This window comes from Arthrobacter sp. TMS2-4 (assembly GCF_054511075.1).
In genome coordinates this window covers 569,141-625,400 of record NZ_JBTNDI010000001.1, presented here as the reverse complement: position 1 = coordinate 625,400, position 56,260 = coordinate 569,141, and the positions used below count along the sequence as shown (strand labels likewise).

The following is a 56,260-nucleotide window of genomic DNA, read 5'->3' as shown; positions in this document are numbered from 1 at the left end:
GCTGCCTGAGGCTGCCGCCTCGATGCCCCGCCTCCGGGCACAAGAAACCCCGGGGCGCAAGGAATCCCGTCCTCCGCGATCCACCGGGAGGACGGGATCGCATGCGCGCTCAGGTGGCAGAGGCCAGTGCGCGATCCTTGAGCCTGACGAACTCCGGCTCCGTGATGGTGCCGGCCTCGAGCAGCTCCTTCGCCTTCGCGATCTCGTCGGCCGACGTCGGTACGGTGGCCACGCTGCGGACGTAGTTGTCCATCGACTCCTGCGCTGCCTGCCGACTGGCCAGTTCACGATCGGCCATGCCACGTCCGCGCGCCAGCAGGTAGACCACTGCGGTGATCAACGGGATGAAAATCAGGCCCAGCGCCCACAGCACCTTCACCCAGCCCGAGAGCTCGCGATCGCGGAAGAGATCAATGATGATCTGAAACAACACGATCAAATAGGCGAAGAACACCATGATCGAGAAGGACACCCATATGATGTTCCAAATGTTCTCCCAGAATTCCATCTGTCCACTCCTGTCAAAATTCGAAAAGCGCCGCGAGAACAGACGGACCGGCGCGGCTTGGGTATTCCAAGTGTGGTGATCCGCCGCAGCAGGGCAAAGGGCCGAAGGTCCTGACGGCGCCGTCACCCGCGGGGGACGACGTCGGTTTCGAGGGGGCCGGGTACCATAAATGCATGGGTGCGAAAAGCATCAGGAAAAGCAGCCCAGCGTTCATCCGGGACCTCGACAAGCCGGACCGACGCCGCGCCGTCATGAATTCGATCATTAGGCTTATCGTTTTCTCCGCAATTCTCCTCGCCACGTATTTCCTCATTCCCGTCGAGGGGTTCAACGAGCAGAATCCGCTCGCCGCGTGGTTCCGGCTGGTCGCGGTGGTCCTCGTCTTCCTCGCCGCCATGGCCCTCCAGCTGCAGCTGATCATGGCGGCACGGGCCCCCCAGATCCGGGCGGGCGAGGCGGTCGTCGAACTGGTGCTGATCCTGCTGTGCCTGTTCGCGCTGCTCTACGTCTCCATGTCCGAGACCGATGCCGCGTCCTTCAGTGAACCGCTCACGCGGATCGATGCCCTGTACTTCACGACCTCCACCTTCGCCACCGTCGGCTTCGGGGACATCACGCCCCGGAGCGAACTGGCCCGGGGACTCCTGTCCGTCCAGATGCTGGCGAACCTCGGCGCCCTGCTCCTGATCGGCAAGGTCGCCTTTTTCGCGGCCTCGAAGCGATTGTCACGGTAGCCCGGGCGGGCCCGCGTCCACGTCAGCCGCGCTGCGACGCCGCCCGTACGGCCGCACTGAACGCGTTGCAGCGCTCCACCTCGTCCACGACGGGCTGCAGGACGACGTCGTCCGCCACGCGTGAGCAGGCGGCCAGCAGCCTCCGCCGCACCCTCGCCGCACGCCTCCCCGCACGCCATCGCGCCAGGAGCGCCGCGAGCGCCCCGAGCAGGACGCCAGGCGCCAGGCCGCCGAGGATCAGCAGGGTGGGCAGCGGGAAACCCTCCACCAGTGGCACCTCGAACGCGGGCAGTTGAAGGAACGCGAGAACCGCCAGGAGCCCGAGCCACGCGAGTCCCGAGACGAGGGCCGCGAAGGCGATCCATTGCAGGACACCGAAGATGCCCCACCACCTGCTCCGACCGGTCTCGAGGTCGGTGCCGGTGACGGCCGCATCGAGGGCATCCGTCAGGTCCGCGGAGGTATTCCGGGCCGCGTCCCGGACGGAGGTGCGCCACGGCTCGCGGAGATCGCCGGACGCAGCGTCCCCGAAGACGCGCAGGGCCTGACCCACCCGCGCCTGCTGCGCCGGGTCCCCGACGGGAAGCGAGGACCGGCGGAGCTCGGGAACGAGGTCCTGCTGCCGCAGATTCAGTCGGCGCAGCGGATCCGGACGGAGCCCTGCCAGCCAGCGGGTCACCGGCCAGCCCGTGGTCGCGTGCACATCCCGCCGATACGCGCTGCGGACAGCGTCCACCACCACGGGGACGCCCGCCGCCCTTCCGAGTTCGTTCGACAGGGCCTCGCGCGCAGCGGCGGACGGTGCCGCGGTGCGCTCCGCCGTGAACGGGAGCAGGTCACCGGCCGCCCGCTCGGCGTCGGCAGCGACCCTGCGCATCGCCGCGGCGCGACCTTCGGCGAGTTCCCTGATGGTTCCGGCGAGTCCGTCCACTCCCTCGCCCGTCCGCGCGGACACCGGGACGACGTCGACGCCCGGCAGCCCCTCGGCGGCAAGGATACCCGCGAGGGAGGACGTCACGGCCCGGAGGTCCTGCGGGTCCAGACGGTCGGCCTGGTTCAGTGCCACGAGGATCACCGCCTCGTGGGTCGCCAGCCCGCGCAGGAAGCCGTGGTGCAGCGCTGCGTCGGCGTACTTCTGGGGGTCGACCACCCAGAGCAGCACGTCGACCTGGCCTGCGAGCCGTTCGACGATCTCGCGGTGGGCCAGCGCGGTGGAATCGAAATCGGGGAGATCCAGGAGGATCAGTCCGGCGGTAGCGGGCACGGAGGTCGGCCCTGGCCCGGCGACCTGCCCCTCGGTGGACGGCGTCGAGGAACGTCGTCGCCTGCGGAAGAACCCGCGGCGGACCGTGCGGCCGCCGGAGTCCGGCACCGCCGCGGCGATGGTCCCGTCGCGGACGTCCTCGGCACCGGTATCGGCCTGCCGTTCAGCGCCGTGGTGCGGCGCCGATCCGCCCTGCCGTTCGGCGGCTGTGCTCCCTCCCCCGGGCGTCACGGCCTCGAGCACGAGCGGTCCCCGGACCGGGCCTCCACCGACGAGGGGGGCGCCCTCGGGCAGGGCGACGCGCTGCCGGACCTCCAGCCAGTCGAGCAGCTCGTCGCTTCCGGTGGTGCCCCAGACGAGGGCGAGCGGTTCCGACGTCGTGGGGCGCCGGACGGCGACCCGCGCTGCGCCGGTGCCACTCAGTGCGTTCACGAGCGAGGACTTACCGCTGCCGGTCGGCCCGAAGATACCCACCACCGTGTGGTCCGCCGAGAGGGACCGGCGTCGACCTGCACGGTCCAGGGTGCTGCGGAGCCGCTCGAGCTCGTCCTGCGGGAGCCGGTCCGTACCGAGCTCGTGGGCTTCCTGCAGGTACGCGAGGACCTCGGACAGCGGGGTGGCCGCGCCCGACTCCGCGTTGGCCTGATCGGGACGGCTCATGCCTCGTCCCCTGCGGGCTCGCTGGGCAGCGCGGTGCGGAGCCGGCTGGCGAGAACGGTGAGTGCCTCCGCGGAGGTCTGCGATGCCAGGGGGCGCAGGCACTGGCCGTAGGCGTCGCGTTCACGGCGGAACAGCGCATCGACGCGCTGGTACAGGTTCTTGCGGGCCGTGGCGGCCAGGCGGCGGACGGCATCATCGCCGAAGACCGCCTCCAGGAGTTTCTGGCCGGCGACCGCGGACGCCCCGGCGATGCCGATCTCGCCACCCGTGAGCCCGCCGGTCGATGCGAAGACCACTACCATCAGTGCCACCGCGATGCCGTTGACACCGAAGGAGAGCATGCGGGCCGTGAAGCGTTTGTCCGCCCCCTCGGCCTGGACGAGCAGCAGGATGTCCTGCTGCCACTCGCGGATCTCACGGGCGACCTCCGCCGACACGTCGGCGGCGTCCCACGCCGGGACGTCCTCGAGCAGCACGCGGCCGGCGGGGTCGGCGCGCCACCTGCGGCGCGTCGTCTCGTCCGCGCGGGCGGCCTGCTCGACGATCACCGTCTGCAGCCCGCTGCCGATCGCTTCGGCGACGGTCGCCGCGGGTGCCGGGCGTCCCGTGAAGAACGCGCTCACCCGGTCGCGGGCCCGTCCGATCCTCGTCTCGAGACCGCGCATGAACTCGCCGGTGCCGACGAAATCCTGCCACCGGGCGAGGACCTCACCGCGCAGCAGCTTGCCGTCCTCGGTGGCGGCGAGGACGTCGGCGAGGGCATCGGCGTAGGCACTCTCGACCGCTGCCCGCAGGGCGTCGGCGACGGACTGCTCCTGGTCGGCGGCGTCGGCGATGGTGTCGATGCGACCGGCGAGGGCGCGCATCGCGCCGCTGACCGTGCGGCGCGCGATGTCGCGCCGCCCGTCGGCGTCGGCCGCCAGTGCCTGCAGCCACCGCGTGATCGGCTCGACGGCGTCCGCCGGCAGCATGCGCGACGGCCCGAGCGTCATCTCCGGGACCACGAAGATGGGGGCGTGACCGAGGTTCTCGGCCGACAACAGCGTCAGGAGGTCGCTCCTGATCTCCTCCTCCACCCCGGCGGGAACGCGGTCGAGCACGACGGCGACGAGGACGTCCCGCCGGCCTGCCTCCGCCAGCAGCCGCCATGGCACGGCATCCGCGTAGCGGTTGGCCGTGGTCACGAAGATCCAGAGATCCGCGGCTGCGAGCAGCTGCCCGGCGAGCCTGCGGTTCTCGTCCGCGATGGAATCCACGTCAGGGGCATCGAGGAGCGCCAGGCCCGAGGGCAGGCTCGACGTCGGGCGGAGGAGGAGGGTGTCCGGTCCGGCGGCCTGGTGGAGTGCGGCGGGCACCCCTGCCACCGATGGACCGCCGGTTCTGGCGTCGGACCTGTCGTCGTCGGCCGCGAGGCGGACCCGGCTGAGCGTGGGCAGGACGCGCGCGTCGTCGAACCATGCGCCGTCGTCCGGGTGGTGGAGCAGGAGCGGTTGGCGCGTGGTGGGGCGCACGGCACCGGTGACGGAGACCGGACGGCCCACAAGGGCATTGACGAGGGTGGACTTCCCGGCGCCCGTGGAGCCGCCGACGACGGCGACGAGCGGGGCGTCGAGGCTGGCCAGCCGCGGAAGGATGTAGTCGTTGAGCTGCGCGCGGGCGGCCGCCGCGGAGTCCCGCGCATCGCCCGATCCGGGAAGCTCCAGCGGGAAGGCGAGGCTGTCCAGCGCCTCACGCACTTCGCGCAGCAGCGGGGAGAGCCCGCGGGCTTCGCCGGCCAAGGAAGGTGCACTCATGAAACCATCATGCCAGTCCCCCACCCCGGCGCCCGGAAGACCTCAGCCCCTTCCGAAAACAGAAAAATCCCGGACATCGTGATGATGTCCGGGACTTCTCGGTGTCCTTGCGGACGGTCGTGACCCCAGCGGGATTCGAACCCGCGTTACCGCCGTGAGAGGGCAGCGTACTAGGCCGCTATACGATGGGGCCAGTACTTTCCATCTTACTCTGTGATGCCGCGTGCTTTTGCCATCCGGCCCCGGAGGACCGAAGTGCGCTGGGGTACCAGGACTCGAACCTAGAATGTTGGTACCAGAAACCAGTGTGTTGCCAATTACACCATACCCCAATGGCGCTTTTCGAAGCCCTGATCGTGCCGGACCCCGGTCGCGTAACCGCTCCGCGCCGAGAAACAACTTTACCGGACGGAAGGCAGGAACTGCAAAACGGACCACAGGCTCCCGATGCGCGGCACCTCGGGGGACGGCCCGGCGTCGGCCGCCGGGCCGCCGTCGGCGCCTGCTCCCCCGCGTGTTCCCGCGCGGTCCAGCCACACGCCGGCGAGCCCCGCCGACCGCGCGCCGATGGCGTCGACCAGCCGGTTGTCACCCACGTAGAGCGTCCGCTCGGGCGCGGTCCCGAGCAGCCGGGCCCCCTCGTGATAGATCGCGGGTTCCGGTTTGGCGACACCGACGGTGTCGATGCCGACGAGCGTCGCCACACGCTGCAGGCCAGCGTGGTCCAGCTTCGCCCGCTGGTAGTCATGGACGTTGTTGCTGACGGCGCCGTACGGGATACCGCGTGCGTCCAGTTCGTCCAGGAGCGGTTCGACGTCGTCGTACGCCCGGAAGTGCAGGGGCAGTGTCCGCTCGTAAGCGCGCACCCAGGCCTCGGCCAGCTGCCCCACGAACGGCTCCGGGGTGAACGCGGCACGGGCGTGCCGGACCCGGTGCACCCGCTGCTCCTCGAACGTGACGTCCCCGGCCAGGAACCGGTCGTAGTGCCGCTGCGGGTCGCTGGTGTACAGCGCCTTGTACCGCGCCCAGTCGTCGTCGCTGAGGTGGTTGAGGGACGGGTCGGGGATGGCCCGCAGTGTGTGGCCCATGGCCCCTTCGAGGTCCACGAGGGTGTCGTCGATGTCGAACAGGACGCCGTCGATGACGTTGTCCGTCGCGTCTAGCGGACCCTGCGCGGCCGCTGCCGCCTGTGTTGTGCCCCGCCCCGTCACCATCACGCGGCTGTCGCGCGCAGTGCCCGGACACGGGCGAGCGACGAATCCCGCCCGAGGATCACCATGGACTCGAACAGCGGCGGGGAGATCCTGCGGCCGGAGATGGCCGTCCGCACCGGGCCGAAGGCGAGCCGCGGCTTGAGTCCCAGCGTGTCGACCAGCGCGGCACGCAGGGCGGCCTGCAGTGACTCCGCGTCCCACGTCGGGCAGTCCTCGAGGGCTGCCAGGGTCGCGTCGAGCACCTCTCCCAGATTCTCCGGCAGTCCCTTGCGGGCGTCGTCGGCGACGTCCACGGCGTCGTCGGCCTTGAACAGGAACCCCAGCATCTCCGGGGCCTCGCCGAGCAGCGTGATGCGCTCCTGGATGAGCGGAGCGGCCTCGGCGACGATGCGCAGGTCCTGCTCGGTGGGGTCGGCACCGATGAGGCCGGCCGCCGCGAGGTAGGGCAGGAGCCGTGACCGGAACTCGCCCTGATCCAGCAGCCGCACGTGGGTGCCGTTGATGGCCTCGGCCTTCTTGAGGTCGAACCGGGCCGGGTTGGCGAGTACGTCGCGCACGTCGAACTTCCGGACGAGCTCCTCCACCGAGAAGATGTCCTGGTCCGCCGACAGGCTCCAGCCCAGCAGGGACAGGTAGTTGAGGAGGCCCTCGCGGATGAAGCCTCGCTCGCGGTGCAGGAACAGGTTGGACTCCGGATCCCGCTTGGACAGCTTCTTGTTGCCCTGGCCCATGACGTAGGGCAGGTGGCCGAACAGCGGCATGTGCTGGGCCACCCCGATGTCGATCAGCGCCCGGTAGAGGGCCACCTGGCGGGGGGTCGAGGACAGCAGGTCCTCGCCGCGCAGCACGTGGGTGATGTTCATCAGGGCGTCGTCGACCGGGTTCACGAGTGTGTAGAGGGGCGCTCCGTTGGCCCGGACGACGGCGAAGTCGGGCACGCTGCCAGCGCGGAACGTGATTTCCCCGCGCACGAGGTCGGTGAACGTGATGTCCTCGTCGGGCATGCGCAGGCGCAGGACCGCGGGGCGTCCGGCCGAACGGAAGGCGTCCTTCTCCTCCTCGGTGAGGGTGCGGTCGTGGTTGTCGTAGCCGAGCTTCACGTCGCGACCGGCGGCGCGGTGGCGTCCCTCCACCTCCTCCGGCGTCGAGAAGGATTCGTAGAGGTGGCCCGCCGCAACGAGGCGGTCGATGACGTCCCGGTAGAGCTCGCCGCGCTGCGACTGGCGGTACGGGGCGTGCGGCCCGCCGACCTCGACGCCCTCGTCCCAGTCGATGCCCAGCCAGGTCATCGCCTCGAGGAGCTGCTGGTAACTCTCCTCGCTGTCACGGGCGGCATCGGTGTCCTCGATGCGGAAGATCAGCTTGCCGCCGGTGTGGCGCGCATACGCCCAGTTGAAGAGCGCGGTCCTGATCAGCCCGACGTGGGGTGTTCCCGTCGGCGACGGGCAGAATCGGACCCGGACGGGCGTGGCATCGGAGACGGTGGGGAATTCTGCGGCAGTAGTCATGATGGTCCCAGTCTAGGTGGGACCATCAGTGGCGGCCGAGCGCCGCCGGGCCCGGGTCACAGGGCCCGACGGCGGCCGGGCGTCAGCGGCGCGCCGGGTTGGACAGGCGCCCGATGCCCTCGATGTCGACGTCGTACCGCTGACCGTCGGTGATCATGCCGACGCCGGCGGGCGTGCCCGTGAGGATGATGTCCCCGGGCAGCAGGGTGAAGGCCTGCGAGACGTAGGCCACGAGGTCGCGCACGCCCCAGATCATGTCGCTCGTGGAACCGTCCTGGCGGAGATCACCGTCGAGGCTTCCCCTGACCGTGAGGTTCTCGGGGTCGAGGTCCGTCTCGATCCAGGGGCCGATGGGGCAGGAGGTGTCGAAGCCCTTGGCGCGCGCCCACTGGTCGTCGGTCTTCTGGACGTCGCGTGCCGTGAGGTCGTTCGCGCAGGTGTAGCCGAAGACGACGTCGTCGACGCGCTCGAGCGGGACGTCCTTGCAGATGCGGCCGATCACGACGGCGAGTTCCGCTTCGTAGGAGATCTGGTCCGAGAAGGACGGCAGCATGATCGGGTCGCCGGGACCGATCACGGACGTGTTGGGTTTGAGGAACATGAGCGGGGCGGCCGGCGTCTCGCTCCCCATTTCCTGGATGTGATCCGCGTAGTTCCGGCCGATGCCGACCACCTTGCTGCGGGGAATGACGGGCGCGAGGAGGCGGACGTCCTCGAGGGCGTGGCGCGCGCCGGTCAGCTGGATGCCGGCGTAGAAGGGGTCCCCCTGGATGACGGCGACTTCCTCGCTGCCCTCCGTCCCTTCCACGACGCCGAACATTGGGTCATCATTTACGACAAAGCGTGCAATTCGCATGCTGCCAAGCCTAGCGCGGGCCCTCGTCGCCGGCCGCCGGGGGCGGATGGCGCAGCATGAAGCCGATTAACGAAGTACCGCGGGCACTCCCTCCCCAGGGAGAGGGTGCCCGCGGTAGTCGCACCGCTGCTTATCCTGCTAGCGCTACGGCTCCTAACAACGCGTAAGGAGCCGGCCGATGTATTTCAGTAGGGCCAGCCGCTGATGCGGTCGGTCGAGGAGACGGGAGCCACCGCGCCGGTCTTTGCGGGTGCCGCGTTCGCGGCTGCCGCCCCGCCCGTAACGAGGAAGGTGGCGAGGAGGATGGCGGAAGTGATGCGCTTCATGGCGGATGTCCTTCAGATTGGAGTGACAGAGGTGGTGAGGGGCCGCTTCATACCACAAACGACTCTCCAATTATGGTAAGCCACTCCAGTCACTTCTGTAACACTTTTTGGAGATATTTTCTGGAATTTTTCCGCGGGATGGTTCCACGGGACTGGACCCCCAATAATGGGTTGAGCTAGTAGACCACCCAGAAAGCCGAAGGTACGTATGACTGACAGGCGAGCAGACGGCGAGCGCTTGCTGCTCGAATTGCGAGCGCGTGACGCTTGGAACCAGCGGGACTACGCCAGTGCTGAGAAGCTCGCGGGCGATTTGGCCACCGTTGCTCTTAAGGACGGAGATGACCTCGGCTGGTGGAACGCCACATTTCTGGTCGGGGAAAGCCTTCGCAAGCAGGGCTTGATGGACGAGTCGCGGAAGCTCGCGGATGAGCTGGGGTTGCACCCACTCACATCAGGCTCGAGGGCGTTGAGCGCCAAAGTTTTCACCATGCGAGCTTTCGCGCTGCAGGGAAGCGGAGATCTAACCACGGCCGTGCAAGCAGCGCGAGATGCAGTTCGGAATGCTGAAGCCTCGCCTCACGAGGCCGCGACATTGATCGAGGCGCAGAATGTCCTCATTGCTGCGCTCGCCGAGAGTGGGAAGCTTGAAGATGCGTGGGATGAATGCCTTGTTCTCGCGAAGTTGCTCGCAGCACAGGCCAACAACCAGACAAGCGGGCTCGGATACTGGGCGATTGGCAATGTCGCCTTCCTCCTAAAGCACATCAGCGAAGGGGTCTCCTACCATCAGCGCGCCGCGAAGACGCTCTCACCTACCAATGACCTCGATCTGTGGGCGCGGTTCAATCACGGGTCTGCACAATTTCGCTTGGCTGCCGGTGTCGCCGAGCCCGAAACCCTCGAGTGCATCGAGCGGGCTGAACTCGCGAGTTCGATCGTCGGTGGAACTGAGCGCGATCGCATCGAACTGAAACTGATTCGCGCTCAGTGGCTCGTCCTAACCAAGCAGTTCGACGCAGCCTCCCAGCATCTCGCCGATATTCTTCTTCACAAGCATGTGCTGGCACTGCACACCGCCGCACAGGCCCACCTCCTGATGGGCCAGGCACTCGCCGGCCGGGGCATGACCCCGGAAGCTGTTTCCAACTTCGAGACCAGCGAGGACCTCTTCCTCCAGTCGGGCGCCGAGGACCGGGCGTCCACCGCGCGGGCCCTCATCGAGTCGATCAGGGGCTGACCCGCCAGCAACTCTTCGGTCCGGCGTCAAGCGGAAATTTCGTCCTGATGCGTATGCATGCTTTTCCGCCACAGTCCCGTACTCTTATGAGCAGACCCCGACCGGGTTGGGCGTTTTCCCCCATTACTCCCACCCCGGTCGGGGTTCTTTCATGCCCGTGCAGTGATGCCGGCAGCGCACGTCCCGGATCTCGACCGGGACGAGCGACCGGGACGAGCGACCGGGACCAGCGACCGGGACCAGCGACCGGGACGAGCCTGCCCGAGAGCGCACAACGCGCCGGAAGAACGGTCACCTCACCGGCTCAGCCGCCCCGCGGAATGTACTCTGGGACCGATGAGCGCTGACCACAAGGACCCACGCCTCGCGATGCTCGTCGAGAGCATCGTCCGGCTGTCGCGCGGAGAACTGAGCAGCCGTATCGAGCCCTCGAGTGCCCGCGACGAGGTGGACGCCGTGATCACCGGTGTGAACCTGCTGGCCGAGGAACTCGAACAGGTCTACGAGCAGTTCGAGAAGCGCGTCGAGAGCCGCACGGCGATGCTGCGCCAGGCACACCTCGACATGATGAAGATGGCGATGTCGGACGCCCTGACCGGCCTCGCCAACCGTGTGGCCCTCATGGACGGCATCGAGGAGGCGCTCAGCCAGGCGGCCGTCAGCGACGCCGAGCCGCCCGCCCTCCTGCTCCTCGACCTCGACAGCTTCAAGAACGTCAACGACCGCTTCGGACACGACGCCGGCGACCGCGTCCTCCGGGAAGTCGCCACCCGCCTCCTCGGCGTGGTCCGCGAGAGCGACCTCGTGGCACGCCTGGGAGGGGACGAATTCGCCATCCTGCTCCCCGGCGCCACCATGGAGATCGCCATGCAGGTTGCCCGCCGCGCGCTCGACGCGCTCGGCGAGCAGATCCGCCTCGACTCCCTCTACGTGCACTCGCGTGCGAGCATCGGCGTGCGCCTGGGCGCCCCCGGCCAGACGGCGGACGATCTCCTCCTCGACGCCGACACCGCGATGTACGCGGCCAAGCGTGAGGGCCGCAGCATGATCAAGGTCTTCGAACCCGTGATGCTGTACTCGCGGCAACTCCGCAGCCAGATGGCCACCGAACTCCGGGACGCGATCAGCGCCGACCAGCTCGTACTGCACTACCAGCCCGTCGTCGAGCTCGCGACCAACCGGATCCTCGGGGTCGAGGTCCTGGTGCGGTGGCAGCATCCCCTCCGCGGGCTCATCCCACCGGACACGTTCATCCCGCTCGCCGAGGAGATCGGCGTCATCCACGACCTGGACCGCTGGGTGATGTCCGCGTCGCTGCGGCAGCTCGCGGCCTGGCGGAAGGAACTCCCGCTCGACGACGACTTCCAGCTGCGGGTGAACCTCTCCGCTGTGGAACTGAAGCAGCTCGACCTCGTCGACCACATCCGGGGACTGCTTCGCGAGCTGGACGTCCCGGCGCACAGCCTCGTCGTGGAGATCACGGAGACGGCCATCGTGACCCGCGGGGAGGTGGAGATGTACTCGCTGCTGAGCCTGCAGCAGCTCGGCGTCGGGATCGAGATCGACGACTTCGGGACGGGCTACTCCTCCATCAGCTATCTGCGGGAACTGCCGGTCAGCATGGTCAAGGTGGACCGCTCACTCCTCGTCGAGCTCAACACCAGGACCGGTCAGCTCGACTTCGTCGCGGCCATTCTTCAGCTCATCCGCGCCGCCGGCCTGGAAGCCGTGTTCGAAGGCATCGAGACCCGGGAGCAGGCCGAACAGCTGAGATCCATGGGCTGCGCCAGCGGGCAGGGCTACTACTTCAGCCGTCCGATGCCCGCGGACGAGGCGTCGACCCTCCTCGCCGCCACGCGGTACCTGCGGGTGGGCGAAGGCATCGACGATCCGGAGACGGCGCGCTCGTTCTGACTCCCCCGCTCCACGAGGACCGGCCCGGAACGACGACGGCGCCCGGCCTCGGCCCCCTGCGGGGCCGGACGGACGCCGTCGGACTCTCCCGAGGATCAGACCAGGCGCGTGAGCCAGCCGTGCGTGTCCTCGACGACGCCGGTCTGGATGCCGAGCAGCTCGCTGCGGATGGACATGGTCACCTCGCCGGCGGGGGCACCCTCGGCACCGATGAACTCGTCGCCGTCGCGCAGCCGTCCGATGGGCGTGATGACCGCGGCCGTGCCGCAGGCGAACACCTCGGTGATCTCGCCGCTCGCGACCCCGTCGCGCCATTCGTCCAGCGTGATCTTGCGCTCGGTCACGTCCAGTCCCCGGTCCCTGCCGAGCTGGATGATCGAGGACCGCGTGATGCCCTCGAGGATGGTCCCGGAGAGCGCCGGGGTGACGATGGACCCGTCGCGGAACACGAAGAACACGTTCATGCCGCCGAGCTCCTCGACGGCGTTGTCGTTGAACTGGTCGAGGAAGAGCACCTGCTTGCACCCGTGCGCTTCTGCCTCGATCTGGGCTGCGAGCGAGGAGGCATAGTTGCCGCCGGCCTTGGCCGCTCCCGTGCCACCCCGCCCTGCCCGCGCGTAGTTGCGGGACACCCAGATGTCCACGGGCTTCACCTCACCGCCGAAGTAGTTCCCGGCGGGCGACGCGATCACGCGGTAGGATACCTCACGGGCCGGCCGGACCCCGAGGAACGCCTCCGTGGCGATCATGAACGGCCGCAGGTAGAGGCTCTCGCCGTCACCGGAGGGGATCCACTCCTGGTCCACCGCCACGAGCCGGCGCAGGGACTCGAGGAACAGTTCCTCGGGCAGCTGGGGCAGCGCGAGGCGGATCGCGGAGCGGTTCAGGCGCGCCGCATTGGCGTCGGCGCGGAAGGTCCACACGGAGCCGTCGGCGTGGCGATAGGCCTTCATGCCCTCGAAGATCTCCTGACCGTAGTGCAGGACGGCGGCCGCGGGGTCCAGGGCGATCGGCCCGTAGGGCTCCACGCGTGCGTCGTGCCAGCCGCCGACGCCCGACTCGTCGACGCTGAAGTCGACGATCGCGGTGTGGTCGGTGAAGAAGTTGCCGAAGCCTGGGTTCGCCAGCACCGCCTCCCGCTCCTCGGCCGACGCCCGCTGCGTCGACAGGTGCTGGGCGAACTGGGTATCGGTGGCTGTCATGGTTCCTCCGCTGGAACGGACTGCACGCACGGCTCGGCCGCCGTCGTCCGTCGGTGGTCAGTGCTGCGGCACTGGGTTAATGATGTGTAACCACCTTAGGACACGGCCGCGGCAATAGCATCGCCCACCGCGGAGGTGCTCCGCGCTCCCGCCCTGCCGGCGATGTCCGCCTCGACGGCCCCCTGGATTTGGGTGGCGTGGTCGGCGAGGCCGAGGTGCTCCAGGAGCAGCGCTGCGGAGAGGATCGCGGCGGTCGGATCCGCCAGCTGCCGGCCCGCGATGTCCGGCGCCGAACCGTGCACGGGTTCGAACATGGACGGGGCGGTGCGGTCCATGTTGAGGTTCGCGGACGCCGCGAGGCCGATGCCCCCGGTCACGGCCGCCGCCAGGTCGGTCACGATGTCCCCGAAGAGGTTGTCGGTGACGATCACGTCGAAGCGCGACGGATCGGTCACGAGGAAGATCATCGCGGCGTCCACGTGCAGGTAGTCGTGGGTCACGTCCGGGAACTCCGTGGCGACGGCCTCCACGGTGCGCTTCCACAGATGACCGGCGTACACGAGGACGTTGTGCTTGTGGACGAGTGTCAGCTTCTTCCTGCGCGCGGCGGCACGCCGGAACGCGTCCCGCACCACCCGCTCCACGCCATGGGCGGTGTTGAGGGACACCTCGGTGGCCACCTCGTGCGGCGTGCCCCCGCGGAGCGTCCCGCCGTTGCCGGTGTAGGGACCCTCGGTTCCCTCACGGACGACGACGAAGTCGATCCCCCCGGGATCCGCGAGGGGGCCGGGCACGCCCGGGAACAGCCGTGATGGCCGCAGGTTCACGAAGTGGTCGAGGGAGAAACGGAGCTTCAGCAGGAGCTCGCGCTCGATCAGCCCTGATGGGATCCGCGTGTCTCCCGGAGCGGCACCCACCGCACCGAACAGGATGGCGTCGTGGCCGCGGAGTCGCTCGAGCGTCGCGTCCGGCAGCGTTTCCCCCGTGGCGAGCCAGTGCTCGGCGCCGAGCGGGTACTCGGTGAGGGCGAGCTCGACGGCGTCACCGAGCGCCGCGCGCAGCACCTTGACCGCCTCGGCAGTCACTTCGGGTCCGATTCCGTCTCCGGGGATGACGGCGAGGTCGATACTGCGGGGGGCATCAGTCATGAGCCCAGCCTAGGAAAGCGCATCGGGCGGCAACAATCCGTCCGCAGGGTGAGACGGCTCCACCCTGGGTCTGATGTGGGCCGCGGAGCACCCCGCCTAGAGTGGGACCTCATGGACATCCACCTGCGGCTCGCGCGCTGGGTCCGCACCCATCCGCGCACCATCGATGGCTGCCTGGTGCTGGCGATCCTCCTCCTGTTCGTCCTGCCCTTCGCCGCCGACGGCACCGAGGGGTACACGACCATCGTCGTCACGTCCTTCGCTCTGACGGTCCCGCTGATCTGGCGCCGCTCGCGTGTCGTCCTCTCGGCCGGGCTCGTCGCCGGCGTCTCCGTCCTCCAACTGGTCACCGGACTCGAACCGGTGCCGGCGCAGTTCCTGATCCTCATCACGCTGTACACCCTCGCCGCCCACGGTCCCCGCTGGGCCAGCCTCGGAGGGCTCGGACTCGCCGTCGTCGGCACGGCGGTCGGCCTGGTGCGCTACGCGTCCCTGATCGGGTTCGGGCCGGGCGGATCGATCCTCTCGATGGCGTCGTTGTTCCTGATCGTGCTGGTCCTCGTGGAGTCACTCGTGCTGCTGGCATGGACGCTGGGCGACCTGTCGCGTGCACGCCGTCTGACCTACCAGGCCCTCGAGGACAGGACACGACGGCTCGAGGTCGAGCGGCAGCAGGAAAGGGATCTGGCGGCAGCGGACGAACGCAGCCACATCGCGCGGGAGATGCACGACATCGTGGCCCATTCGCTGTCCGTGATCATCACGCAGGCCGACGGCGCCCGGTACGCGAGTGCGCAGGCCCCGGAGGTCGCTGTGCAGACCCTCGGGACCATCGCCGACACGGGGCGCGGCTCCCTCCGCGAGATGCGGCGGCTGCTCGGGGTGCTGCGCGGGGACGAGAGCGCGTCCACCCGCCCGCTGCCGACGCTCGACGACGTCGACTCCCTCATCCGGTCGGTGCGCCGGTCCGGGATCGGCGTCGCGTGCCGCCGCACGGGCACACCGCGCGGCGACCTCCCGCCCGGAGCGGAACTCACCGCCTACCGCGTGGTGCAGGAAGCGCTCACCAACGTGCTCCGCCATGCGGGGGCGGCGACCACTGCGGACGTGGTGCTCGACCACGGTCCCCGCGGGCTCAGGATCACGGTCGACGACGACGGCCGCGGCGCCGCGGCAGATCCCGCCACCGCGGGCGCGGGTCAGGGGATCCTGGGGATGACGGAGCGCGTGCGGCTCTACGACGGTTCCGTCGCCGCTGCTCCACGCCCCGGCGGCGGCTACCGGGTGGAAGCCTTCATCCCCTACACCCAGACCTGACGCGCACCGGAGACGGCGTCACCCCCGCACGGCAATCCAAGGAGAGACACGCAGCATGGACATCACCGAGACCCCGGCCCCGGCGGAGGGCCGATCCCCGGCAGGGACCGCCGCCGGCAACGCCGCCGCCCCGATCCGCGTCGCGATCGTGGACGACCAGCACCTCGTCCGCAGCGGCTTCGCCATGCTCATCAACTCCCAGCCCGACCTGCGGGTGGTGAGCGAGGCTGCGAACGGCGAAGCCGCGGTGAGGGCCCTGGCGAGCACGCGCGCCGACGTCGTGATGATGGACATCCGCATGCCGGGCATGGACGGCATCGAGGCCACCCGGCGGATCCTCGCGGACCGCACCCCACCGGCCGGTGGAAGCACCGCGGGCTCCGCGGCCGGCCCCCGCATCGTGGTGCTCACGACGTTCGACCTCGACGAGTACGCCCTGGCGGCGATCCACGCCGGGGCCAGCGGGTTCCTGCTCAAGGACGCACCGCCCGAGGAACTGCTCGAGGCGATCCGGACGGTGCACCGCGGAGACGCTGTCATCGCGCCCTCCACCACGCGCCGCCTGCTCGACCACGTGGCACCCCTCCTGCGGCAACCCACGCCCGAACAGCACGCCCACGCAGAGGCCGTCGCGCGGCTCACCGTCCGCGAGCGCGAGGTGTTCGGGCTCATCGCCGAGGGTCTCTCCAATCCGGAGATCGCCGCGAAGCTCTACCTGTCGGAGGCGACGGTGAAGACCCATGTAGGGCACATCCTCGCCAAGCTCCAGGCGCGGGACCGCGTGCAGGCCGTCGTCATGGCCTACGAGACGGGCATCGTCCGGCCGTGACCGGCACGTCCGCGCGTGGCGTCGGCGCGGCCGGGGACGCAGGGTGGAGACCGTGCCCATGCGGCTCATCCCACGGGTGGAGATTCCGCTCCCTCGATCCGGGACCTGGCACCGATCCGCCCGCCGGCGGTCGTCCCTAGCGTGGAGGCATGACCTTATCGACGAATCTCCCCGGGGCGATCCCGGGCTCCTCGACGGCGCCCTCCGGCGCCGTCGCCGCGCGTGCCGTGTCCAAGAGCTACGGCCGGGGCGAGACCGCCGTCCACGCCCTCCGCGACGTCACCCTCGACTTCGAACCGGAACGCTTCACCGCGATCATGGGGCCCTCCGGGTCGGGGAAGTCCACGCTGATGCACTGCCTGGCCGGCCTGGACACCATCGACACCGGTCGGCTCTGGATCGGGGGCACCGAGATCACCGGGCTCCCCGACGCCGCCCTGACACGCCTCCGGCGTGAGCGCGTCGGCTTCGTCTTCCAGGCGTTCAACCTCGTTCCGACCCTCACCGCCGAGCAGAACATCACGCTGCCCGTCGCGCTGGCCGGCGGCACGGTGGACACGGCGTGGCTGCAGCAGATCTCGTCGTCGCTGGGCCTCGGTGACCGCCTCTCCCACCGCCCGCACGAACTGTCCGGAGGCCAGCAGCAGCGGGTGGCCGTCGCCCGCGCCCTGCTGACCAGGCCCGACGTCATCTTCGGCGACGAGCCCACCGGGAACCTCGACTCGGCGACGGGCGCCGAGGTGCTGTCCCTGCTCCGGCGGAGTTGCACCGAGATGGGTCAGAGCATCATCATGGTCACCCACGACCCGGTCGCGGCGTCCTATGCCGACCGCGTGGTCCTCATGCGGGACGGTGCCCTGGTGGGCGAGCTCGGACAGTCCACGCCCGATGCCATCCTCGGCGCGCTCGCGGCATTGGGGGCCTGACATGCTGCAGGTGGCACTCGCCCAGGTCCGGGTCCATGCGCGCCGGTTCCTCGCCGTCGGCCTCGCCGTGATGCTCGGCGTCGCGTTCCTCTCCGCGACCCTCATGGTGGGCGCGACCACGAGGGCCAGCCTCCAGGAGAGCATCGGCGCCTCCTACGCGAACGCCGACCTCGTCGTGACCGCGGAGGACGGCGGCTCCGTCCCGACCGGTGTGGCAGCCGACCTCGCCGCCCTGCCCGGCGTGGACGCGGTCCACGGACTCGAACGCGCCTACGGTCAGCTCAGCACGGGCTCGCAGGAGTCTCTCGCCGTCCTGACCACGCCAGCCCCGTCCCGGCTCGGGACGGCGATCCTGACCGCGGGGTCCTACCCGTCGGACCCCGGCCAGGTGGCACTGGACGAGGAGTCCGCAGCCCGCCTCGACGTCGTTCCCGGCGACATCGTGGCACTCGACGCCGGCGGTCCCGCCACCTCACCGGTCAACGCACTGACCGTAACCGGCCTCATCGAACCGAGCACCGACCCCGCCCTTGCCGGCGCGGTGCAGGTCCTCGCCTCCCCCACCGTGGTGCGGGAACTGAACGACGGCGAGACCGTCTTCCGCAACGTGCAGCTCGCCCTGATGCCCGGAGCCGATCCCGCGGACGTACAGGTCGCCGTCTCCTCGGCCGTCGCCGCACCCGCGGACGGCCAGGTACCGCTGGTCGTCCGGACGGCGGCAGAGCAGACCGTCGCGGAGGTCGCCGAGTTCTCCGACGGCAGCGACGTGCTCACCGCGGTCCTGCTCGCCTTCGCCGCCGTAGCTGTCCTCGTCGCCGGGCTCGTCATCTCGAACACCTTCTCGGTCCTGGTGGCCCAGCGCACCCGCGAACTCGCCCTCCTGCGCTGCATCGGCGCCGAGCGGCGCCAGGTCCGCGTCGCGGTGCTCGTCGAGGCCGCGATCGTGGGCGCCGCGTCCTCGGTACTCGGCGTGCTGCTGGCCGCCGGTGTGATGGGCGTTCTCGTGGCCCTGGCCCGGCAGACCGAGTACGGGTCGTTCGCAGTCCTCGCCGTGCCGCCGACCGCCGTCGTCACCGGTATCACCGTGGGCATGCTGATGACCCTCCTGGCCGCGCTCGTCCCGGCGCGAGCGGCAACACGCGTGGCTCCCCTCGCCGCGCTCCGACCGGTGGAGCCCCCGGTCCTCGGGACCGGGAGCGGCCGCGTCCGGCTGGTCGCGGGTCTCGTGGCGGTCCTCTTGGGCGGGGGCCTGCTCCTGCTGGGCGCGGTGTCCGTCGCCCTCGTCCCGGCCGTCGCGGGCGGTGCCGCCTCCTTCCTCGGCGTTCTGCTCCTCGCCCCCTTCTTCGTGCCACGCAGTGTCGCCGCCGTCGGCAGGATCACCCGCCCGCTCGGCGTGCCGGGCGTCCTGGCGTCACTCAACGCCGTGCGCAACCCCGCCCGCACCACGGCATCCTCGGCGGCCCTGATGATCGGCGTCACCCTCGTGACCATGATGATGGCCGGCGCCCAGAGCTCCCGGACATCGCTGGAACGGGAGCTGGACGAGAACTACGCCGTCGACCTCGCGGTCTCGGTGCCCGGCACGGCAGCGGCAACCGGCGCACCAGGAGGAAAGCCACCCCGCGTCGACGGCCCGACGCTGCTCGAGGTGGACGGCGTTCAGACCGGCGTCGAGCTCACGCCGGTGATGCTCACGGACGCGCAGGACGGCGGGCAGGTGGTCTATGCGGCGGACCCCGAGGAGCTCGCCCGCGTCCTGCGCGCGGAGAGCGCCGAGCTCACCGACGGGATGGTCCTCGTGCCCCAGACGTGGACGCAGACCGCCGTGACGCTCGAGGGGGGTGACGGCCCCGCGACGCTCCCCGTCACGGCCACCGACGCCGTGTACTTCCAGCCGCTGATCACGACCGCTACGGCGGAACGCCTCGGCGGTACCCCGGACGGAGCGCTGTCCGCCTATCTGGACATGACCGGAGACCCGGCGGACCGGACGCCGGGGGCGACCCTCGAGGACTATCTGGGGACGACGTACTGGCTCAGGCTCGACGACGCCGCCGACGCGGCATCGGTGACGGACATCCAGTCGCGGATCGTCGCGGCCACGGGCGTGTCCGAATACGACGTGACGGGAGCGGCCCTGGAACGGGCGGCGTACAACCAGGTGATCGACGTCCTGCTCCTGATCGTGACGGCGCTGCTGGCCGTCGCCGTGCTCATTGCGCTCATCGGTGTCGCCAACACGCTCTCCCTGTCCGTGCTGGAACGACGCCGGGAGAACTCGCTGCTCCGCGCCCTCGGCCTGACCAGGGGTCAGCTGCGCGGGATGCTCGCCGTCGAGGCCGTACTCATGGCGGGCGTCGCCGCGCTGCTCGGCACGTGTCTGGGAATCCTCTACGGCTGGCTGGGCGCACAGTCCGCCCTCGGCGGGATTGCGCCCGTCAGCCCGGCGGTGCCGGTCGGGCAGATCGCGGCCGTCCTGGCGGTGGCGGTGGGAGCGGGCCTCCTGGCCTCCGTGCTCCCCGCGCGGCGCGCAGCCCGGCTCTCCCCGGTTGCCGGCCTCGCCGGCGAGTGAGTCCCGCCGCGGCGTCCTCACCGACCGCTCCTCCGCCCCTATATTGAGAGGATTGCAGTCGAGGTCGGAGAGGACGCCGTGGAGCGGGACGGAACAGCAGGGAGCGACGGCGGAGCGCACGCCGTCGTCGCCGTGTCCGCGGCGGACGGCGACGCGGCGTGCCGGGCGCTCACGGAGGGTGGATATCGGGCGAGCATCGTCCCGCCCGGGGCGTCGGTACTCGACGAGCTCCTCGAGACCGGGCCGGAGATCCTGCTCGTGGACCTGCCGACGGCCCTCGCCCACGCGGACGCGCTGCAGGACATCCTCACCCGGCACCCCGCACTCGCGACCCTGCCCGTGATCCTCCTCCTCCCCCAGGGCTGGAGCGGGCAGGTACCGGACGCCCTCGGCCGCTACGTCTCCGACGTGGTCTTCGCACCCGTACACCCCGCCGAACTGCTGCACCGCACGCGGGCCGTGATCGCACGACGCCTCCGGTACGGTGCACAGCGTGCGTCCGCCGCCCGCCTGCGGGAGGACATGCGGGCGATCTCCGCCCGCATCCGCGCCACGAACGACCCGGCTGTCATGGTCGATGCCTTCCTTCCCGGCGTCGGGCACGCCCTCGGCGCACACCACGTGGCACTGCAGGTCTTCGACGACGAGCGCGCAGCCGCCCTCGGCAGCAGCTGGTCCGACCCGGCAACGGGAAGCCGGACGCCCCTGCCGCCTCCCCGACGCGGGGACCAGGAGGACTCACTCCCCCGTGCGCTCGCCCTCTGGGAGAACTCCGCCACCGACACCTTCAGCGCCGGTCCCGGCCTGGTGTCCGACGCCGGCGGCGCGCCGGTCCCGGTGTGGCTGCGGGGGGCGGCTCGGGGCCGCACCATCCACGGCGTCGTGGCTGCGCTGGGTGAGGGCGACACCCCGTTCGGCCTCCTGTGGATCATGACCGAGGAGCAGCCCCTGGCCTGGTCCGGAGTGGAAGCCGCCCTGACCCAGCACGTCCTCGGGAACCTGGCCCACGGACTGATCCAGGCCCAGCTCATCTCACGCCAGCAGCAGGCCGTCCGGAAGCTGGAAGCGCTCAACCAGGCCCGGATCGACTTCGTCGGCACCGTGAACCACGAACTGCGCACCCCGCTCGCCTCGATCGCCGGGTACCTCGAGATGATCCTCGACGGCGCCGGCGGCGATCTGCCGCCGGCGGCGAGCACCATGCTGCAGGCCGTCGAGCGCAACACGGCCAAGCTGAGCGGACTCATCGAGGACATCTCCGCGCGCTCCTCCCGGGGATCGGACGCGCCCGGGCGCGGGCCGGAGGACCTGGTGCACCTCCTCAGTGATGTTCCTCTGGACGAACCGTGAAGAGGACCGTCCGGGTACGCCGCGGGAGTATCACGACCGAGTCCGTCATCGATGCCGGGAGGGCCGGCACCAGCACGCTTCCTCTGCCGGAACACGCTGCCGTAGGGTGAGGTGCTGACATCCGATGGAAGGAACACGCATGACGAGCGCCACGCACGGCGTCCCGGGGGCCCGGCTGGACCTCGAGACCCTCCTGCCCTACCTGGACCTCCACCTCGCCGGTGCGACGAACGGCGTCCGGCTGTTCAGCGCGGCGCGGGTCTCCTGGGCGGGCACTCCGCACGAGGCCGAGTTCACCCGGATGCGCAAGGAGATCGGTGAGGAGCGGACGTACCTCAAGAAGCTCATCAAGAGCCTGGGCCACCGTCCCAGCCGCATCAAGATGGGCTTCGCGCGGATCGCGTCCGTGGTCGCCGAGTTCGATCCCCTGAACCCCCTGCGCCGCAAGGCGACTACCGGGGCGCAACTGGAACTCGAAGCCCTCCAGGCCCTGCTCAAGGGCAAGGAGGCGCTCTGGTCCACGCTCCTCGCCCTGCCGCCGGGGACGACGGCAGGGCCCGGGCGTCCGGGCTTCGACCGCGACGCCCTCGAACGCCTCCTGGCCGCCTCCCGGGAACAGCAGGACTCCGTGGCCCGGGTCATGACCGAGACGGCCCGGGCCCGGTTCCTGGTCCACTAGGCCGTTCGGAGCTTCCGGGGGGTCGCCGGTCAGGCGGGAACGGGCTCCTCGTACTTGGGGAACACCGGCGTCGGCGCGGGCAGGGCCGTCCCCGGCTCGATCCGCTCGTCCAGCGCGCCGAAGAGGCGCCGGGCGTCGTCGCTCGTCTCCCCCTGGCCGAGGGCCGTGAGGATCCGCCCCGCGCTGGTGGGCATGACCGGCTGGGCGAGGATGGCAACCACGCGGAGCACCTCCAGCGTCACGTAGAGCACGGTGGCCATGCGCTCCGGATCGGTCTTCCGCAGGACCCACGGCTGCTGGTCCGCGAAGTACGCGTTCGTCTCGCCGAGGACGGTCCAGACGGCCTCGAGGGCGCGGGAGAACTCCTGTGTGCCGTAGGCGGCACGGCTGACCTCCAGCAGGGCGTGCGCCCGGTCGAGGATCTCCGTGTCGGCGGGGGTGAACACCCCCGGTCGCGGGACAGCGCCGCCGCAGTTCTTCGCGACCATCGACAGCGACCGCTGCGCGAGGTTCCCGAAGTTGTTGGCGAGGTCGGAGTTCATGCGTCCCACCACGGCCTCGTGGCTGTAGGAACCGTCCGCACCGAACGGCACCTCCCGGAGCAGGAAGAAGCGCACCTGGTCCAGTCCGTACTGCTCCACCCAGTCCGCCGGCGCGACGGTGTTGCCGAGCGACTTGGACATCTTGACGCCCTTGTTGTGCAGGAAGCCGTGGATCATGACGCGCTTCGGGACCTCGAGCCCGGCGGACAGGAGGAAGGCCGGCCAGTAGATGGCATGGAAGCGGGAGATGTCCTTGCCGATCACGTGGACGTCCGCGGGCCAGAACTTCCGGAAACGCTCCGACGCGGTGTCGGGGAAGCCCACGCCGGTCAGGTAGTTGGTGAGCGCATCGACCCAGACGTACATGACGTGGCGGGGATTGCCGGGCACGGGCACGCCCCAGTCGAAGGTGGTGCGGCTGATGGACAGGTCCTCGAGGCCGCGGCGCACGAAGGAGATGACCTCGTTGAAGCGGGACTGGGGTGCGCCGAACTCCGGCTGCGCCTCGTACAGGTCCAGCAGCTTCTGCTGGTAGGCCGAGAGCCGGAAGAAGTAGCTCTCCTCCTCGGTCCAGGTGACCTCGGTGTCCGTCTCCTTCGCGTATCGCACGCCGTCCTCGCGGACCTCCGTCTCGTCCTCGCCCCAGAACGCCTCGTCGCGGACCGAGTACCAGCCCGCGTACTTGTCGAGGTAGATGTCCCCGTTGGATTCCATCCGCTGCCAGATCGCGGCGGCAGCGGCGTAGTGGTCCTCGTCCGTGGTGCGGATGAAGCGGTCGTAGGAGGTGCCGACGACGTCGTTCATGTCCCGGAACGCCAGCGCGTTGCGCGTCGCGAGGTCGCGGACGGGGACGCCTTCCCTGTCCGCCGCCTGCTGCATCTTCAGGCCGTGCTCGTCGGTGCCCGTCAGGTACATGACGTCGTACCCGTCGAGCCGCTTGAAGCGTGCCATGGCGTCCACGGCGATCGTCTCGTAGGCGTGGCCGATGTGCGGTACGCCGTTCGGGTAGGAGATGGCCGTGGTGATGTAGAACGAGGGCTTCTCGTCGGGTGCGGGAGTCACCCTATGAAATTACCCCGCGCGGACCGCATTTGCCCAAGCGTGCAGCATGGCCGGGGGCCTCAGCCGGTACCGACGGCGTCGAGCCCGAGCACCGCGTGGACGCCCCACGTCCGGTTCGCGATCTGCGTGACCCGGAGGTCGACGACGGCGCTGGCGAGGGCCAGCGCTGCCTTCCGCTCCAGCCCGTGCAGCTGCTGCAGCCAGGTGAGCATGGCGCCGAGGGCCTCCGAGGACGCCCGGTTGAGGTCCTCGTCGAAGCCGAAGGTGATGCGCGACGTCGGTGTCACGGCGTGGATGCCCGGGACGGGCGCGTCGCGCAAGACGTCGAGGGTAAGCGTCGTCGTCATGCCGCATTCGATGGCCGTTCCGCCCACCTCGCCGTCGCCCTGGGCCGCGTGCCCGTCGCCGAGGTGCAGCAGGGCGCCGGTCACGGTCACCGGGAGGAAGAGGGTGGAACCGGCCGTCAGCTCGCGGCAGTCGATGTTCCCGCCGCCGGCCGCGCGCGGAGGGGTGGTCGAGTGCTCGCCCGGTTCGGCGGGCGGCAGCCCGACGACGCCGAGGAACGGTGCCAGGCGCACCACGTGCCCGTACTGGTTCGTGCCCGTCCCGGCGTCCCGGTCGAGGTCCCAGAGCAGCCAGGCCGGGTTCGTCCCCTCCAGGCCGAGGCTCCGCGCGAGGTCGTCGTCCTGCCGCCCGGCTACCGTCCACCCCCAGTCCGCAGGGTCGAGCGCGTCGAAGCGGACTGCGAGGACGTCGCCGGGCTCTGCGCCGGAGACATGGATGGGCCCGCTGAGGGCGTGGCCGCGTCGGTCCGGGAACCGGTAGGGCGTCACCGCTCCCGGCGTCGCCTGCCGTTCGAGGTGCCCGGAGGCGTCGAGGGACTCGACCACGATGCGGTCGCCGGGCTCGACCCGCAGTACGGGCGGGGTGTCCCGGGACAGGACCTGCGTGGCGGTCGCCTGCGTCGCCGGTAGATGGTGCTCGGTCATGCGTGGCCTCCCGCTGCTGCCGGCGCTCAGTCCTGCAGGTCCACTTCCCGCGCCACGGTGGCGCCGATCTCGGTCCGGATGGCGTCCAGGACGTCCTGCGGCACCGCACTGTCCACGGTGAGGAGGGACAGCGCCTGGCCGCCCTCCTTGCTCCGGGCCACCTGCATGCCGGCGATGTTGACGTCCCGCTCGCCCAAGAGGCGGCCGAGCGTGCCGATGACGCCGGGGCGGTCGGTGTAGAGGAGCACGAGCAGGTGCTCGCTGATGGGGATCTCGAGGTCGTAGCCGTTGACGCCGACGAGCTTCTCCACCTGCTTGGGTCCGGTGAGCGTCCCGGCCACGGAGATCTGGCTGCCGTCGGAGAGCGCCCCGCGGAGGGTGAGCACGTTGCGGTACTCCTCTGACTCGGCGGTGGTGATGAGACGGGAGGTGATGCCGCGCTGCTCGGCCAGGACGGGTGCGTTGACGTAGGACACCTGCTCGGAGACGACGTCGGTGAAGACGCCCTTGAGGGCGGCGAGCTCCAGGGCCTTGACGTCGAGGGACGCGATCTCGCCCGCGACGACGATGTCGATCTGGGTGAGGGAGTCGTGCGTGAGGGCCGTGAAGATCCGGCCCAGCTTTTCCATCAGCGGGATGCCCGGGCGCACCGCCTCGTCGATCACGCCGCCGGCCACGTTGACGGCGTCGGGCACGAGCTCCCCGGCGAGAGCGAGCCGCACCGACTTCGCGACGGAGATCCCCGCCTTCTCCTGGGCCTCCTCGGTGGACGCCCCGAGGTGCGGGGTCACCACGACGCTGTCGTGTGCGAAGAACGGGAGGTCGGTGCTGGGCTCCTGCACGAAGACGTCGACGCCGGCGCCGGCGATCTGCCCCTGCTCCAGCGCGGTGTGGAGTGCCTCCTCGTCCACGAGGCCGCCACGGGCCACGTTGACGACGTACGCGGTGTCCTTCATGAGGGCGAAGGCCTCGGCGCCGAGCATCCCGACGGTCTCGGGCGTCTTGGGCATGTGGATGGTGACGAAGTCCGATTCGCGCAGCAGCTCCTCGAGGGGCACCAGGCGCACCCCGAGCTGTGCGGCACGGGCGGACGTCACGTAGGGGTCGAAGGCGAGGATCTGCGTGCCGAACCCCTGGAGGCGGGCGGCGACGAGGGCGCCGATCCGGCCGAGGCCGATGATGCCGATGGTCTTCTCGTACAGCTCGGTGCCCGCGTACTTCGAGCGCTTCCACTCTCCCGCCTTGAGAGCGGCGCTGGCCTGCGGGATGTTGCGCGCGAGGCTCAGGATATGGCCGACGGTGAGTTCGGCGGCGGAGATGATGTTCGACGTCGGGGCGTTCACGACCATGACGCCGGCCTGCGTCGCGGCCTTGATGTCCACGTTGTCGAGGCCCACGCCCGCACGGGCGATGACCTTCAGCCTCGGTGCGGCCCGGATGGCCTCCGCGTCCATCTGCGTGGCGGAGCGCACGAGTACGGCCTCCACGTCGGCCAGCGCACCGAGGAGCTGGGAGCGGTCGGCGCCGTCGGTGCTGCGGATCTCGAAGTCCGGGCCCAGCGCTTCGACGGTGGCGGGCGAGAGTTCTTCGGCGAGGAGGACGACGGGCTTGGTCACTGGGGTTCCTTCGGGTGAGCGGGGGTTCGGACGGAGCGGGCTGTCCGCCCCGGGGCGGACACGGCTCCGGCAGGACACCTGCTCGTCGCTGAGCATCGAACACGTGTCCTGCCGGGGTCGGGGGGCTAGCGCGCGACGGAGCCCTCGGTGTAATCGTCGTTCGTCTTGATCCAGGAGAAGAGCTTGCGGAGCTCGCGGCCCGTGCTCTCGATCGGGTGGTCCTCGCCCTTCTTGCGGAGAGCGGTGAACTCGGGTGCACCGGCGTCCTGGTCGTCGATGAACCGCTTGGCGAACGCACCGTTCTGGATGTCGGCGAGGACGGCCTTCATGTTCTCCTTGACCTCGGGGGTGATCACGCGGGGGCCGGAGACGTAGTCGCCGTACTCGGCGGTGTCGGAGACGCTCCAGCGCTGCTTGGCGATACCGCCCTCGACCATGAGGTCCACGATGAGCTTGAGCTCGTGCAGCACCTCGAAGTACGCGACCTCCGGCTTGTATCCGGCCTCGGTCAGCGTCTCGAACCCGTACTGGATGAGCTGCGAGGCGCCGCCGCACAGCACGGCCTGCTCACCGAAGAGATCCGTCTCGGTCTCCTCGGTGAAGGTGGTCTCGATGACGCCGGCGCGGGTGCCGCCGATCGCCTTGGCGTAGGACAGGGCCAGGTCGCGGGCCTTGCCGGAAGCGTCCTGCTCGACGGCGATGAGGTCGGGGACGCCGCGGCCGGCCTCGAATTCACGCCGGACGATGTGCCCGGGACCCTTGGGCGCCACGAGGGCGACGTCGACGTCGGACGGCGGCTGGATGTAGCCGTAGCGGATGTTGAAGCCGTGGCCGAAGAACAGGGCGTCGCCGGCCTGCAGGTTCGGCGCGATGTCGTCCTTGTACACGTGCCGCTGCACCTGGTCCGGGGTGAGGACCATGATGAGGTCCGCTTCGGCGGTCGCGTCGGCGACGGAGAGCACCCGGAGGCCCTCGGCCTCGGCCTTGGCGCGCGACGCGGAGCCCTCCTTCAGTCCGACGCGCACGTCGACGCCGGAGTCCCGCAGGCTCAGCGCGTGGGCGTGGCCCTGGCTGCCGTAGCCGATGACGGCCACGGTGCGGCCCTGGATGATGGAAAGGTCTGCGTCGTCGTCATAGAACATCTCGGTCACGGGTATTTTCTCCTTGGGTTCGGTAGAGCGGTACTGGGAAGTTCGGAAGAGGTCGGTCAGGCGCTGCGCAGCGCGCGGTCACTCATCGATTTGGCGCCACGGCCGATCGCGAGCGTGCCCGACTGCACGATCTCGCGGACGCCGAACGGTTCGAGCACCGACAGGAGCGCCGAGAGCTTCTCGGCCGTCCCCGTCGCCTCGATGATCAGCGAGTCGATCGACACGTCGACGACGGATGCCCGGAACAGGTCGGCGGCCTGCGTCACCTGGAGGCGCGTGGCGGCGTCGGCCCTGACCTTGATCAGGACGTGGTCGCGCTGCACCGACTGCTCCGTGGTCAGTTCGACGATCTTGATGACATTGATGAGCTTGTTCAGCTGCTTGGTGACCTGCTCGAGGAGGTCACCCTCGGCGTCCACCACGACGGTGATGCGGGACATGCCCGCGACCTCGGTCGGTCCGACGGCGAGGGAGTTGATGTTGAACGCGCGCCGGGCGAACAGGCTCGCGACACGGGTCAGGACGCCCGGGACGTCCTCGACGAGCACGGACAGGGTATGGCGTGCCATGGTCAGTCCTCCTGTTCCCAGGTCGGGGTCATGTTGCGGGCGATCTGGATGAGGTCGTTGCTGACGCCGGACGGCACCATCGGCCACACCATGGAGTCACGGCTGACCACGAAGTCGATGACGACGGGGCGGTCGTTGATCGCCAGCGCCTGCTGGATGGTGGCGTCGATGTCCTCGTCCCGCTCGCAGCGCAGGCCCACGCAGCCGTACGCGTCGGCGAGCTTCACGAAGTCGGGCACGCGGACGGTGTCGTGGCCGGTGTTGAGATCCGTGTTCGAGTACCGGCCCTCGTAGAAGAGGGTCTGCCACTGCCGGACCATGCCGAGCGAGGAGTTGTTGATGACCGCGACCTTGATGGGGATGTTGTTGATGACGCAGGTGGCCAGTTCCTGGTTGGTCATCTGGAAGCACCCGTCACCGTCGATGGCCCAGACCACGCGGTCCGGATCGCCCACCTTGGCGCCCATGGCCGCGGGGACCGAGTAGCCCATGGTGCCGAGGCCGCCGGAGTTGAGCCAGGCGTGCGGTCGCTCGTACTGGATGAACTGCGCGGCCCACATCTGATGCTGGCCCACCCCGGAGACGAAGACGCCCTCGGGCCCCGTGAGCTCGCCGATGCGCTTGATGACCTGCTGCGGCGCCGACAGGCCGTCGTCGGGCTGCGTGAAGCCCACCGGGTAGGTCTCGCGCAGGTGGTCGATGGTGGTCCACCAGGCCGAGATGTCCGGGCGTTCCTGCGCTGCGAAGGCCTCGCGGACGGCGGCGGTCAGCTCCGGGATGATCTCCTTCACCGAACCGACGATCGGCACGTCGGCGGCACGGTTCTTGGAGATCTCGGCGGGGTCGATGTCCGCGTGGATCACCTTCGCGTGGGGCGCGAAGCTGGCGAGCACTCCGGTCACGCGGTCGTCGAACCGGGCGCCGAGCGTGATCAGCAGATCCGCCTGCTGCAGCGCGGTGACGGCCGAGACCGAGCCGTGCATGCCCGGCATGCCCACGTGCTGCTGGTGGGAGTCGGGGAAGACGCCGCGGGCCATGAGGGTGGTGACCACCGGGGCGCCGACGAGCTCGGCGAGCTCCAGCAGTTCCTGGGAGGCGTGGGCCTTGACCACGCCGCCGCCGACGTAGAAGACCGGACGGTGCGATTCGCTGATGAGCCGTGCCGCCTCGCGGACCTGCTTGGCGTGCCCGCGCAGCACGGGCCGGTAGCCGGGGAGGTCGATCCGGGGGGGCCAGGAGAAGCTCATCGACGCCTGCTGGGCGTCCTTGGCGATGTCCACGAGCACGGGGCCCGGGCGTCCCGTCGTCGCGATGTGGAACGCCTCGGCGAGCACACGCGGGATGTCCTGGGCGTCGGTGACGAGGTAGGAGTGCTTGGTGATCGGCATGGTGATGCCGACGATGTCCGCCTCCTGGAAGGCGTCCGAGCCGATGAAGGCGCTCGAGACCTGCCCGGTGATGGCGACCATGGGCACGGAGTCCATGTGCGCGTCCGCGATGGCGGTCACGAGATTGGTGGCTCCGGGACCCGAGGTCGCGATGCACACGCCGGGACGGCCGGTGACCATGGCGTAGCCCTGGGCCGCGTGGCCGGCCCCCTGCTCGTGCCGCACGAGGATGTGCCGGAGCTTCGTGGACGCCAGGAGGGGATCGTAGGTCGGGAGGATGGCCCCGCCGGGAAGACCGAAGACGTCGTCGACGCCGAGTTCCTCGAGGGACCGGACGATCGCCGCCGATCCGAGCATCTCGGTGGGGGCCACGATCCGGTTGGGGCCGCGGACGGAGCTCGCCGGAGCGACGGGTGCCGACTCACGAGCAGGTGCTGCGGGAGGTGCTGGCCTTGCTGCCATCAGCGCCGGGCTGATGGGCGATCCCTTGGACATCTCGGACTTCCTTTGGAACGTTCGCTGCACTGCTGCAGCTGTGACTGCGGGCTTCCGCGCACTTCTCCTGCTGACAGGTCGTGTCAACAAAAAAACCCCTCGGCCTTGTGGGCTCTGCGAGGGGTTGCGCGTGACTGCAGTCGTCTACCGGACGGGCTTCAGGCCACGCGCTGTATAAGAATGACGACTACGGGTTCGGGCTGCATACCTGTAGTTTCCTCGCCCCCGTGAAAGGGTGTCAAACGGTACTCCTCCCGTCTCACGTTATGGACATGCAGTCCAGTTAGTGGACACTAACCCTGGAGGACCGGGAGCCCGCCGGGAGGTCGTATCCCCCGGCGGGCAGAACCTCAGCCGCAGTAGGCACCCTGCGAGGCCGAGTGGACGAGCTTCGCGTACTTCGCCAGAACACCCTTGGTGTAGCGGGCGGGAAGGGGCTCCCAGCCCACGCGTCGCTCCTGGAGTTCCGCCTCGTCGACGAGGAGGTCGAAGCTCTTCGCGGCGATGTCCACGCGGATGCGGTCGCCGTCGCGCACGAAGGCGATGGGACCGCCGTCGACCGCCTCCGGCGCCACGTGCCCGATGCACAGGCCGGTGGTGCCGCCGGAGAAGCGTCCGTCGGTCAGGAGGAGCACGTCCTTGCCGAGCCCGGCCCCCTTGATGGCGCCGGTGATGGCGAGCATCTCGCGCATTCCGGGTCCGCCCTTGGGACCCTCGTAGCGGATGACGACGACGTCCCCGGCGTGGATCCGGCCCGCGTCGAGCGCATCGAGGGCGCCCTGCTCGCGCTCGAACACGCGGGCGGTGCCCTCGAAGACGTCCGCGTCGAAGCCCGCGCTCTTCACCACGGCACCCTCGGGCGCGAGGGACCCGTGCAGGATGGTGATGCCGCCGGTCTTGTGCAGCGGGTTGTCGAGTGCGCGGAGGATCTTGCCGTCGAGGTCCGGCGGGTTGATGTCCGCGAGGTTCTCCGCGAGCGTCTTGCCGGTGACGGTCAGGCAGTCCCCGTGCAGCAGCCCGGCGTCGAGCAGTGCCTTCATGATCACCGGCACCCCGCCCACCTTGTCGACGTCGAACATCACGTAGCGCCCGAACGGCTTGAGGTCGCCCAGGTGCGGGATCGTGTCACCGATGCGGCTGAAGTCATCGAGCGTGAGGTCCACCTCGGCCTCGCGGGCGATCGCGAGGAGGTGCAGGACGGCGTTCGTCGAACCGCCGAAGGCCATGGTGACGGCGATGGCGTTCTCGAAGGCCTTCTTCGTCATGATGTCGCGCGCCGTGATGCCGAGGCGCAGGAGGTTCACGACGGCTTCGCCGGACTTCTGCGCGAATGCGTCGCGTCGGCGATCGACCGAGGGAGGGGCTGCGGACCCGGGCAGTGACATCCCGAGGGCCTCGCCGATGCAGGCCATGGTGTTGGCGGTGTACATACCGCCGCACGCGCCCTCCCCGGGACAGACGGCGCGCTCGATGCTGTCGAGGTCCTTGAGGCTCATCGTGCCTGCAGCACAGGCTCCCACGGCCTCGAAGGCGTCGATCAGGGTGACTTCCTTCTCGGTGCCGTCCTCGAGCTTCGCGAAGCCCGGCATGATGGTGCCCGCGTACAGGAAGACGGAGGCGAGATCGAGGCGGGCCGCGGCCATGAGCATGCCCGGCAGGGACTTGTCGCAGCCCGCGAGGAGCACGGACCCGTCGATGCGCTCGGCCTGCATGACGGTCTCGACCGAGTCGGCGATGACTTCCCGCGAGACGAGCGAGAAGTGCATGCCCTCGTGACCCATCGAGATGCCGTCGGATACGGAGATGGTGCCGAACTGCATGGGGAACCCGCCGGCCGCACGGACACCTTCCTTCGCGCCCTCCGCCAGGCGGTTGAGGGACAGGTTGCACGGGGTGATCTCGTTCCAGGAGCTCGCGACGCCGACCTGCGGCTTGGCGAAGTCGTCGTCACCCATCCCCACCGCACGAAGCATGCCGCGGGCCGGCGCCGCGTGGATGCCGTCGGTGACGATGCGGCTTCTGGGCTTGATGTCTGGGGTGGTGTCCGCGCTCATGATGGAGAGTCTAGGCCCGTACTGCACGTGCGTTTCGCCATGTGACCGGCCTGTTACAGTCGCCGGCCGCCCCGGGAGCGGAGGGCCCGGCGGGGCGTGCGGCGCCTCGTCCCGGCGGGGCGTCCTCCGGTACAGTGTGGACTTCGCGGGCGGATCGACAGTCCGCCGGGCGCCCGCCAGCAGCCCCGTGAGGGTTACGAGTCCGACCGCCTCCTACCGCAATGGCCGTGATATGACCCCCGAAGAGCCCTCCTCCCCCAGCCGACCGCTCGACGGCGGACAGGGCCTCAAGAACGCCCTGCGCCGGGTCTTCGACTCGCAGATCCCGAACTACGGCGACTACAACCTCGTGTTCGCGGTGCAGGCGGCCGCGCCCAGCGCCCGGACGGCCTACGTGGTGGGCTACCGGTGGAAACCGGCCGAGTTGATGATCGCCCCGGTGGACCTCACCGGCATCACGGGCGCCGGCGTGCCGGCGGAGGTCAACATGACCAACCTCGCGCACGCCCTGCAGTGGGACGAGGACGGCAGCTTCGAGGTGGGCACCAGCACCGGGCGCATCTTCCGGTTCGGCGTGACGTCGGCGCCGGTGCTCGACGTCGGCCCCGGCACGGCCCTGCACCTGGCCCAGCACGAGGACGTCACGGACTTCACGGCGTTCATGGAGGCTTTCATCCGGATGGCCTGAGCGGCCCCCCCGGACCGGCCCGGACACCGCGCCGGTCAGCCCCAGGGGCCGCGCCGTACGAGGTTCGCGGGCTCCGCGCCCCGGCCGAGCAGTTCCACCTGGCGGCGGAGCAGCGCGAGGATCCGCGGCGGGAACGCGTCGGTGTTGCCGCCGACGTGCGGTGTGATGATCGCCCCCGGCGCGCTCCACAGCGGGTGCCCCTCCGGCAGCGGCTCCGGGTCGACGACGTCGATCGCCGCGCGGAGCCTACCCGCCACCACCTCGCGGGTCAGTGCGTCGGTGTCGACGACGGCGCCGCGGGCCACGTTGACGACGAGTGCGCCGTCGGGCAGCGCTGCGAGAACGTCCGCACCGATCAGTCCGCGGGTGGCGTCCGTGAGCGGTGTGATCACGATCACGACGTCGTGCCCGGGCGCGAGCCGGACGAGTTCGTCGCTGCCGTGGACGTGCCCCAGGGCGTCGTCGCGCGCCGAGCTGCCGACGCGCGTGACCGTCGTCTCGAACGGGGCGAGCCGCCGGCGGATCTCCTCGCCGATCCCGCCGACACCCACCAGCAGGACCCGCCGGTCCGCGAGGCCCGGATAGCGTGCGCTGCGCCAGCGGCCCTCGGCCTGCTGCCGCACGGCGTCGTCGATCCCCCGCAGCGACGCGAGGGCGAGCCCGACGGCGAGCTCGGCCGTGGCCGCCGCGTGGACGCCCGCGGCCGTGGCGATGGCGACGCCGGGACCCACGAGGTCCGCCACGCCGTCGTAGCCCGTGGACTGGGTGTGTACGAGCGCGAGGTTCACGGCGGCGTCGAGCGCCCCGTCGAGGTGGGCGCGGCCCGTGTACGGGAGGACGACGGCGTCGAGCGCCGCCGGATCGCAGCCCTCGGGCGGGGTCTCGAAGTCCCACAGCACCACGTCGACGTCGGGCGAGACGCCGGACAGGGCGTCGCGCAGGTCCGCGGACGGGACACCCAGGGTGCGGACGGTCGGGGGTGTGGCGGCGGCAGGGGTCGTCATGGCGTCAGCCTAGCGCCGCCCCGGGGCGGGGACGTCCGGCGCTCATGAACCCGGCGGGGCGGCGTCGAGCCGCCGGTTTCAGGTTTCGGTCGAAGTGCTGGTAGAGTTTCATGCTGTTGCGGATGACCCGGACGGCACGAAGAAGCCGGGAAAACGCCACGCACCTCTAGCTCAATTGGCAGAGCAATTGACTCTTAATCAATGGGTTCCGGGTTCAAGTCCCGGGGGGTGCACATCGAAGCCCCGCCCTTCAGGTCTCGCCGCCTGGGGGGCGGGGTTTCGTTCTTTAATCCGTGTCCCGTACTCCTGCCCCGCGTCCTCGTGGGCGGTGGCGGCCGGGCCTACGATGGACGCGTGAACGATCTCCTCTCCTTCGCCGGCAGCTACTGGTGGTTGGTCTTCCCGCTCTCGGGCGTGTTCGCGATCTGGGGGAAATCGTTCTCGGACGCGTCGGAGCGCCGGCACCAGCGCAAGATGGAGCTGTACCGCCTGAAGCATCCGGCCGCCTCCCTTCCTGCGCCGCACGAGTCCCCCGCGCCGGCGGCGACGACGTCCGCCCCGACCAGGACGCAGCGCGAGCACGTGCAGCGCATGCACGACGAGGTGGACCGGAGGTGGCTGACCTACGAGCTCGATGCCGCGAAGCTCATCGACTACCCCATGATGACCGACGTCCGCGAGCCCCTCACCGTGGCGTTCCTGCGGGCCAAGCGTGAGGCGGACGCGCTGCGTCCCGAGCCGTCCGTCCCGATGACGCCCGAGGATCTCGCCGCGTACCGGTCCGCCGTCACCTCCTACGACGTCGCCTTCCAGATCGCGGAGACCGAGGCACGGCGGGTTCGGGCAAGCGGGTTCACCACTGAGGAGCGGCAGCGGCTGGACATGGCGCGCCGCCTCGTGACCGTGGCGATCGACGACGCCGCGACGGCCGCGGAGCGCCAGACCGCCTACCGCCGCGCCCGTCGTGAGCTCGACGGCCTGATCGTGCTGCCGGACGCCACGGTCAGCTCGCTGGAGGAGAAAGTCGCCGGTGCGATCGGCCAGCGGCCGGAGCCTACACTTCCCTGAGGTCCGTGCGACCCTTCCCGGGGCGGCCCCCGAGGACGATAATCGCTCCGTCCAGCACAGGGCGTGGCCGACGGGCCACCCGACGAGAGGCGACACCCATGGCAACGACGATCAACACGTACCTCAGCTTCAAGGACACCGCGAGGGAGGCCATGGCCTTCTACCAGTCGGTGTTCGGCGGCGACCTCACCAGCAGTACTTTCGCCGGATACCAGGTGAGCGAGGACCCGGCGGAGCAGGACAAGATCATGCATTCGATGCTCACCACGCCGTCGGGGCAGGTCCTGATGGCGGCCGACACCCCCGACAGCATGGACTACAGCGCTCCGGCCGGGCACTCGCTGTCGCTCAGCGGCGACGACGAACAGGTGCTCCGCGGCTACTGGGACGCGCTCGCGGAGGGAGGCCGGACGGTGATGCCCCTCGCGCCGTCCCCCTGGGGTGACAGCTTCGGCATGTGCGTCGACCGCTTCGGGATCAGCTGGATGGTGAACATCAGCGGGACGGCCGACGACGGTGCGCCGGCGCCGGGCCAGGGCACGGCGCAGGCCTCTGCGCCGGAGGCAGCCCGGGGGTAGCCGGAGGCTCGCCACGCGGCCGGTGGCGGCGCCCCCCGCAGGGCCACCGCCACCGGGTGCGTTCTACCTGGATGCTTCCTTGGTGACGTCCGTCGGCGAGTCGAACTCGCGATCGGGCAGGTTCTCGAGCGTCTCGAGGACCGTTCCGTCGGCGCCCTTGTCCTTCGCGTGCTTCACGAGGTCCGCCTTCGACGCCGGGTAGTCGACGCCGCCCAGGGCCTTCTGGATGTCGATCGGGCTGGGATCTGCCATGTGGTGCTCCTTCGGTTCGGGTGTGTCCGGTTCTCGTTCCTGGTGCCTCCGGTGGGCACCGTCATCCGCCCAGGATCTCCTGGGCGGCGTCTGTGTGACGGTCGATGACCGTCGTGGGTGCCTCGAGGTGCACGGCACCGGAGGGGATGATGCCGGCGCCGCCGTACCGTTCCATGACGCGCCACTGCGCGGCGACGTCCTCGCCCGCATGACCGGGCGGCAGCCGGTCCCAGAAGTCGAACCCGCCGCAGTCCAGGAGGGCCCGGCGGTCGAAGAGCACGCACCCGCCCACCCAGGCGACGCGATAGAGCCGCCACTGCCCGGGCGGGATGGCGAGCTCGGCCGCGGCGTGGGTGAGGTTCGCGGCGTTGTGCAGCGGCCAGCGGTCGAAGCCGTCCGTGCCCGGCCGGATGCGCTCGGGGTACACCTCGTTGTCGGGCCACAGGTCGAACTCGCTCCGCTCGTGCGGCCGGACATCGTCGAGGTAGGACAGGCCCTGCACCGCTGAGCCCACGAATCCGCACCCGGCGTCCTTCAACGCCCGGCTCATCCGGTCCAGCGCGCCGGGCTCGAGCCAGATGTCGTTGTCCAGGAAGAGCACGAACGGCGCGTCGGCCAGACCGAGGAGGTAGTTCCGGTGTTCCGCGAGCCCGCGGCGGGGCAGGTGCCGTTCGAGCCGGACCGGCCGGCCCTGCGCCTCGAGGACCCGCACCATGGCGCGGACGGCAGGCCGGTCGATGGCTGCCTCCCCCTCGGTCTGGTCGCTGACGATGACGCGGAACACCGGGCCTGCCTGCGCGGCGAGACCGGCGAGCGTGACGGCGAGCTCCGCGGGTCGCCCGAAGGACGGGATGAGTACGTCCACCGCGATCTCCCCGCCCGGGGGCTCCAGCGCCCACTCCCCCGACCACTGCGCCGTCACGGTGTGTCCCCCACCGGGGGCGTGGCGCGGATCCGGCGGACCACCTCCGCGGTGGAACGCTCCGGGACATAGTCGAGGATGCTCACGCGTCCCCCGCAGGCCTCGACCGCGGGGGTCTCCTCCAGCATCTGCGCGGTGTAGTCGCCGCCCTTGGCGTAGACGTCGGGCTTCAGCTGCTCGATCAGCGGCACCAGGGTGTCGGTCGCGAACACCGTGACGTAGTCGACGCAGCTCAGCGACGCGATGATGCCCGCGCGGTCGGCGATCGGGTTGATAGGCCGGTCCGGCCCCTTGAGCCGGCGCACGCCGTCGTCGTCGTTCAGGGCCACCACGAGCACGTCGCCGAGCTGCTTCGCCTGGTCGAGGTAGCGCGTGTGCCCGCGGTGCAGCACGTCGAAACAGCCGTTGGTGAGGACGATCCGCTTGCCTGCGGCGCGGTCCGCCTCCACTGTCCGCAGCAGTTCGTCCGTGGCGAGGGCGGTGTCGGCGAAGTGCCGGAGGTGGCGCGTCAGGTCCGCCGTCGTGCACACGGACGTGCCGGGGCGGTGGACGACGACGTCGGCCGCGGCCTGTGCGAGGTCGAGGCTCGTGGTGAGCGGCAGTCCTGCGGCGCGAGCGACGGTGAGGCTCGCGACGAAGGTGTCTCCCGCGCCGGAGGCCTGCTTCTCGGTGGCGGGCTTGGCGTAGGTGCGGTGTTCCTCGCCGTCGGGCCCGAGCAGCACGGTGCCGTCGCGGTCCAGTGTGACGACGACGTTCACGGCGTTGGTCGCCGTGAAGAGCTCGCTCCGCCGCGCGCCCACGGCTGCGGCGCGGTCGGTCCGCGCGTCGAGGCGCGTGCCGAGCACCTGGGCTGCCTCCGCGGCGTTCGGTGTGACGATGTCCGGGCGCAGCGCGGACCACGCCGCGGTGTCGTGGGCGTCGACGACCACCACCGCGCCGGGGTCGAGGGTGGCACGGCCCGCCAGGGCGGCGCGCACCTCCCCGCCGAGCGCCCCGGAGCCGTAGTCGCAGACGACGATCGCGCCGGCCTCCCTGACGGCGGCGGGTATGCGGGCGGCCAGCGCGGCGATCGCCGTCGGCGGGAGGCCGTCGTGGGTGTCGTCGAGCCGCAGCATGACCTGGTCCCCGGCGAGGATGCGGTACTTGGTCGTGGTGGAGACGCGCGGGTCCTGCACCAGGTCCGTGGTGTCCACGCCCGCGTCCTCGAGGATGCCGCGCAGGCGGCGGCCGGCGTCGTCGTCGCCGATCAGCCCGCACATCCGCACGCGGGCGCCGAGCGCGGCGAGGTTCACGGCGGTGTTCGCCGCACCGCCCGCCGCGTACTCGCGGCGCGTGATGTCCACGACCGGTGCGGGTGCCTCCCGGCAGAAACGCTCGATCGTCCCGCTCCACCAGCCGTCCAGCATCGCGTCCCCCACCACGGTGATGCGCGGCGCGCGGGCGGCGATGGCGGCGGGAACCCAGGCGGCGAGACCGCGTACCCGCGCCAGGTCGCCGACACCGTCCCGGCCCTCGGGCACCGTGTCGGCGGGGTGGTGCTGCCGGGCGTCGTCCATCAGCCCTCCTGCGGCGGTGCGCTGATGTGGACGACCTTCACGAGCGAGAACTCGTCCAGCAGTTCGGGGCCGTAGCCGAATCCCGCCCCGCTGATGCCGCGCGGCTGGGCGGACCCGCCCGGGGCGCCTCCGAAGACCGCGTTGACCTTGACGGTCCCGACGCCGAGACCGGCGACGGCCTGCTGGGCGTGGGCGATGCTGCCCGTCAGGACGGACGCGGCGAGCCCGTACGGGCCCGATGCGGCGAGCCGCAGTGCGTCGTCGAAGCTGTCGACGACGGTCACCGGGGCCACCGGGCCGAAGGTCTCCTCCGTCATGACGGTCATGGTCTCCGTGCAGTCCGAGAGCACCGTGGCCGGGTAGTGGGCACCGGGGCCGTCGGGAACGGCGCCGCCCTCGAGGCATACCGCGCCCTGCTCGAGGGCTGCGGCGACCTGCGCCTCGACGGCGTCGCGCATGCGGCGGTCCACGAGCGGCGGGAAGGACGCGCTCGCATTCCAGCTGCGGGCCTCCGCCGCGAGGGCGGCGAGGAACGGTTCGGCGATCGCTCGGCACACGTAGATGCGCTCCACGGAGGTGCAGATCTGCCCGGCGTTGGCGAACGCCCCGAGCGCCGCCTGTCCCGCCGCCCAGACGGGATCGACGTCGGCATCGACGATCAGGGGGTCGTTGCCGCCGTTCTCCCGGATGACGTGGGCGCCGGTCAGGACCGCTGCGCGGGCGATCCTGGCACCGGTGTCGCTGGATCCCACGTGGGCGAACACGTCGACGTCCGGCTCCGTGGTGAGCTGCTGCCCCACGTCGCTGCCTCCGGTCAGGGTGATGAGCACGCCTTCCGGGAAGGCCGGCTGCAGCAGGTGTCCGAGGAGCTCACCGACGTGGGGGCAGCGTTCGCTCGGCTTGTGGACCACGGTGTTGCCCGTGACGAGCGCCGCCCCGATGAGACCGCCGGCCACCGCCACGGGATCGTTCCAGGGAGTCAGGAGAGCCGCGACGCCCCGCGGCTCCGCCACGGTGTAGTCGGTGGCCGTGACGGCCCCGCGCAGGCTGAGCCCGCGATGGACGGGGCCGAGTTCCGCGTACTGCTCGAGCGTGGAGATGGCCGCCTCCACGCCGCCGAGGGCATCCGCGGGCGGCTTGCCCGTCTCCCGCGTGTTGAGGTCCGCGAGTTCCTGGGCGCCGGCACGCAGTGCCGCGGCGGCCCGCCGCAGGGCGGCGCCCCGCTCGGCCGGGCTGGTGGCCGCCCACTCGGGCTGCACGGACCGGGACAGGCCGAGGGCGAGCGAGATCTGCTCCCGGGCGGTGCAGGGCAGGGTACCGACCTCACTGCCGTCGCGGGGGTCGACGATGGTGATGAATTCGTCGCCGAGCACGTCGGACAGCGCAGGTGTCGGGGCGTTGGTGGACATGATGCTCCTCGAGGTCGAAGGCCGTAACGGCTGATCTACTCTTCCCGTACCCGGCTGCCGCGCGTTCACACAGGCGGCGGACCGAATCCTGCTGTCCGTGGGGCATTCATCAGCACGCTTAGCATATGGTGTCAGGAGGGACGGCCGGGATGCGACCCGACGGTGCGGAAGCGCTGGACAGCGGCCGGTCACGGACACGGCGGACGGAGAGGACATCCATGCGGGACGGTACGACGGCGGAGTTCGGCGGACGGCAGGACACGGCGCGATCGGTGGGGCCCGTGCTCGAACCGTTCGGGGACGTCCGGCGGATCGCCGTCCTGCGCGGCGGGGGCCTCGGGGACCTCATGTTCGCGATGCCCGCGATCGCCGCCCTCGGCGCCCGCTATCCCGACGCCGAGATCACCCTGCTGGGCATGCCGGGCCACGCGGCGCTGCTCGAGGGCCGGCCGGGACCGGTGTCCTCGGTCCTGGAGCTCCCGGTCTCCCCCGGCGTCCGCCCCGGGGACGAGGACCCGGGCGCCGTGGACGCCTTCTTCGACGGAATCCGGGGATCCTTCGACCTCGCCGTCCAGCTGCACGGCGGGGGCCGCAACTCGAACCCGTTCGTCCTGCGGCTCGGGGCCCGCCACACGATCGGCACCCGGACGCCCGACGCCGTCGCACTGGAGCGCACCATCCCCTACGTCTACTACCAGCACGAGGTCTTTCGCGCGCTCGAGGTCGTGGGGCTGGCCGGGGCCGTGCCCGTGGACCTGGAGCCCCGGGTCGGCGTCCTCCCGGAGGAGGTGGACCGGGCAGCGCAGCTGACCGGCGACGGCGCGGTCATCGCCCTGCACCCCGGCGCCACCGATCCGCGCCGCCGGTGGCCGTCGTCGTCGTTCGCCGAGGTGGCGGTGCGCGCGGCCGCGGACGGCTGCGAAGTGGTGGTGGTCGGTGACGCGACGGACGTCCCGGCGGCGGAGGAGATCGTCCGGCTGGCACGCGCGCAGGCCCCTGCGGCGGAGGTCCGCTCGCTCGCGGGCCGCCTCTCGCTCGGCGAGCTGGCCGGCGTGCTCGACCGCAGTGCCGTGCTGGTCGGCAACGACAGCGGACCCCGACACCTCGCGCAGGCCGTGGGAACGCCCACGGTCGGCGTCTACTGGATCGGCAACATGATCAACGCGGGCGCCATCGGGCGGACCCTGCACCGCGTCCACTTCTCCTGGGTGACGCAGTGCCAGGTCTGCGGCGTGGATGTCACCCAGGTGGGCTGGACGGCGGAGCGCTGCGAGCACGATGACTCGCTCGTCGCTGCCGTCCAGCCCGACGCCGTCTACGCGGACGTGGCGGAACTCAGGGCCACGAGCCTTCTTCTGCGTGGGCGATGACCATCTCGCGGATCTCGCAGCTCCTGGGCTGTGACAGCGCGAAGAGGATCGCCTCGGCGACCCGCTCGGGGTCGTTGAGGCGTGAGTCGTCCTGCGGCTTGTACTGCTCGTCGCGGTCGTCGAAGAAGCGCGTCTTCATGCCGCCGGGGATGATCGTCGTGACACCGATCTGCCCTGCGGTCTCCGCTGCCAGGGCCTGCGAGAAGCCCATGACACCGAACTTCGAGGCGCAGTAGGCCGTCGCGTCGCCGACGGCCTTGATGCCGAGGGTCGAGGCGATGGTGACCACGCGGCCGTGGGTCTCCTTCAGGTATGGCAGGGCGGCGCGGGCGGTGGACGCCGTTCCCATGAGGTTCACGCCGATCACCTTCTCCCACTCGTCCGCGGGCACCGTGTCGAGCGCACCGCACCGGTCGATCCCGGCGGCGGTGACGACGGCGTCGAGTCCGTCCATCATCTCCGCGGCCTTCCGGACCGCGGTCTCGACGGCCTCGCGGTCGGCGACGTCGACCTCGAAGGCCTTCACGCCGGAGACCCGGCTGATGTCGCGGTCCAAAACCACGGGGGTGCCGCCGGCGGCGAGGACGCCCTGGACGATGGCCGCGCCGAGGCCCGAGCCTCCGCCGGTCACGAGGACGCGTCCCGGGGTGTAACCGCTACCGGTCGTGGTGGTCGTCGTGTTCTCGGTCATGGGTGTTCCTTTCGTTGCGTGCATGGTCCGGCCGGACGGGCCGGAAGATTTCTGGAGGGTCAGCCGACGCGGGCGAGCGCGGCTGCCAGTTTCGTGGTGGAGCGGGCGGGGATGTAGGGGACCGTGACGGTCCTGCCGCCCCAACTGCCCACCAGTGCGGCTTCCGGGAGATCCTCGGCGGCGTAGTCGCCGCCCTTGACCCAGATGTCGGGCTGCAGGCGGGAGATCGCGGTCTCCGGCGTGGACTCGGAGAACACCAGGACGGCGTCCACGCACTCCAGCGCCGAGAGCAGCTCCGCGCGGTCCTCCTGCTTGATGATGGGCCGGCTCTCCCCCTTGAGCCCGCGCACGGACTCGTCCGAGTTGAGGCAGACGATCAGGCAGTCGCCGAGCCGGCGTGCCGCGGCGAGGGTCCGCGCGTGCCCGGCGTGCAGGAGGTCGAAGCATCCACCGGTCGCGACGACGGTCCCGCCCGCCTCGCGCGTTCGCCGCGCGACGGTGAGGGCGTCGAGGCCGTCGACGGGCAGCTGCTGTGGTGCGTTCCCGCGCTGCCGGCCCAGCGCGCCCACACCCCCTGAGGCGAGGAAATGCGCGGCGGCCTCGGTGGCCTGCTGGGCCGCCGCATCGATCGGGGCGCCGTGGGCGAGCGCGACGGCGAGCGCCGACGCGAAGCGGTCGCCGGCACCGCAGGGGTCGGGGGCGCTGACCCGGGGCGCGGGCACCACCTGGGGCAGGAGTCCCGTCGCGGCGACGAGGGCTCCGTGATCGCCCATGGTGACGATCACGGCGTTGCTCTGCCAGGCGGCGAGCAGGACGTCGGCGGCTGCCGCTGCCGCCCGCGTCCCCGAGCCCCGGACGTCGGCGAACCGCAGGGCTTCCCCGAGGTTGGGGGTCACCGCGGCCACGCCCGGGACCGGCTGGGCGCCGGCGGGATGAGGGTCCCACACCACCGGGATCGCGCCGGCGAGCGTCCCGAGGCGGGCGCGCAGGTCCTCGTTGGCGAGCAGGCCGCGGCCGTAGTCCGCCGCGACGATCGCGTCGGCTCCGTCCAGGGCGGCCAGCATCTCCTCGGTGGCACCCGGCAGGGGAGGCGTCGCGCAGCCCTCGTCGAACCGGACGATCGCCTGGCCCGAGGCCCGGACCCTCGTCTTGACGGGAGTCGGCGCGCCCGAGGGGCCCGCGACGACGGTCACGCCGTCGAGTTCGGCGCGCAGGAGAGCCGATGCGTCGTCCTCCGCGAGGACGGTGACCAGGACGGCGTCGTGCCCGTCGGCGCTCAGCATGCGCGCGACGAGGCCGGCTCCCCCGGCGCGCCTCCGGACGACGTCGACGTCGACGACGGGCACGGGCGCGTCGGGCGAGAGCCGCCCCGCCCCGCCGGAGAGGTCCGTGTCGAGCAGGACGTCACCGACCACGACGATCCTCATCGCTGCTCTTCCCGACGGCGGCGGAGCACCTCGGCGTCGAAGGCCCGGCAGATCGCGTGCAGCGCGATCAGGTGGCCCTCCTGGGCGTTGGCGGACCGGGCGTCGACCGCCACGTAGTCGTCGACGCATTCGGTGAGGGGGTTGGGCCCGGTGCCGGTGAGCGCCCAGGTGGTGATCCCGGCCGAGCGGGCCGCATCGACGGCGTGCAGGAGATTGCGGCTCCTGCCGCTCGTGCTCAGGAGCACGAGGATGTCCCCGGGCCGGCCGTGGGCGCTCACCTGACGGGCGTACAGGTGGTCGAACCCGTAGTCGTTGGCGATCGCCGTGACTGCGGAGCTCTCCGCGTGGAGGGAGATCGCGGAGAACGGTTCGCGCTCATCGTCGAACCGGCCCACGAGTTCCGCCGTGAGGTGCTGGGCCTCGGCGGCGGACCCGCCGTTGCCTGCTGCGAGCAGCCGCTGGCCGGCCAGCAGGCGGTCGGCCATCTCCACTCCCCACCCGGCCAGGGTGCCGGCGTTGAGCGCGAGGGACTCGAGGGCCGGCGTGACGGCCCGGAGATGGTCCAGGACGAGGCGCCGCGAGTCCTCCGGCACGGTGTCCGGGAGGGTCCCCGGCACGATGTCGGACGGGATGTCGGACGGGATGTCGGACTGGACGTCGGTCTGCGTGGTCACAGTGCCCTGCCTCCTGTGCTTTCGAGTCGACGAGCGGCGCTGTGCCGCGCGGTAGCCGGTTCTGCGGGTGCTGCGGCGGCGAGGGCCGCCTGGTAGGCCTTCTCCGTGTCGGCCGCGATCCGGCTCCAGGAGTAGCGGGCCTTCACTCGGCGGTGGCCGTTGGTTCCGAGTTCGCGGGCCCAGTCGGGCGTTCGGAGCAGGTCCGCGACGGCCGCGGCGATGGCCGCGGGATCCTGGGGTTCGACGTGCAGTCCCGTGGTGCCGTCCACCACGGTGTCGACGAGGCCCCCGACGGCGGCGGCGACCACGGGGACGCCGCACGCCATCGCCTCGAGCGGGACGATCCCGAACGGCTCGTACCAGGGGGCGCACACCACGGCGTCCGCGCTGCGCAGCACCGCGGGCATCTCGACCCGCGACACCTGGCCGCGCAGGACCACGCGGTCGGCGACGCCGAGGTCCATGGCGAGCGCCCGCAGGCGTTGCGCCTCGGGGTCGTCCTCGAGGCCGGTGGAGCTGCCGGCACCGCCCACGATGTGGAGTTCGACGTCGTCGCGGCCGAGGTCGGCCAGTTCGCGCATCGCGCGGATGACGAGGTCCATGCCCTTGCGCGGGACGAGGCGGCCCACGCTCACGATGCGGTGCGCGCGGCCGCGGGCCTCCACGGGCCCGTGCGGTGTGAACAGTTCGACGTCGACGCCGCACGGGGCGATCGACACATGGCTGCCGGGGACGCCCATGGCCTTGAGTTCGAACACCTCGTCGGAGCACGTCGCGACGATGCGGTCCGCGCTGCGTCCCACCATCGCCTCGAGCATGAGCCGTTCGGAGGGGCTGGTGTCCTCGGCGCCCTGGTGGCGGCGCTTGACGGTGCCGAGGGCGTGGAAGGTCTGGATGACCTGCACGGGTCGGCCCGCGGCGCGCGACCGACCGGCGGCGTCGAGCGCGGCGAGTCCTGACATCCAGAAGTGCCCGTGCACGATGTCCGGCGGCTCCTGTCCCCAGTCCTCCGCGATCCCTTCCGCCAGCTCCCCCATGTAGGGCAGCAGCAGGTCCTTCGGGACGGTCCGCACGGGGCCCGCGGTGACGTGCACGACCTCCAGGTGGGGATCGGTCCGGACCCGGTCCGGCAACGCCGGATCGTCGCGTCGCGTGTAGACGGTCACGTCGTGTCCCCGGCGGGCGAGCGCGAGGGACAGCTCGGCGACGTGGACGTTCTGCCCTCCGGCATCGACACCCCCCAGCGCGGCGAGCGGACTCGCGTGCTCCGACACCATCGATATCCTCATCGCGCCTTCCTCTCTGCTACCGCCAGGACGCGGTGCCGCGTCGGTTCCTGCTCCAGGACGTCGTCCCAGTCGGCCAGGAACCGGGGCAGCCCGTACCGTGCGAGGGCCGCCGCCCGGGCGGCCCGTCCCCGGGTGCGGGCTTCGTCGGGGTCCTCGATGAGCCGGGCCGCCATGCGAACCAGGTCCTCGACGTCCGTCGAGATCGCGCCGGCCTCGGGGGGTACTGCGCGTGCCGCCTCCGTGGTTGCGAGCACGAGGACCGGGAGACCCACGTGCATGGCCTCGAGGAGCGAGAGTCCGAGGGAGGTCCAGCGCAGCGGGTGGACGTAGGCCCGGGACCGTCCGAGTCGCGCATGCAGCTGTGCCATGGGCAGATCGCCGCCGATGCGCAGCTCCGACGGTGCGAGGTCCAGGGCGTCGGCGAGCCCGTCGATCCCCATCCCGAAGACCTCCAGCGGCGCGACGCCGGCGAAGCGCGGCAGCAGGTCGGTGCCGGTGACACGGCCGCGGCGCACGGGCTCGTTGATGACGGCGGCGAGCTGCTCGAGCTCACCGGTGTAGAGGTGGCCCGGATCCACGATGCCGTGCTCGATCACGGTGGTCCCGGCTCTGCCGTTGTCCCAGAAGAGGGCATTGAAGTGGGTCACGTGGACGATCGGGATGTCCGTCTGGCCCGCCAGCGGGTGGACCGTGCCGACGATGTCGCGGCGCGGCGTGTTGTGCTCGAGGAAGACCGCGGGAAGGTCGAGGCCCGGGGTGCGCCCGAGGAGCCGCTCGCACTCGGCGATCTCCTCGACCCGCTGCAGGACGACGACGTCGATGTCGGCGTCGCGGAGGCCGGAGGGTGCCACCTCGATGACGGAGGCCGGCCAGTCGCGGCCCGCGCGGCCGAGGCCCCAGGGTCCGCCGTCGGGCGTGGTGGGCAGCACGTAGGTGTGCTCCCCCCGCACGAAGGCATCGGTCCACCCGCCGTGCACGTGCCATAACAGGATCCTCATCGGTGTCCCCTCGTTGGTCGGCGGCCTTCTGTGCGGCCGATGCTGCGGCGTGAGCCGAGTGACGATATGCCGGAACTGAGCCGGAGCACGGCGTCCATGACGTCCTCCGGGGAGACGCCGGACAGGCAGGGGTGCCCCTGCACGGGGCAGACGCGGGCCCGGCTGAGCGCGCAGGCGGCGTCCTGGTCGCCGAGCAGTTCCACCGGCACACGGTAGGGCGCCCAGCGAACCGCCGGGACCACGGGTGAGAACAGGCAGACGACGGGCGTGCCGACGGCGGCCGCCAGGTGCGCCGGCCCGGTGTTGCCCGTGATGATGACGGACGCCCCGGCGATCACGGAGCCCAGCGCGGCGAGGTCCGTCCTGCCTCCGAGGTCCAAGGCCTCGGGGCCCGCGACCGTGGAGGTCAACCCGGTCTCGTCCGGCCCGCCGGTGACGACCACGCGGAAGCCGGCGGCGGTCAGGAGTCCGACAGCCGCCGCATGGTGGAGCGGGGGCCAGGCCCGGGCGGGCACGGTGGCACCGGGGTGGACGACGACGTAGGGCCCGTCGCCGGTCAGCCCGGAGGCGTCGGCGAGGTGCGTGACCTGGAGCCGACCGTCGTCGCCCGGGGGCAGGGCATAGCCGGCGGCCTCCGCGATGCCGAGGGCCCGCTCCGCCTCCGGCTGGTCCTCCGGGAAGTCCTCGCCGGGCCTGAGCCGGACGTCGAGGAGCGAGCCCGCGTAGTCCACGGACGCACCGGCGATCCTCCGGACGCCGGCGAGCCGGAGCAGCAGCGCGAGCGGCAGCGGCGACTGGTGGAACGAGGTCAGGACCACAGCCTCGTCCACGGCGAGCGCCACCACGGCGTCGTGCAGCTCGGCCATCAGCGCCGGCGTGGGCTCGGGTGCCGGGTCGACGATCCAGGGAGCGGACCACGTGATGACGTCGACCACGCCCGGCAGCAGCCGGGCCGCTGCGGCGCCCTGGGGCCCGCACAGCATGACGACGTCGTTCGGGGAGTCCCCGTGGTCGCCCGCGGCGATCGCACGGACAGCGGGGCCGGCGAGCAGGACGTCGCCGGCGCTGTCGAGACGGGCGACGAGGACCCGGCGCCTCACGGTGCCCCCGTCCACAGGGTGTCGACGGCTTCCGCGAGGGTCCGGGCGACGGCGGGAGCCGAACGGATCTCGTCCGCGAGGGTGACGCTCGTCGGGACGAGGACGGCGTGCGCCCCGGCGGCAGCCGCGGCTCCCATGTCCGCTCCGATGTCCCCGATCACGGCGACGTCCGAAGCATCCAGGCCCAGGCGGGAGCTGGCCGCGAGGACCATCCCCGGGGCAGGCTTCCGGCAGGCACAGCCATCGCCGGAGCCGTGGGGGCAGAGTTCCCAGACGTCGAACGGCCCGAGCAGTTCCTCGACGCGGGCGTTGACGGCGTCCACCTGGTCGCGGGTGATCAGTCCCCGGGCGATCCCCGACTGGTTCGTCACCACGCCCACCGGGATGCCGCGGGAGCGCAGGCCGTCGAGCACCTCGCGCGCGCCGGGCATGGGCTGCACGAGCGCGGGATCCCCGTTGTAGGGGACGTCCACGACGATCGTCCCGTCGCGGTCGAACAGGACAGCCCGGGGAGCTGTCCGCGTGGGTCCGGCCGATGTATGCATACAGGCTTAGTTCCCTCGGAGCAGCAGTACTAAACACTTTCCGTCGAACTTCTTCTCCGCGGCTGCTCCGGCATGCCCGGCGGGTTGCGGCTCCGATCCTCTGGCAGGATCGAAGCCATGACTTCCGAGGGCCCAGGCACCACAGGCATCACCGTCCGACCGTCGGGGCGCGGTGTCAGCCCCGATTCCCGTCCGGTGCCCGCGTCCACCCCGGCCCCGGACGGCCGCCCCGAGATCCTGACGCTGCGGGCCCTCAAGCTCGGGGATCTCCTCGTGGCCGTACCCGCGCTGAAAGGGCTGCGGCGCGCCTTCCCGGAACACCGCATCCTGTACGCCGCCCAGGAGTGGCTCCGCCCGATGATGCCGCTCACCGGCGCCGTCGACGACCTGCTGCCCACTCATGGCCTCGACGACCCGCTGCCCATCGAGCACGGCCGGATAGACCTGGCCGTGAATCTCCATGGCAGCGGCGGGGAGAGCCGGGGGCGCCTCGAGGAGATCGGCGCGCGACGCCGGATGGGGCACCGCTCACCGGGCTGGGACGGCCCCGAGTGGCGTAGCGGGATCCTCGAGCGCGAGCGGTGGGCGTCCCTCGTCAGCTGGCACGGCATCCCCGCGGATCCGCTGGACTGCCGGCTCCGGGTGCCCGACATCGAGAACCCGGCACCGGGCGCCGTCGTCGTGCATGTCGGGGCCGCCTACGGGAGCCGGCTATGGCCGGTGGAACGGTTCGCCGCGGTGGCCCGCACCCTGGCCGCGGCCGGACACCGGGTGGTCTTCACGGGCAGCGCCAAGGAGCGACCGCGAGCGCTCGCGGTCGCCGACGCCGCCGGCCTGGCGGAGGCGACGGTCGCCGCCGGGCACCTCCCGCTCGACGCCTTCGCGGGGCTCGTGGCCGGTGCGTCTCTGGTGGTTTCCGCGGACACCGGGGCCGCCCACCTCGCCTCGGCCTATGCACGGCCCTCCGTGGTGCTGTTCGGGCCCGCACCGCCCGAGGAGTGGGGGCCGCCGCCCGGACCGCATACCGTCCTGACGGACGAGTCGGTGCGGGTCGGGGAGACGTTCTCCGCCACTCCGGATCCTGCCCTGCTGGCCGTCACCGTCGAGCAGGTGCTGGCCGCGGCGGCGGACCACGGGATCTCCTAGGCGATACCGGACCGTGCAGCCTGACGCTCCCGGTCCGCGGGCGCACCGAGGAGCCGCTTCTGCAGTTTCACCAGGATCCGTGCCAGCGCCCGCGAGACCTGCATCTGCGACATGCCCAGCTCGTCGCCGATGCCCTGCTGGGTCTGTTCCATGAAGTACCGGCGGTAGAGGAGTTCCTTCTCGCCGTCACCCAGTTCGTTGACGGCACCGCGCAGGGAGATCATGTCGTCGCTGCGCTCCACACCGCTGGACTCGCTCGCCAGGGTATCGGCCCAGGTTCGCCCCTCGAGGGGGGCGTCGAGCGAGACCGGCCGGAGGCTCGTCGAGGAGGCCAGCGCTTCGAGGACCTTGTGCTCCGGCCAGCCGAGCTCGATCCCCAGCTCGTGTGCGGTGGCTTCGCGGCCGAGCCGTTGGGCCATGGCGGGGGCCGTCCGCGCGATCTCGGTGCGGAGGTCCTGCACCTCCCGCGGCGGCCGGACCACCCAGCAGGAGTCGCGCAGGTAACGCTTGATCTCACCGCTGATCGTCGGGACGGCGAACGAGGCGAACGCGATGCCACGCGCCGGGTCGAAGCGCCGGACGGCCTTGACCAGTCCGAGGTAGGCGACCTGGCGGATGTCCGCGGCCTCGGGCCCGGCGACGGCGAAGGTCCGCGCGACGGACTCCGCGATGTCGAGGTGCCGCAGCGTGATGTCGTCCTGCAGCGCGGCTTTGAGCGGACCCTCCTGCTGGCCGCGGGCGGTATGCGCATCCACGACGGCGGCATCGGCGGAACGGCTCGGGCACGCCAGGAGGGCGTGCTGGGCTTCGGCGGTACGCTGCATGCTGTTCTCCGATGGGTGCTGGACACTCTCGTGTCCCAACAAAACATCAGCACGCTTACTATGCAAACGGGAAGACCCAGGAGGGCTCGACCCGGTGGGGGTCTTCCCTTTTCCGCCGGGTAGAGGTAGTGCGTGGCGGCCCACCTGGAGAACAGCGTTGCGGTGACGGTTCCGTGCTGGCAGGATCACTGCACTGTCCCCGGAGCGAGCGGATCGAGGAGTTCACCATGAACTGGACGCTGGAAGTCGTCGTCGTGCCGGTGTCGGACATCGACCGCGCCAAGGCCTTCTATTCCGATCAGCTGGGTTTCGTGGTCGACCACGACATCACCATGAGCCCCGACCACCGGCTCGTCCAGCTCACGCCGCCGGGTTCCGGGTGCTCCATCGTGATCGGCGAGGGCGTCGTTCCCCGGATGCCCCCGGGGTCCGTCAAGGGGCTCCAGCTGGTCGTCACCGACGTCGTCCCGGCGCACGCGCAGCTCGTCGCGCGGGGCGTCGACGTCGGTGACGTCCAGGTGATGGGCGGTGCACCGGAAGCGGTACAGGAGGGCGGAACGGCGCTCGACAACGTCGGCTTCGTGTTCTTCAGCGACCCCGACGGCAACGGCTGGGCGGTGCAGCAGATCTCCGCACGCGCCTGACGGCGCGCGTCAGTGCGGCGGGCTCCGCCGCTCCCCCGACCGTACCGGGCGTTCAACCGCACCCAGCGGGCTGCCTCGGCGCACGCCCGCACGACGACGTCGGGTCAGCTGGGGACCGTGGCAGCCGGCCCGGAGTCGGAGCCGTCCGCGGCGGCGACGTCCTCGCCCGGCGCTGCGCCCGCTGCCGTGTAGGTCCAGCGCGGGGCGCCGAGTTCCCGGATGACGGCCTTCAGGTGCTCCCGCAACTCCTCCGACACCAGACCGCCACCGGCCACGAGGGTGCGCTCGATGTCCTCGGAGGCCTCGAGTACCTGCCGTCCCGCGGGCGAGATCGACACCATGTGGGAGCGTCGGTCCAGGTCGTTCCGGACGCGCGTGATATGGCCCCTGGACTCGAGACGGGTGAGGGTCTTGCCCATGGTCTGTGCCTGCACGCGGACGATCTGCGCGAGGCTCGCCTGCGTCATCGCCCCCTCGTTCGCGAGGACGCCGAGGGCGATCACCCCTGCGTGGGTCACTCCGATGTCGACCAGACGCTCATTCCATGCGTGCTCGACCAGACGCGCCGCTGTCGTCAACAGTCGACCGGTGGGCCATTGCTCCAGATCGGGCATAGAACCGTGCACTTCCTCTCGCTCGGGCAACCGGCGGCCGCCGTCGGCGTCGGACCTTCCCCCTATGATAGCTAGGCCGGCTGCCCGATCCCTCCAACCCGGTCATCGGCACCCTGCCCACCGGTGCGTCCCGCGACGCGGCCGTCCATCGATTCCCAGGAGCACTCATGTCCGAACGACTGGCCACGGGCGACAACGCCCCCGACTTCACCCTCTCGGACTCCGCAGGACATGAGGTGTCGCTGTCCTCCCTCCGGGGCGGCAGCGTCGTCGTGTACTTCTACCCCGCTGCCGCCACGCCCGGCTGCACCACCGAGGCCTGCGACTTCCGCGACAACCTGGCATCCCTTGCCGCCGCCGGGTACAGGGTGCTCGGAATCTCCCCGGACCCGGTTCACAAGCTGGCCGCCTTCTCCGAGAAGGAATCACTCACCTTCCCCCTCCTGTCGGACGAGGACCACGCCGTCGCCGAGGCGTACGGGGCCTGGGGCGAGAAGAAGAACTACGGAAAGACCTACGAGGGCCTCATCCGCTCCACGGTCGTGGTCGACCCCGAGGGCAGGATCGCGGCGGCCCAGTACAACGTGCGTGCCACCGGCCACGTCGCGAAGCTGCGCCGCGACCTCGGAATCGACCAGTAGGAACCTCCCGGGGACGAGGGTCGACCGTCCGGTGGCGTTACAGTGAAGGGCAGGGAATGCCCTCGGCATGAGCGGCGTCCCGAGCGCGAGTGGCGGAATTGGCAGACGCGCTGGATTTAGGTTCCAGTGTCTTCGGACGTAGGGGTTCAAGTCCCCTCTTGCGCACAGGAAAGCCCCGGGCGGGCCGGTTCCAGGTAGGCCCGCACAGCCCCTCCAGGCACCCCGCCGGAGGGGCTTCGTACTGCCCGCCGGAGGGGCTTCGTGCTGCCCGACGGCGCCTCCGCCCTTATCGCCGCAGGTCACGGGCCGGTTACGAAGGGCCTTCCACGGACATCCCACCCATCCGCCTCCCCGGCACACCCGAAGTACCTCCGAGACATCGACACGATGTGCTTCACACGACAGTTCCCGATCCGGGCATGCGCCGGGGTCGTCACTTTGGAGGAAATTCATGCAGATCACCAAGCGTAAGAACCTGTCCGTCCTCGGTATCGCGGCAGTCTCGATGTTCGGCCTCGCGGCCTGCGGCGGCGGCGAGGACGCAGCGTCCGAGGCCACCCCGAGCAGCATGGCCGAAGAGACCAGCATGGCGAGCGAGTCCCCGTCGATGGAGGCCAGCATGAGCCCCACGGAGGACGCCATGATGGACCCCGCCGCGAACCTCGTCGGCCCGGGCTGCGAAGGCTACGCCGCAGAGGTGCCCGAGGGCGACGGATCGGTGGCCGGGATGGCGCTGGATCCCGTGGCGACCGCGGCCAGCAACAACCCCCTCCTGACGCAGCTGACCGCTGCCGTCTCCGGTGAGCTCAACCCCGAGGTGAACCTCGTCGACACCCTCAACGGCGACGAGTTCACGGTCTTCGCGCCGGTCGACGACGCGTTCGCCGCGCTGCCGGCCGAGACCGTCGAGAGCCTGAAGACCGACACCGAGACCCTGAACAGCATCCTGACCTACCACGTGGTGCCGGGCAAGATCCAGCCGGCCGAGCTCGAGGGCACCATGCAGACCACGGTCCAGGGTGCGGACGTCGAGATCACCGGTTCCGGTGACGAGCTCCAGGTCAACGGCGCCAACGTCATCTGCGGTGGCGTCCAGACCGCCAACGCCGTCGTCTACCTGGTCGACACCGTCCTGATGCCTCCCGCCAACTAGGCGATCCCGCACCTCCCTGGTCCACACCTCTAACGTGTCCCGGGGATCACGGGCGGGCCCCCTCACCCTTCGGGGTGAGGGGGCCCGTTCGTGTGGCCGCCTGCGTGCTTCCTGGGCGGCAGGGACAGGACGATCGCCTACACTTGGGCATTCCACACACCGGCCCATCACGGACCGGCCCCCTGCCCTTCGGAGACCGACGCCAGTGAACAACCCTGCCGCGCGCACCAGCCACGGGCGGGCGACCCACGGCGGGAAACGCCTCGCCGCCATGGCAGTTGCCCTCGTCTCCGCGGCGTCCCTCGCCTCCTGCACGGCCGGTACGCCGCAGCCCCAGCCCGCGGCGAGCACGGCGCCTCCCGTCGCCGACCCCGCTACGTTCACCTTCGGGACGGCGGCGAACCCCCGCACCCTCGACCCGGCGCTCGCGAACGACACCGAGTCCTTCCGCGTGAGCCAGCAGATCCTCCAGGGACTCGTCGGCGTCGATCCGCTGACCTCCGAACCGACGCCGCTGCTGGCCGAATCCTGGGACGAGTCGGAGGACGGGCGGTCCTACGAGTTCACGCTGCGCGAGGACGTCGTCTTCCAGGACGGCGAGCCCTTCGACGCCGACGCCGTGTGCGCCAATTTCGACCGCTGGTACACGCTCCCCGAGAGCGCGCGGGCTGCAACGAGCCGTCTTCCCTTCGAGAACGTGTTCAAGGGATACTCCGACACTCCCGAACTGAGCCTCTACGAGGACTGCACGGCGACCTCGGAGCACACCGTGGACCTGCAGCTGACCTCCCGGATCACCGGGCTGATCCCGGCCCTCGCGATGCCTGCCTTCGGCATGTCCTCGCCCGTCGCGCTCGAGGCCGGCGCTGCGGACGACCTGACCGAGACACGGGACGGCGCGCCCATCTCGCGCTACGGCCAGGCGCCCGTAGGGACCGGCCCCTTCCGGCTCGTCTCCTGGGACGAAGGGAACGCGGAGCTCGCGTTCTTCGACGGGTACTGGGGTGAGCGCGGCGACGTGGAGCGCGTGGAGTTCACCACCATCGCGAATCCTGACTCCCGGGCACGCGCCCTGGCGTCGGGCCGGATCGACGGGTACGACTTCGTGTCCGTGGACAGCGCCGTCGACCTCGCCCGCAACGGCCTGCAGTTCCTGCAGCGCGACCCCTACTCCGTGCTCTACCTCGGCATGAACCAGGACTTTCCCGGCGTCGACGACCCCCTGTTCCGGGAGGCCGTCGCCCATGCCATCGACAAGGGAGCCCTCATCGACGGCCGCTTCCTCAACGGGACCAAGCAGGCCCGGCAGTTCATCCCCGAGAAACTCGGGGTGAGCAACGAGACGGTCGAGGACTACGGCTACGACGTCGACCTCGCCAAGGACCTGCTCGAGCGCTCCGGGTACGACGGGCGGGAACTGCCCTTCTACTACCCTCGCAACGTCTCCAGGCCCTACCTCCCGTCCCCCGAGAAGGCCTACGCCGAGCTGAGCCGCCAGCTGACCGAGGCCGGCTTCAACATCAAGCCGGTGCCCGTCGACTGGAACGACGGCTACGTCGAGGCGGTCCAGCAGTCCGGGGACCGGGCCTTCCACCTGCTCGGATGGAGCGGCAGCTACCAGGACCCCGACAACTTCGTGGGGGCGCTCTTCGGCATGTACTCGGAGGAGTTCGCCCACGAGGACCCGCAGCTGTTCAGCAAGATCGACCGGGCCCGGGGACTGCCGGCCGGCGAGGACCGCACGGCGGCCTACGCGGACATCAGCTCGCAGGTCTCCGACCGGATCCCCGCCGTCCCGCTCGCCTTCCCCATCTCCGCATTGGCGATGAGCGCGCGCGTGACGACCTACCCCGTGAGCCCCGTCATGAACGAGGTCTTCAACCGCGTCGACCTGGCCGATGTCGAGCCCCGGCCGACGCCGTCGGACTGAGCCGCGGGGCGCCGCATATCCGGCCGAGTCGGCTTCGTCGGACGATTTAAGTTCGGTCACCACCAGCCGTTAGTCTTTGACTTCTAGTGACCTCGCGACTGGAGACTCCGTTGACCACACACCATCAGGGCACGCCCGCCAAGACCACCGACGTCGTTCTGATCGGCGGCGGGATCATGAGCGCCACCCTCGGTGCGTTCCTCCGGCAGCTGCAGCCCGAGTGGGACATCTCCCTGTTCGAGCGGCTCGACGTCGCAGGGCTGGAGAGCTCCGACCCCTGGAACAACGCCGGCACGGGCCACTCGGCCCTCTGCGAGCTGAACTACTCCCCCGCCGGCAAGGACGGCTCCGTGGATCCGGCGAAGGCCGTTGCGATCAACGAGCAGTTCCAGGTCTCCCGGCAGTTCTGGTCCCATCTGGTCTCCGAGGGACTCGTCGGCGATCCCCGCACCTTCATCAACCCGGTGCCGCACATGAGCTTCGTGTGGGGCCAGGCCAACGCCGAATACCTGCGCCGGCGCTACGATGCGCTCAGCGCGCAGCCGCTGTTCAGCACCATGGAGCACAGCGAGGACCACGACACCATCGCGGGCTGGACCCCTCTTGTGATGCAGGGTCGCAACCCCTCCCAGCCCGTCGCCGCATCCCGCGTCGAAGGCGGCACCGACGTCGACTTCGGTGCCCTCACGCGTCACCTCGCCGCCTACCTGGAGGGGACCGGGGTCGACCTGCACTACGGGTTCGACGTCCTCGATGTCGAACGGGCGACCGACGGCCGCTGGGACGTCAAGGTCAGGAACAAGGCAACCGGTGAGACCAGCACGGTCACCACGAAGTTCGTCTTCATCGGGGCCGGCGGCGGCGCCCTCCACCTGCTGCAGCGCAGCGGCATCCCCGAGGGCCGCGGCTTCGCGGGCTTCCCGGTCTCCGGCCAGTTCCTGCGCTGCACCGATCCCGAGGTCGTGGGCCGGCACAAGGCCAAGGTCTACGGCCAGGCGTCGGTCGGCGCCCCGCCGATGTCCGTGCCGCACCTGGACACGCGCTTCGTCCAGGGTGAGCGCTCGCTGCTGTTCGGACCGTACGCCGGGTTCTCCACCAAGTTCCTCAAGCGCGGCTCCTACCTGGACCTGCCGACGTCGATCCGCCCCTCCAACCTCGTGCCGATGCTCGCGGTCGCCAAGGACAACATGTCCCTGACGAAGTACCTCGTCACCGAGGTCCTCAAGAACCGCGAGGCCAAGAACGACGCCCTCACGGACTTCCTGCCGATGGCCGAGGGCGGGAGCTGGGAACTCATCTCCGCCGGCCAGCGTGTACAGGTCATCAAGAAGGCTCCGGGCAAGGGCGGCGTGCTGCAGTTCGGCACGGAGGTCATCACGTCCTCGGACGGCTCGGTGGGGGCGCTCCTCGGCGCGTCTCCCGGAGCCTCGACGGCGGCACCGATCATGGTGGAGCTGCTCAAGCGGTGCTTCCCGACCAGGATGTCCGACTGGGAGCCGAAGCTGAAGGAGATGCTCCCCGGGTACGGCGTCAAGCTCAACGAGAACGCATCCCTGGCCACCGAGGTGCAGTCCATGACCGACCGGGTCCTCAAGCTCGTATAACGTCCGACGGAGCCAGCCGGCCGGCCGACCGTCCGCATCAAAGGCAGGTTTCTTGTTCCGTCTGGCCCACTTCTCCCTCGGTAACCGGGCGCTCATCGCGCTCATCACGGTCCTCGCTTCGGTCTTCGGCGTCATCACGCTCGGCTCCCTGAAGCAGGAGCTCATCCCGTCCCTCGAGTTCCCGCAGATCACGGTGATCTCCGCACTGCCCGGGGCGTCCCCCGAGT

General features: G+C 70.7%; 51 protein-coding genes and 4 tRNA genes (2 of these 55 cut by a window edge). 23 read left to right on the top strand and 32 right to left on the bottom strand.

Features of this window, described 5'->3' with window-relative positions; genetic code table 11:
• Positions 1-9: the 3' portion of an MBL fold metallo-hydrolase gene (locus tag ACX80F_RS02885; RefSeq protein ID WP_459334866.1), read on the top strand. 639 nt of this gene lie to the left of the window's left edge; the window shows 9 of its 648 coding nt (coding positions 640-648); the start codon falls outside the window, past its left edge; its stop codon occupies positions 7-9.
• A 100-nt stretch (positions 10-109) separates the two neighbouring features.
• On the opposite strand, the gene ACX80F_RS02880 is transcribed toward ACX80F_RS02885, so the two are convergent.
• Positions 110-508, bottom strand: coding sequence for an SHOCT domain-containing protein (locus ACX80F_RS02880; protein WP_459334865.1), 399 nt, complete (start codon positions 506-508; stop codon positions 110-112).
• A gap of 173 nt (positions 509-681) precedes the next feature.
• Here ACX80F_RS02880 and ACX80F_RS02875 point away from each other — a divergent pair, with 173 nt between their 5' ends.
• Positions 682-1,242: a potassium channel family protein gene (locus ACX80F_RS02875; RefSeq protein ID WP_459334864.1), complete on the top strand. Its 561-nt coding sequence runs from the start codon at positions 682-684 to the stop codon at positions 1,240-1,242.
• Between the two features lie 22 nt (positions 1,243-1,264).
• On the opposite strand, the gene ACX80F_RS02870 is transcribed toward ACX80F_RS02875, so the two are convergent.
• The 8 genes from ACX80F_RS02870 to ACX80F_RS02835 form a co-directional block, all read right to left on the bottom strand.
• Positions 1,265-3,166 carry a GTPase gene (locus ACX80F_RS02870; RefSeq protein WP_459334863.1) on the bottom strand — a complete coding sequence of 634 codons (1,902 nt, stop codon included), beginning with the start codon at positions 3,164-3,166 and terminating at the stop codon, positions 1,265-1,267.
• Positions 3,163-4,959, bottom strand: a complete 1,797-nt coding sequence (locus ACX80F_RS02865; RefSeq protein ID WP_459334862.1) for a dynamin family protein — start codon at positions 4,957-4,959, stop codon at positions 3,163-3,165. The genes ACX80F_RS02870 and ACX80F_RS02865 overlap by 4 nt, the downstream gene beginning before the upstream one ends.
• A 120-nt stretch (positions 4,960-5,079) precedes the next feature.
• Positions 5,080-5,152, bottom strand: a tRNA-Glu gene (locus ACX80F_RS02860).
• 67 nt (positions 5,153-5,219) lie between these two features.
• A tRNA-Gln gene (locus tag ACX80F_RS02855) sits at positions 5,220-5,291 on the bottom strand.
• Between the two features lie 69 nt (positions 5,292-5,360).
• Positions 5,361-6,173: an HAD family hydrolase gene (locus ACX80F_RS02850; protein WP_459334861.1), complete on the bottom strand. Its 813-nt coding sequence runs from the start codon at positions 6,171-6,173 to the stop codon at positions 5,361-5,363.
• Positions 6,173-7,681 (bottom strand): glutamate--tRNA ligase, encoded by a 1,509-nt coding sequence (gene gltX, locus ACX80F_RS02845; protein ID WP_459334860.1) that lies wholly within the window; start codon positions 7,679-7,681, stop codon positions 6,173-6,175. Before gltX ends, ACX80F_RS02850 begins: the two co-directional genes overlap by 1 nt.
• 82 nt (positions 7,682-7,763) lie before the next feature.
• Complete coding sequence (locus ACX80F_RS02840) at positions 7,764-8,537, bottom strand: fumarylacetoacetate hydrolase family protein (RefSeq protein WP_459334859.1); 774 nt, start codon at positions 8,535-8,537, stop codon at positions 7,764-7,766.
• Between the two features lie 185 nt (positions 8,538-8,722).
• Positions 8,723-8,863: a hypothetical protein gene (locus tag ACX80F_RS02835; RefSeq protein ID WP_459334858.1), complete on the bottom strand. Its 141-nt coding sequence runs from the start codon at positions 8,861-8,863 to the stop codon at positions 8,723-8,725.
• 208 nt (positions 8,864-9,071) lie between these two features.
• Here ACX80F_RS02835 and ACX80F_RS02830 point away from each other — a divergent pair, with 208 nt between their 5' ends.
• Together ACX80F_RS02830 and ACX80F_RS02825 are read left to right on the top strand one after the other, a co-directional pair.
• Positions 9,072-10,103 (top strand): hypothetical protein, encoded by a 1,032-nt coding sequence (locus tag ACX80F_RS02830; protein ID WP_459334857.1) that lies wholly within the window; start codon positions 9,072-9,074, stop codon positions 10,101-10,103.
• A gap of 336 nt (positions 10,104-10,439) precedes the next feature.
• Complete coding sequence (locus tag ACX80F_RS02825; RefSeq protein WP_459334856.1) at positions 10,440-12,017, top strand: putative bifunctional diguanylate cyclase/phosphodiesterase; 1,578 nt, start codon at positions 10,440-10,442, stop codon at positions 12,015-12,017.
• A gap of 95 nt (positions 12,018-12,112) precedes the next feature.
• On the opposite strand, the gene ACX80F_RS02820 is transcribed toward ACX80F_RS02825, so the two are convergent.
• Together ACX80F_RS02820 and ACX80F_RS02815 are read right to left on the bottom strand one after the other, a co-directional pair.
• Positions 12,113-13,219: a branched-chain amino acid aminotransferase gene (locus ACX80F_RS02820; RefSeq protein WP_459334855.1), complete on the bottom strand. Its 1,107-nt coding sequence runs from the start codon at positions 13,217-13,219 to the stop codon at positions 12,113-12,115.
• A 95-nt stretch (positions 13,220-13,314) separates the two neighbouring features.
• Positions 13,315-14,367, bottom strand: a complete 1,053-nt coding sequence (locus ACX80F_RS02815) for a 3-isopropylmalate dehydrogenase (protein WP_459334854.1) — start codon at positions 14,365-14,367, stop codon at positions 13,315-13,317.
• Between the two features lie 111 nt (positions 14,368-14,478).
• On the opposite strand from ACX80F_RS02815, the gene ACX80F_RS02810 reads away from it, so the two are divergent.
• The 6 genes from ACX80F_RS02810 (at position 14,479) to ACX80F_RS02785 (ending at position 22,040) form a co-directional block, all read left to right on the top strand.
• Positions 14,479-15,684: a sensor histidine kinase gene (locus ACX80F_RS02810; RefSeq protein ID WP_459334853.1), complete on the top strand. Its 1,206-nt coding sequence runs from the start codon at positions 14,479-14,481 to the stop codon at positions 15,682-15,684.
• Between the two features lie 55 nt (positions 15,685-15,739).
• Positions 15,740-16,513 (top strand): response regulator, encoded by a 774-nt coding sequence (locus ACX80F_RS02805; protein WP_459334852.1) that lies wholly within the window; start codon positions 15,740-15,742, stop codon positions 16,511-16,513.
• A gap of 149 nt (positions 16,514-16,662) precedes the next feature.
• The gene (locus ACX80F_RS02800; RefSeq protein ID WP_459334851.1) at positions 16,663-17,439 is read left to right on the top strand and encodes an ABC transporter ATP-binding protein; all 777 of its coding nucleotides are present in this window, start codon (positions 16,663-16,665) and stop codon (positions 17,437-17,439) included.
• Position 17,440: 1 nt separating this feature from the next.
• Positions 17,441-20,011, top strand: a complete 2,571-nt coding sequence (locus tag ACX80F_RS02795) for an ABC transporter permease (RefSeq protein WP_459334850.1) — start codon at positions 17,441-17,443, stop codon at positions 20,009-20,011.
• Positions 20,012-20,089: 78 nt separating this feature from the next.
• On the top strand, positions 20,090-21,361 hold the full coding sequence (locus ACX80F_RS02790) for a histidine kinase dimerization/phospho-acceptor domain-containing protein (protein ID WP_459334849.1): 1,272 nt from the start codon (positions 20,090-20,092) through the stop codon (positions 21,359-21,361).
• A gap of 139 nt (positions 21,362-21,500) precedes the next feature.
• A complete protein-coding gene (locus ACX80F_RS02785) occupies positions 21,501-22,040 on the top strand; it encodes a hypothetical protein (protein ID WP_459334848.1) in 540 nt (179 codons plus the stop codon).
• A 29-nt stretch (positions 22,041-22,069) separates the two neighbouring features.
• On the opposite strand, the gene metG is transcribed toward ACX80F_RS02785, so the two are convergent.
• The 7 genes from metG to ilvD form a co-directional block, all read right to left on the bottom strand.
• Positions 22,070-23,644: a methionine--tRNA ligase gene (metG, locus tag ACX80F_RS02780; protein ID WP_459334847.1), complete on the bottom strand. Its 1,575-nt coding sequence runs from the start codon at positions 23,642-23,644 to the stop codon at positions 22,070-22,072.
• A gap of 59 nt (positions 23,645-23,703) precedes the next feature.
• Complete coding sequence (locus ACX80F_RS02775) at positions 23,704-24,633, bottom strand: acetamidase/formamidase family protein (protein WP_459334846.1); 930 nt, start codon at positions 24,631-24,633, stop codon at positions 23,704-23,706.
• 26 nt (positions 24,634-24,659) lie between these two features.
• On the bottom strand, positions 24,660-26,249 hold the full coding sequence (gene serA, locus ACX80F_RS02770) for a phosphoglycerate dehydrogenase (protein WP_459334845.1): 1,590 nt from the start codon (positions 26,247-26,249) through the stop codon (positions 24,660-24,662).
• Between the two features lie 125 nt (positions 26,250-26,374).
• Entirely contained in the window at positions 26,375-27,400 is a 1,026-nt protein-coding gene (ilvC, locus tag ACX80F_RS02765; RefSeq protein WP_459334844.1) for a ketol-acid reductoisomerase, read from the bottom strand.
• A gap of 56 nt (positions 27,401-27,456) precedes the next feature.
• Entirely contained in the window at positions 27,457-27,969 is a 513-nt protein-coding gene (gene ilvN, locus ACX80F_RS02760; protein WP_459334843.1) for an acetolactate synthase small subunit, read from the bottom strand.
• Between the two features lie 2 nt (positions 27,970-27,971).
• Positions 27,972-29,852 (bottom strand): acetolactate synthase large subunit, encoded by a 1,881-nt coding sequence (locus tag ACX80F_RS02755; protein WP_459334842.1) that lies wholly within the window; start codon positions 29,850-29,852, stop codon positions 27,972-27,974.
• Positions 29,853-30,202: 350 nt separating this feature from the next.
• On the bottom strand, positions 30,203-31,906 hold the full coding sequence (gene ilvD / locus ACX80F_RS02750) for a dihydroxy-acid dehydratase (RefSeq protein ID WP_459334841.1): 1,704 nt from the start codon (positions 31,904-31,906) through the stop codon (positions 30,203-30,205).
• Between the two features lie 232 nt (positions 31,907-32,138).
• Here ilvD and ACX80F_RS02745 point away from each other — a divergent pair, with 232 nt between their 5' ends.
• Complete coding sequence (locus ACX80F_RS02745) at positions 32,139-32,594, top strand: hypothetical protein (RefSeq protein ID WP_459334840.1); 456 nt, start codon at positions 32,139-32,141, stop codon at positions 32,592-32,594.
• A 35-nt stretch (positions 32,595-32,629) separates the two neighbouring features.
• On the opposite strand, the gene ACX80F_RS02740 is transcribed toward ACX80F_RS02745, so the two are convergent.
• Entirely contained in the window at positions 32,630-33,598 is a 969-nt protein-coding gene (locus tag ACX80F_RS02740; RefSeq protein ID WP_459334839.1) for a 2-hydroxyacid dehydrogenase, read from the bottom strand.
• A 160-nt stretch (positions 33,599-33,758) separates the two neighbouring features.
• Here ACX80F_RS02740 and ACX80F_RS02735 point away from each other — a divergent pair.
• The 3 genes from ACX80F_RS02735 (at position 33,759) to ACX80F_RS02725 (ending at position 35,244) form a co-directional block, all read left to right on the top strand.
• Positions 33,759-33,831 (top strand) — tRNA-Lys (locus ACX80F_RS02735).
• Between the two features lie 121 nt (positions 33,832-33,952).
• On the top strand, positions 33,953-34,666 hold the full coding sequence (locus ACX80F_RS02730; protein WP_459334838.1) for a hypothetical protein: 714 nt from the start codon (positions 33,953-33,955) through the stop codon (positions 34,664-34,666).
• A 98-nt stretch (positions 34,667-34,764) separates the two neighbouring features.
• On the top strand, positions 34,765-35,244 hold the full coding sequence (locus ACX80F_RS02725; RefSeq protein ID WP_459334837.1) for a VOC family protein: 480 nt from the start codon (positions 34,765-34,767) through the stop codon (positions 35,242-35,244).
• A gap of 63 nt (positions 35,245-35,307) precedes the next feature.
• Here the strand turns inward: ACX80F_RS02725 and ACX80F_RS02720 are convergent, their stop codons facing one another.
• The 4 genes from ACX80F_RS02720 to ACX80F_RS02705 form a co-directional block, all read right to left on the bottom strand.
• The gene (locus ACX80F_RS02720; protein WP_459334836.1) at positions 35,308-35,496 is read right to left on the bottom strand and encodes a DUF2795 domain-containing protein; all 189 of its coding nucleotides are present in this window, start codon (positions 35,494-35,496) and stop codon (positions 35,308-35,310) included.
• 61 nt (positions 35,497-35,557) lie between these two features.
• Positions 35,558-36,418 carry a glycosyltransferase gene (locus ACX80F_RS02715; RefSeq protein ID WP_459334835.1) on the bottom strand — a complete coding sequence of 287 codons (861 nt, stop codon included), beginning with the start codon at positions 36,416-36,418 and terminating at the stop codon, positions 35,558-35,560.
• Entirely contained in the window at positions 36,415-37,974 is a 1,560-nt protein-coding gene (locus ACX80F_RS02710; RefSeq protein ID WP_459334834.1) for a PfkB family carbohydrate kinase, read from the bottom strand. Before ACX80F_RS02710 ends, ACX80F_RS02715 begins: the two co-directional genes overlap by 4 nt.
• Positions 37,974-39,383: an aldehyde dehydrogenase family protein gene (locus ACX80F_RS02705; protein WP_459334833.1), complete on the bottom strand. Its 1,410-nt coding sequence runs from the start codon at positions 39,381-39,383 to the stop codon at positions 37,974-37,976. The genes ACX80F_RS02710 and ACX80F_RS02705 overlap by 1 nt, the downstream gene beginning before the upstream one ends.
• A gap of 218 nt (positions 39,384-39,601) precedes the next feature.
• Here ACX80F_RS02705 and ACX80F_RS02700 point away from each other — a divergent pair, with 218 nt between their 5' ends.
• Positions 39,602-40,753 (top strand): glycosyltransferase family 9 protein, encoded by a 1,152-nt coding sequence (locus tag ACX80F_RS02700; RefSeq protein ID WP_459334832.1) that lies wholly within the window; start codon positions 39,602-39,604, stop codon positions 40,751-40,753.
• Here the strand turns inward: ACX80F_RS02700 and ACX80F_RS02695 are convergent.
• Genes ACX80F_RS02695 through ACX80F_RS02665 form a run of 7 tightly spaced genes read right to left on the bottom strand, consistent with a single transcriptional unit; the run spans position 40,719 to position 47,477 of the window.
• The gene (locus tag ACX80F_RS02695; protein WP_459334831.1) at positions 40,719-41,444 is read right to left on the bottom strand and encodes an SDR family oxidoreductase; all 726 of its coding nucleotides are present in this window, start codon (positions 41,442-41,444) and stop codon (positions 40,719-40,721) included. The genes ACX80F_RS02700 and ACX80F_RS02695 overlap by 35 nt on opposite strands.
• Positions 41,445-41,503: 59 nt before the next feature.
• Positions 41,504-42,871, bottom strand: coding sequence for a PfkB family carbohydrate kinase (locus ACX80F_RS02690; RefSeq protein ID WP_459334830.1), 1,368 nt, complete (start codon positions 42,869-42,871; stop codon positions 41,504-41,506).
• Entirely contained in the window at positions 42,868-43,545 is a 678-nt protein-coding gene (locus ACX80F_RS02685) for a D-sedoheptulose-7-phosphate isomerase (RefSeq protein WP_459334829.1), read from the bottom strand. Before ACX80F_RS02685 ends, ACX80F_RS02690 begins: the two co-directional genes overlap by 4 nt.
• Positions 43,542-44,834, bottom strand: coding sequence for a glycosyltransferase (locus ACX80F_RS02680; RefSeq protein ID WP_459334828.1), 1,293 nt, complete (start codon positions 44,832-44,834; stop codon positions 43,542-43,544). Before ACX80F_RS02680 ends, ACX80F_RS02685 begins: the two co-directional genes overlap by 4 nt.
• Entirely contained in the window at positions 44,831-45,832 is a 1,002-nt protein-coding gene (locus tag ACX80F_RS02675) for a glycosyltransferase (RefSeq protein ID WP_459334827.1), read from the bottom strand. Before ACX80F_RS02675 ends, ACX80F_RS02680 begins: the two co-directional genes overlap by 4 nt.
• Positions 45,829-46,932, bottom strand: coding sequence for a glycosyltransferase family 9 protein (locus tag ACX80F_RS02670; protein ID WP_459334826.1), 1,104 nt, complete (start codon positions 46,930-46,932; stop codon positions 45,829-45,831). Before ACX80F_RS02670 ends, ACX80F_RS02675 begins: the two co-directional genes overlap by 4 nt.
• A complete protein-coding gene (locus ACX80F_RS02665; RefSeq protein WP_459334825.1) occupies positions 46,929-47,477 on the bottom strand; it encodes a D-glycero-alpha-D-manno-heptose-1,7-bisphosphate 7-phosphatase in 549 nt (182 codons plus the stop codon). The genes ACX80F_RS02670 and ACX80F_RS02665 overlap by 4 nt, the downstream gene beginning before the upstream one ends.
• A gap of 117 nt (positions 47,478-47,594) precedes the next feature.
• Here ACX80F_RS02665 and ACX80F_RS02660 point away from each other — a divergent pair, with 117 nt between their 5' ends.
• The gene (locus ACX80F_RS02660) at positions 47,595-48,623 is read left to right on the top strand and encodes a glycosyltransferase family 9 protein (RefSeq protein ID WP_459334824.1); all 1,029 of its coding nucleotides are present in this window, start codon (positions 47,595-47,597) and stop codon (positions 48,621-48,623) included.
• Here the strand turns inward: ACX80F_RS02660 and ACX80F_RS02655 are convergent.
• Positions 48,620-49,447, bottom strand: coding sequence for a sigma-70 family RNA polymerase sigma factor (locus ACX80F_RS02655; protein WP_459334823.1), 828 nt, complete (start codon positions 49,445-49,447; stop codon positions 48,620-48,622). The genes ACX80F_RS02660 and ACX80F_RS02655 overlap by 4 nt on opposite strands.
• 227 nt (positions 49,448-49,674) lie before the next feature.
• Between ACX80F_RS02655 and ACX80F_RS02650 the strand changes: the two genes are divergently transcribed.
• Positions 49,675-50,091, top strand: coding sequence for a VOC family protein (locus ACX80F_RS02650; RefSeq protein WP_459334822.1), 417 nt, complete (start codon positions 49,675-49,677; stop codon positions 50,089-50,091).
• A gap of 104 nt (positions 50,092-50,195) precedes the next feature.
• Here the strand turns inward: ACX80F_RS02650 and ACX80F_RS02645 are convergent, their stop codons facing one another.
• Positions 50,196-50,705 carry a MarR family winged helix-turn-helix transcriptional regulator gene (locus ACX80F_RS02645; RefSeq protein WP_459334821.1) on the bottom strand — a complete coding sequence of 170 codons (510 nt, stop codon included), beginning with the start codon at positions 50,703-50,705 and terminating at the stop codon, positions 50,196-50,198.
• Positions 50,706-50,872: 167 nt separating this feature from the next.
• Between ACX80F_RS02645 and bcp the strand changes: the two genes are divergently transcribed.
• The 6 genes from bcp to ACX80F_RS02615 all read left to right on the top strand — a co-directional run.
• Positions 50,873-51,346 (top strand): thioredoxin-dependent thiol peroxidase, encoded by a 474-nt coding sequence (bcp, locus tag ACX80F_RS02640; RefSeq protein ID WP_459334820.1) that lies wholly within the window; start codon positions 50,873-50,875, stop codon positions 51,344-51,346.
• 83 nt (positions 51,347-51,429) lie between these two features.
• Positions 51,430-51,511: transfer RNA gene (locus ACX80F_RS02635), tRNA-Leu, on the top strand.
• Between the two features lie 286 nt (positions 51,512-51,797).
• A complete protein-coding gene (locus tag ACX80F_RS02630) occupies positions 51,798-52,499 on the top strand; it encodes a fasciclin domain-containing protein (protein WP_459334819.1) in 702 nt (233 codons plus the stop codon).
• 205 nt (positions 52,500-52,704) lie between these two features.
• Entirely contained in the window at positions 52,705-54,429 is a 1,725-nt protein-coding gene (locus tag ACX80F_RS02625; protein WP_459334818.1) for an ABC transporter substrate-binding protein, read from the top strand.
• Between the two features lie 110 nt (positions 54,430-54,539).
• Complete coding sequence (locus tag ACX80F_RS02620) at positions 54,540-56,033, top strand: malate:quinone oxidoreductase (RefSeq protein ID WP_459334817.1); 1,494 nt, start codon at positions 54,540-54,542, stop codon at positions 56,031-56,033.
• Between the two features lie 52 nt (positions 56,034-56,085).
• Positions 56,086-56,260, top strand: partial view of an efflux RND transporter permease subunit gene (locus ACX80F_RS02615; RefSeq protein ID WP_459334816.1) — the 5' portion only. The gene runs 2,990 nt beyond the window's last position; the window shows 175 of its 3,165 coding nt (coding positions 1-175); it begins with the start codon at positions 56,086-56,088; its stop codon lies off the right edge, out of view.

Coding starts and splice junctions, on each gene's coding strand:
- ACX80F_RS02880 (WP_459334865.1), bottom strand. CDS start 508: ATGGAATTCTGGGAGAACATTTGGAACATCATATGGGTGTCCTTCTCG.
- ACX80F_RS02875 (WP_459334864.1), top strand. CDS start 682: ATGGGTGCGAAAAGCATCAGGAAAAGCAGCCCAGCGTTCATCCGGGAC.
- ACX80F_RS02870 (WP_459334863.1), bottom strand. CDS start 3,166: ATGAGCCGTCCCGATCAGGCCAACGCGGAGTCGGGCGCGGCCACCCCG.
- ACX80F_RS02865 (WP_459334862.1), bottom strand. CDS start 4,959: ATGAGTGCACCTTCCTTGGCCGGCGAAGCCCGCGGGCTCTCCCCGCTG.
- ACX80F_RS02850 (WP_459334861.1), bottom strand. CDS start 6,173: ATGGTGACGGGGCGGGGCACAACACAGGCGGCAGCGGCCGCGCAGGGT.
- gltX (WP_459334860.1), bottom strand. CDS start 7,681: ATGACTACTGCCGCAGAATTCCCCACCGTCTCCGATGCCACGCCCGTC.
- ACX80F_RS02840 (WP_459334859.1), bottom strand. CDS start 8,537: ATGCGAATTGCACGCTTTGTCGTAAATGATGACCCAATGTTCGGCGTC.
- ACX80F_RS02835 (WP_459334858.1), bottom strand. CDS start 8,863: ATGAAGCGCATCACTTCCGCCATCCTCCTCGCCACCTTCCTCGTTACG.
- ACX80F_RS02830 (WP_459334857.1), top strand. CDS start 9,072: ATGACTGACAGGCGAGCAGACGGCGAGCGCTTGCTGCTCGAATTGCGA.
- ACX80F_RS02825 (WP_459334856.1), top strand. CDS start 10,440: ATGAGCGCTGACCACAAGGACCCACGCCTCGCGATGCTCGTCGAGAGC.
- ACX80F_RS02820 (WP_459334855.1), bottom strand. CDS start 13,219: ATGACAGCCACCGATACCCAGTTCGCCCAGCACCTGTCGACGCAGCGG.
- ACX80F_RS02815 (WP_459334854.1), bottom strand. CDS start 14,367: ATGACTGATGCCCCCCGCAGTATCGACCTCGCCGTCATCCCCGGAGAC.
- ACX80F_RS02810 (WP_459334853.1), top strand. CDS start 14,479: ATGGACATCCACCTGCGGCTCGCGCGCTGGGTCCGCACCCATCCGCGC.
- ACX80F_RS02805 (WP_459334852.1), top strand. CDS start 15,740: ATGGACATCACCGAGACCCCGGCCCCGGCGGAGGGCCGATCCCCGGCA.
- ACX80F_RS02800 (WP_459334851.1), top strand. CDS start 16,663: ATGACCTTATCGACGAATCTCCCCGGGGCGATCCCGGGCTCCTCGACG.
- ACX80F_RS02795 (WP_459334850.1), top strand. CDS start 17,441: ATGCTGCAGGTGGCACTCGCCCAGGTCCGGGTCCATGCGCGCCGGTTC.
- ACX80F_RS02785 (WP_459334848.1), top strand. CDS start 21,501: ATGACGAGCGCCACGCACGGCGTCCCGGGGGCCCGGCTGGACCTCGAG.
- ACX80F_RS02775 (WP_459334846.1), bottom strand. CDS start 24,633: ATGACCGAGCACCATCTACCGGCGACGCAGGCGACCGCCACGCAGGTC.
- ilvN (WP_459334843.1), bottom strand. CDS start 27,969: ATGGCACGCCATACCCTGTCCGTGCTCGTCGAGGACGTCCCGGGCGTC.
- ACX80F_RS02755 (WP_459334842.1), bottom strand. CDS start 29,852: ATGTCCAAGGGATCGCCCATCAGCCCGGCGCTGATGGCAGCAAGGCCA.
- ilvD (WP_459334841.1), bottom strand. CDS start 31,906: ATGAGCGCGGACACCACCCCAGACATCAAGCCCAGAAGCCGCATCGTC.
- ACX80F_RS02745 (WP_459334840.1), top strand. CDS start 32,139: ATGACCCCCGAAGAGCCCTCCTCCCCCAGCCGACCGCTCGACGGCGGA.
- ACX80F_RS02740 (WP_459334839.1), bottom strand. CDS start 33,598: ATGACGACCCCTGCCGCCGCCACACCCCCGACCGTCCGCACCCTGGGT.
- ACX80F_RS02725 (WP_459334837.1), top strand. CDS start 34,765: ATGGCAACGACGATCAACACGTACCTCAGCTTCAAGGACACCGCGAGG.
- ACX80F_RS02720 (WP_459334836.1), bottom strand. CDS start 35,496: ATGGCAGATCCCAGCCCGATCGACATCCAGAAGGCCCTGGGCGGCGTC.
- ACX80F_RS02710 (WP_459334834.1), bottom strand. CDS start 37,974: ATGGACGACGCCCGGCAGCACCACCCCGCCGACACGGTGCCCGAGGGC.
- ACX80F_RS02705 (WP_459334833.1), bottom strand. CDS start 39,383: ATGTCCACCAACGCCCCGACACCTGCGCTGTCCGACGTGCTCGGCGAC.
- ACX80F_RS02700 (WP_459334832.1), top strand. CDS start 39,602: ATGCGGGACGGTACGACGGCGGAGTTCGGCGGACGGCAGGACACGGCG.
- ACX80F_RS02695 (WP_459334831.1), bottom strand. CDS start 41,444: ATGACCGAGAACACGACGACCACCACGACCGGTAGCGGTTACACCCCG.
- ACX80F_RS02690 (WP_459334830.1), bottom strand. CDS start 42,871: ATGAGGATCGTCGTGGTCGGTGACGTCCTGCTCGACACGGACCTCTCC.
- ACX80F_RS02680 (WP_459334828.1), bottom strand. CDS start 44,834: ATGAGGATATCGATGGTGTCGGAGCACGCGAGTCCGCTCGCCGCGCTG.
- ACX80F_RS02675 (WP_459334827.1), bottom strand. CDS start 45,832: ATGAGGATCCTGTTATGGCACGTGCACGGCGGGTGGACCGATGCCTTC.
- ACX80F_RS02665 (WP_459334825.1), bottom strand. CDS start 47,477: ATGCATACATCGGCCGGACCCACGCGGACAGCTCCCCGGGCTGTCCTG.
- ACX80F_RS02660 (WP_459334824.1), top strand. CDS start 47,595: ATGACTTCCGAGGGCCCAGGCACCACAGGCATCACCGTCCGACCGTCG.
- ACX80F_RS02655 (WP_459334823.1), bottom strand. CDS start 49,447: ATGCAGCGTACCGCCGAAGCCCAGCACGCCCTCCTGGCGTGCCCGAGC.
- ACX80F_RS02650 (WP_459334822.1), top strand. CDS start 49,675: ATGAACTGGACGCTGGAAGTCGTCGTCGTGCCGGTGTCGGACATCGAC.
- ACX80F_RS02645 (WP_459334821.1), bottom strand. CDS start 50,705: ATGCCCGATCTGGAGCAATGGCCCACCGGTCGACTGTTGACGACAGCG.
- bcp (WP_459334820.1), top strand. CDS start 50,873: ATGTCCGAACGACTGGCCACGGGCGACAACGCCCCCGACTTCACCCTC.
- ACX80F_RS02630 (WP_459334819.1), top strand. CDS start 51,798: ATGCAGATCACCAAGCGTAAGAACCTGTCCGTCCTCGGTATCGCGGCA.